The sequence below is a fragment of the Palleronia pontilimi genome (genome assembly GCF_016412875.1).
Classification (GTDB): Bacteria; Pseudomonadota; Alphaproteobacteria; order Rhodobacterales; family Rhodobacteraceae; genus Palleronia; species Palleronia pontilimi.
The window spans coordinates 111,005-154,446 of record NZ_JAEKPD010000013.1 but is presented as its reverse complement, the minus strand read 5'-3'; the positions used below and the strand labels follow the sequence as shown (position 1 = coordinate 154,446).

Sequence of the window (43,442 nt, the reverse complement as noted above, 5' to 3'; positions counted from 1 at the left end):
TTGCGAGACAGCCCGGTCCGCCGTGAAATCTCGCGGATGGGTAGATGACTTCGTTGACTACATGCTCATCGCCGAAACCAGGCAGAAGGTTTCGATCCGCGCGCTATACGCCGAGTATCGGGATTTTGTCGTGCCAAGGGCCGCCCGCGTTTCGAGAACATCGAGGATGAACTGAAGCTGTTTGAGAAGTATGCGCCTGTCTACTGCACGCTTGGGGGCAAGGAAGATGATCTCGGAGACCGTCCTTGAGCGCCTGCCGTGCGCTGCGTTCGAAACATGCAGGTGCCGCAAGATCAAGGCTGCCCAGCAACAACCAAGCGCTTTCCCAGGGTAGGGGGTGGCGCCAAAGATCTCTGCCTGATCGCATTTTCTTTACCACGTATCCGGTCCCGGCGCGAGCGATGCCGGTGGCGCATTGTGAAGTCGGGTAAGCATAACCTCTTGTCGCAATTCCGAAATCCGTAAGACAACAGAGGCCGGTCGGAGTTGCGACGACACACTTCTGGTTTTGCACCCGCCGCGAACGTCCGGAATGCGGGCCGCACCGCAGCATGCCGCTTCGCCGTCGAATGACAGCTTGGGACAGCCGACGACGTCGCCCGCTCGCTCGGCATAATGTTTGATGCCGCACTGCCGCAGGTCTGCTTGGAGCCCGAAGCGTGAACTGTCCCGCAGGCGAGTGGAACAGCTAGCAGGCGGACAATGGCTGAGCCACTCGGTTTCCCGACTGTCTTGCCATAAGGGATGAGGAGCAGTATCGGAGCATCATACAATTTTGACGGAGGAAGCGGAACTTGCGCTTTTTTTGGTCGTACTTTTGGCAATCGTTGCCCCAACGCTTTCCGCGGCCCAGACATCTGTCACACGTTGTGGATTATTTTCGGTCCGACCAGAGAGCGAAGCTCTCATTTTCGACAGGGCTGGAAATATTCAGCGAAAGGTTGGGCCGGGGCTTCAAACCTGTATTCCGTATTTTGAAACCTATGTGATTGAAAACACTCTCTTCGAGAGACGTTAGGACGTTAGAGGCTCATTCCGGGAGGATGGATGTGAAGTCAATGTTTCAATTTTCTGGAACATATCGGATTCGGAAGACTATCATTTAAAAGGACGAGATGCGATTGCCTCCGGATCTATCCGCAATCTGGCGAAAGAGGTTCTTGACGGCGCAGAGATTTCTGAAGTTGACTTGAAGAAGATTCCGAATTTTTTAGACACCATCTTGCGTGAAAAATCTCAAATGCTCGATGCCTCTGGCATTCATACTATCCGTTCTTTTTCAACGGTAGAAAATTGTAGCCAGGAATGAGTGCGCAATCGATCCGAACGGCTGCTTCGTCCGGCGCCTGATCAGTTCGTGCGAGATGCAGCGAAGGCCAACTCTGCTGAGACCGTGCGTTCTTGGATCATGCGGCGAAGGTCTCCTAAGAGCCCAAATGGACTTGCTCTCTTCTCTCTACCGCGCGAGACTTAGCACGGTAAATTGGTGCAAAGGAAGCAAACTCTGATTGATTTTCCTGATCCATTTGGCATACGCGCAATCCGCGCAATCCGCGCAATCAATGAACATGCGTTGCTCCGGAACGACGCAGATCGTGAGGCCCGTGCAGCAAGACTAGCTCCCAGAAAAGTCACTGACTTCACAAAACTCGTAGAACACGTTGGTCGAACCGTGAAATCTGAAGGTCGTCCTTGCAGCTATCTGCCTTGGAAATCCGCCTTAAAGGAGTATTCACGAGTTCCTCCGTACACCGGCAAACTACCTGATGACTGGCATTGGCTTCCGTCAGACCTCATGAACTTCGCGGCAGATATCGCGCAACCGGGATGGCCAGAACCTCGAGCAGACTTGATTGAGTTCGCCATCACTTTTCTTGAGGCAGATGTAATGCTGTTTAGGTCTGGATACGTAAAGCGACATCTGATCAGGAGGTTGCAGCAATCTGAATTGTCCGGGGATCAGGTTTCTCGAATTGACTCGATTTTGCGCCGAGCAGTTGTTCAAGGCGCGGGTATGGAGGAATTTCGAGCGTTTCGAAAGATAGCAGCGCACCTCTGTCTCCTAGGACATCTTCCCGATCTTCGCCAGTGGCTTGAGGAAAAGTCACGCGGGGCAATTCTCACAATTGACCGTGCGGACGGCGAGCTTTTCGCAAAAATTATGGGTAGCGCAGAATTGTCTGAGCCAGATCTAAATCGAGCATTGGCAGTAAACTTCTTTGGACCGTCGAAATGGGGTGTTGTTTACCCAGAGATGAGGAAGGTTGTTCGGGCTGGGAAGTTAGTAAAGGAGCCGTCGCAACAGATTAAGCACAACGCGTACCTGATGCTGGAAGCCATACGGAGACGCGAAGCGGCTCAGAGTAAGTCTCAGTCGTGACCGAAGTCTGCTCTGTCCGCATAGCTCACACTCAGCAGTATCTCGATCCTGCACACCTGCACGAATGATGTGCTCCCCGAAAACGCCCCCGATTTTGGTTAGAGTTTTTCGCATTGGATCCCTGGCTGGGAGAGAAGCGGAAACGCATGAAATCAGCGAAGGTCACGGACGCTCAGAAGGCGTTTAGGATCAAGCGGGCGGAGGATGGAACGCCCGTGGTTGAGATCTGCCGCAAGGCTGGGATCAGTTCGGCAACATTCTTCAATGGGAGTGCAGGCGGATAATAAAAGCGTCCAGTGGACAGTTTTCCCGCCAAACTAGTCTGCGGTTCTGATGCCGTCCGAGATGAAGCGCCTGCAAGAACCCGAGCAGGAGAATGCGCGGCCGAAGAAGGTCGTCGCGGACCTATCGCTCGACAAGGATCTGGCGAGCCTTTGTCCGCCATTGGTCCGAGGACAATGGCAAGCGGACGTCATCAAGCGAAAGCTCGTCGCCATTGCGGCTCGGACCAATGGCGCAGCAATGGCAACCCTGCCCGGTAGAGGATGCTGGTCGATGAGATGCGGGCGAATTGGCGCCCTCTCATAGCTGCGAGCAGCGCCTGCCGGGCAGCGAGTGTCGATCCGCCGTGCTTGCGCGGTGATCCGGTTTGATCCCAAACCCCACCGCTAGACGTCTCGTCGGCCCGGCCAGGCCGCGCTGGAACAGCGTATCAGGGAGATTTTCCAGACCCGGGTTCGATTCGGCTACCCGAAGACGATCCGGGTCGACCAGGGCAGCGCGTTCATCTCGCGCGACATGGATCTCTGGGCCTATCAGCGCGGTGTCACACTCGACGTCTTGCGACCGGAAGGCCAGCCGACAATGCCTTCATCGGGGCCTTCAATGGGCGCTTCGGACGGAATGCCTGAACCGCCATTGGTTCATGAACCTTGAAGATACGGCCGAAAAATTGGAGGCTTGGCCCCTCTCGGCCGCTTGCGTCGCAATCGCCTGACGGGCAACGGTAGAGACTACACCGAAGAACGGCCGCACAGCGCGATCGGGCACAAAGTCCCGGCGGAACTGATGAAATCACTGCACGACACCAGCCCGTGCACCTGATCGAAGGGCGGAAACCCGATAAAGACCAAGGGCGCGTTGGGGAGCAGAGCGCAAGGCCGCGCTACTTTCGCTAGGAATGCGGGACCAAAACCGAGCAGGTCACAGCGCAAATTGCGGGGGTCGGAACGTGACTTGGAGTCCGAAAAGGCGGCGCAGGAATTCCAATGAATTCCCGGACTCGAGATCCGGCGCATGCGAAAGCCTCGACGTCAGATTTGTTCCTTCCTCGCATTTTCTGCCGATGCCCGGTGGCCCGTCGGCAGTGGTGCGACCCGCGTGGATGGATGTTGCCGACGCCGCGCGCCGCATCGATATCGACCTCTCAGTGGCGGGGGTCCAACCGGACGCGGCGCAAGCGAAGGGCGTTGGCGATCACCGACACCGATGACAGGCTCATGGCGAGGGCTGCGATCATCGGCGACAGCAGCAGCCCGAAGATCGGGTAGAGGATCCCGGCCGCGATCGGAACGCCCAAGGCGTTGTAGCCGAAGGCGAAGGCCAGGTTTTCGCGGATGTTGCGCATGGTGGCGCGGGACAGGCGGCGGGCGCGCACGATCCCGGTCAGGTCCCCCTTCACCAGCGTGATCCCGGCGCTTTCCATGGCGACATCCGCGCCGGTGCCCATGGCGATGCCCACATCCGCCAGGGCCAGGGCAGGCGCGTCGTTCACGCCGTCGCCCACCATCGCGACGACGTGCTCGCGGCCCTGCAGCTCGGTGACCAGCGCGCCCTTGTCCTCGGGGCTGACGCCGCTGCGCAGCTCGTCGATGTCCAACTCGCGCGCAACTGCGCGCGCCGTGCGTTCGCTGTCGCCGGTGGCCATGACGATCTGCAGTCCCGTCTTGCGCAGCGCGCGGATCGCGTCGGCCGTGGTCGCCTTCAGCCGGTCCGACACCGCGATCAGCCCCGCTGCCGATCCGTCCACGGCCAGGAACATGGCGGTCTTGCCGTCGCCTTCCAGCGCGTCGGCCCTGTCGGCCAGCGCGCCGAGCGCGATGCCTTCGTCCAGCATCATCGCCCGGTTTCCGAACGCCACCCGCGCGCCATCCACGCGGCCCAGGACGCCCTTGCCGGTGACCGCGTCGAAATCCGTGACCTCGCTTCGGGGGACGTCGCCCGCGCCCGCGACGATCGCCTCGGCCAGCGGATGTTCCGAGCCCTTTTCCAGCGCCGCGGCAAGCCCCAGCAGCCGATCCCGCGACATATCCCCGGCGGGCACCACGTCGGTCAGGACCGGGCGCCCCTCGGTCAGGGTGCCGGTCTTGTCGACCACCAGCACGTCGCATTCGGCGAACCGCTCCAGTGCCTCGGCGTCGCGGATCAGCACGCCCGCCTGCGCGCCGCGGCCCGTCGCCACCATGATGGAAATGGGCGTCGCAAGACCCAGCGCGCAGGGGCAGGCGATGATCAGCACGCTCACCGCGGCCGCCACGGCGAAGCCCAGCGACGCGTCCGGGCCGAAGGCCAGCCACGCCACGAAGGCCGCGATGGACACGGCGACCACGGCGGGCACGAAGAAACTGGCCACCCGGTCGGCCAGGCCCTGGATCGGCGCGCGGCTGCGCTGGGCGCGGCTGACCATCTGGACGATGCGCGCCAGCGTCGTCTCGGCGCCCACGGCCTGGGCTTCCATCACGAAGCCGCCCGTCCGGTTCAACGTGCCCCCGGTCACCCGGTCGCCTTCGGTCTTCTCGACCGGGATCGGCTCGCCCGTGATCATGCTTTCATCCACCGACGAGCGGCCGGACAGCACGACCCCGTCCACGGGCACGCTTTCGCCGGGGCGCACGCGCAGCTGGTCGTGGCGGCGCACCTGCGCAAGCTCGACATCCTCTTCGCCGTCCGGCGTGACGCGCCGCGCCGTTTTCGGCGCGAGGTCCAGCAAAGCCCGCACGGCGTCGCCGGTCCGCGCGCGCGCCACCAGTTCCATGATCTGGCCCGCAAGGACCAGCACCAGGATCACCGCCGCGGCCTCGAAATAGACGGGCGGAAGCCCGTCCGCCCCGCGCAGTGCCGCGGGAAACAGGCCGGGCGCCAGCATCGACACGACGCTGAAGGCATAGGCCGCCAGCGTCCCAAGCGAGATCAGCGTCCACATGTTCGGCGTGCGGTTGCGCACCGACGCCCAGCCGCGCCGGAAGAACGGCCAGGTGAAGATCATCACCGGCGTCGCCAACGCGAATTGCAGCACCGCGAAATTGCGGGGGCCGATCCAGGCGTCGAAGGGCAGGCCCAGATGGGTGCCCATCTCCAGCCCGAAGACGATGGCGGCCAGCGGGGCGGTGATGCGCAGGCGGCGGCGCAGATCGGCAAGCTCGGGGTTGGGGCCGCTTTCGGCCGTCACCATCATCGGTTCCAGCGCCATGCCGCAGATCGGGCAGTCGCCGGGGGCGTCGCGCACGATCTCGGGATGCATGGGGCAGGTGTAGCGCGTGGCTTCGGGCCGGGTGTCTGGCGGCGGGCGGCCGCCCAGGTATTGCTCGGGCGCAGCCTTGAACTTGTCGCGACAGGCGGCCGAGCAGAAGACGTGGCGCTCGCCGTCGTGGATCGCCTCGTAACGCGCGGTCGCCCGATCGACATTCATGCCGCAGACCGGATCGGTCGCGGTGTCCGCCGGAGCCTTTTCGTTCGCGTGGTCCATTGGCCGCATGTTCGCACCCCTTGCCGATGCTCATCGCGTTGCGTTCGGTATCGGTCTTGGGCCACCCGGCGCCGCGGGGCCTTGATCCCGGTCAAGTCAGGGTCCTGACAGGGATGGGCCGAAGTCCCGTCAACCCGCCGCCGCTGGCCGGTCAGACCGTCCGGGCGGGCAGCGCGATGTCGGACCAGATCGGCAGGTGATCCGATGCCCGGCGCGCAAGCGCGTCCTGCGCGACGCCCGCATTCTTCAGCCGCAGGTCGCGACTCAGGGCGAAGCGGTCGAGGGCCGCGACCGGGCGGCGGGCGTGGAAGCTCAGCCCCGGCGCGTGGGTGACGAAACGCTCTGCCAGCGGCTCGAAGCCGCGCACTTCGGACCACTCGTTGAAGTCGCCCGCGATGACAGTGTGGCCACGTCGCGCGGCCAGCCGGTCGAGCGCGGCCAGCTGGCCCAGCCGGTCGCGCCGCCGCAGCCCCAGATGCGCCCCGATGACGCTCAGCCCGTCACCGATCGCGAAATCCACCAGCACCGCGCCGCGCGGCTCGAGTCCTGGCAGGTCCACCCGCCGCGTCCGCTCGACCGTGGTCGGATCACGCACCAGCACCGCGTTGCCGTGCCAGCCCAGGCTTGTCCCGTTGGCGGAAAGCTCGACCAGCGTGAAATCGGTCTCGGCCTCGATCATCCGGCGCGGCAGCGCGGGCGGCCGCCGGCCCAGTCGTCTGTCGGCCTCTTGCAGCACGACGATATCCGCGTCGAGCGCGTTGATGACGGCCAGCGTGCGCTCGGGCCGCCGCCTCTGGTCAAGCCCGCGGGCCTTGCGGATGTTGTAACTGGCGATGCGGATCGCGTTAAGATGCATGGGCGGTATATAAGGACGCAGCGTTCCGTTTACACCGCCGCGCACGAGGCATGACATGCACCTGATCCGCGACACCGGGCGACCGATCCTGACGATCTGGGCGCTTCTTCTGCTCACCGGCCTCGTCTCGCTGGTGCTGGCGCGCTGGTCGCTGGCCTTCGTCAGCTTCCTGACCCTGGGCCTGTCGCTGACACCGCCGCTGCTGGCGTCGCGCCTGTCGCTGACCCTGCCGGTGCCGTTCCTCTTCGCCACGACGCTGTTCTTCATCGGCTCGATCTTCCTGGGCGAGGCGTTCGACTTCTACGAACGGGTCTGGTGGTGGGACCTGTGGCTGCACGCGTTCTCGGCGGTGGGCTTCGGTCTCAGCGGCTTTCTGTTCGTGCTGATGCTGTTCGAGGGCGACCGCTTCGCAGCGCCGCCCGGTGCGCTGGCCTTCATCACCTTCTGTGTGGCGATCACCATCGGTGCGCTGTGGGAGATCTTCGAATTCGTCATGGACCTGTCGTTCGGGCTGAACATGCAGAAGTCGGGCTTGGTGGACACCATGGGCGATTTGATCATCGACGCGGTGGGCGCGTCCATCGCCAGCGCGACCGGCTACCTTTACCTGGTGCGCAGCCCCACCTGGCTGCTGGGCGACGCCCTGTCGGACTTCATCGCGAAGAACCAGCGGCTTTATCGCAAGTCCCGCGCGCGGCTGCGCAGGGGGGCAGGGCTGACCGGCCCGCGCGATGACAAGCGGGCCGACGCCCCGCGGGACGATACCGACTAGCCCGCGCCACCCCGGGACGCGAACACCCCCGGCCGACCGCCGCGCCGATCAGGACGTGGATCCCGGCACCGCTCGTCACGCCAAGACCGTACGGAACGAAAGTTAAAACCCGGGCGTCCTCCGCCTGGCTCATTCGGCCTGGCGGCCTTCGTCCCCCGGCGCGACCGAACCCGAACGCCGGTCGGCCGCCAGGCCCAGAACCAGCACCGGGCAGCGCGCGACGTCGACGACCTGCCGCAATTGCTGCACGGTCGTGAAGGGCCCCGCGGACAGATCGACGATGACCGCCGCCGCCCGGATCCGGCTCAGCCACCGGAGCAACTCGGTCTCGTCGGCCCAGCTCATGCCGACGGCATCGGCACCCGCGTCGCTGTCCAGCGACACGGTCGCGAGCCTTGCGCGCAGGGTTTCGGCCAAGGTGCGCCCGAGCCCGGCCATGCGCTGCGGCACGCCGGTCGGCGGGGCGATGACGATAACGCGGCCGACCCCCTTCGACGGATGGGCCTGACCCAGCAACAGCAAGTCACGCTCCCCGGCGACCTTGCAAAGACCGGCGACCAGCTCGCCCGTCTGCCGCCGCACCGACCAGGCCCGCTTGTGCTGCCGCGCGATGGCGCCAAGCGCCTTGCGGAACGCCCGCGCATCGTTGTCCAGGGCGGCCCGCAGACGCGCCACGGACGGGGCCGCCACCACGGACCCCCCGATGGTCACGATCCGGCGCCCGGGCGACGCGAAAAGGGACGTGACCTCGGTATCCTCCATCAGCACGCCCACCAGTTCGGACGCCATGCTCTGCGCCAACAGATCGGCGATGCCGAGCGCGGCGCGCGCGTCGGCGAAGGACGCGGCGCCGATCATCAGGCGATAGCGCGTGGCGGCGATGTCCGTCATGCCGACCCCCTGTCCCCGTCCTGCACCACGTCGCGCCCGAAGGCCCGGCGGCGTTCGGCGAAGCCGCGCAACCGGGCTTCGACGCGGCCGTTCACCGATGCGTCCGGGAACAGCCCGTCCGGGCCGCGCGCACCTGCCGCCACGCCGGTCAGGATCTCGATCCCGGCGTCGATCGTGGCGACCGGGACGATCCGGAACTTGCCCGCCCGCGCCGCCGATACGACCGCGTCGCGCAGCATCAGGTGATCGACATTGGCCGCCGGGATCAGCACACCCTGCCGTCCGGTCAGACCGCGGGCGTCGCAGGTCTCGAAGAAGCCTTCGATCTTCTCGTTGACCCCGCCGATGGGCTGCACGTCGCCCAGCTGGTTCACCGACCCGGTGACGGCCAGCCCCTGCGCGATGGGGATCTCGGCCAGGGCCGACAGCAGCGCGTAAAGCTCGGCCGAGGACGCGCTATCGCCGTCGACCCCGCCGTAATTCTGCTCGAACACAAGGCTGGCCTGCAGCGAGAACGGCAGATCCAGCGCGTAGGTCGCGGTCAGATAGCCCGACAGGATCATCACCCCCTTGGAATGCAGCGGGCCGCCCATCTCGACCTCGCGCTCGATATCGACCAGATCGCCGGTCCCCAGGCGGACCCGCGCCGTGATCCGCGACGGATGCCCGAACCGGTAGTCGCCGATGGACACGACCGACAGGCCGTTGATCTGGCCGACCGTCGCGCCGTCGGTGTCGATCAGGATCTTGCCGCGTTGCACCGATTCCTGCAGCCGCTCGCGGATGCGCGACCGGCGCCGTTCGCGCTTCTGGATGGCCTCTGCGATGTCTTCGGCCGCCACGACCGTTCGGTCGGCTTCTGCGGTGTAGTGATCGGCCTCGCGCAGGATATCGCCAAGCGCGCCCACGTGAAGCGACAGCTTCTGCGAATCTTCGGCAAGCCGCATGGATTCCTCGATCAGGGCGGCGATCGCATCGGCCGCGACGGGCCGCAGCTTGCTGCGCGCGGCAAAGCCGCCGATGACCCGCGCGTAAAGCACGATGGCCTCGTCCGAGCTGTCCATCGCGTTCTCGAAATCGGCCTGCAGCTTGAACAGATCGCGGAAATCCTGATCGAGCTGCACCAGAAGGTGATAGAGCATCCGCTCGCCGATCAGGGCGACCCGCACATTCAGGGGGATCGGATCGGGCTCGAGCGATATGGTCGACACCACGCCCAGCCGTTCGCCCATCGACCGGATCGCGATCTCGCCGCTTTTCAGGCAGCGCTTCAGCGCGTCCCAGGCCATGGGCTCGCTCAGCACGCGCCGCGCATCCAGGATCAGGTATCCCCCGTTCGCCCGGTGCAGCGCGCCGGGCCGGATCATCGTGAAATTGGTGGTCAGCGCCCCGAACCGCGCCACGTGCTCGATCCGTCCCGTCAGGTGGTCGAGCGTAGGCAGATCCTCGGTGACGACGGGGGCGGTATCGCCGTCCTCGCGGGACACCATGACGTTCACGGCGTAGCGGTCGAACTCGGGGTGGTCGTGGTACTTGCGCACGGCCTCGGGAAAGGGGCCTTCGTTACCGCCCTGGGACGCCTGCAGGAACAGCCCCGCATTGGCGATCATGTCGTGGCGCACCTCGGCAAGGTGGGCTGCGACCTGCGCGATCCCGGCGAAGTCGTCCTCGATCTCGGCCATCTGCGCCGACACGACCCGCTCGGCGGTGTGCGCGTTCAGCTGCTCGATCGCCTTGCGGCTCTGGCGTTCCAGCTTCGGGGCGTTGCGCAGAACCTGCGCCAGCTCTTCCTGCAAACGAGCGATCTTGTCGTCGATCTTCTCCTGCTCGTCCTTGTCGAGCGCCGCGTACTGGTCGGGCTTCAGCACCTTGCCGTCCCGGATCGCGGCCAGCATGAAGCCGACCGGCGTGCGGATCAGGGCGACGTCCTCTTCCTTCGCGCGCTCCGCGAACTCGGCCATCGCGGTTTCCTGCTGGCCGCCGTATTCCGCTTCGATCGCGTGGCGCTGGGTCTGGTAGTCGTCGGATTCAAACAAAGCGGGGATCTCGGTGGCCAGGTCGTTGACCAGCGCCTCCATCCGGTCCTTCAGCCGCTCGGCGGTCCCCGGCGGCAGCCGCAGGCAGCGCGGCTTGTAGGCTTCGTCGAAATTGTTGACGTAGGCCCATTCGTCGGGCAGCGGACGCCCCGCCGCTTCCTTGGCCAGAAGCGCCTGCACCGCGGTATGCCGACCCATGCCTTCCTCGCCGAGCACGAAGATGTTGAAATCCTGGTGGTGGATCCGGCCCGCCAGCCGGATCGCATCCATCGCCCGCTCCTGTCCGACCAGGCCGCCGTACGACTCCAGCTCCGCCGTCGTCTTGAAGGGCAGGGCTGCCGGGTCCACGCGTCTGCGAAGGGACCCGTGCGGCACGGACTGCGCGTCATCTGGGTGGGGCATGGGGATCTCCTGGCAGGTGCCGTCAGGCTCGCCCCAGTCCGGACGTCGCGCCATGATATCGATCAAAACGCCCGGGACTTTCGCGGCGGCGCTAGGACCTGAAGGCGAAGGCCAGCACGGCAAGGGCGACCGTGACGTTGAACACCCACCAGCCGATGGCCACGCGTCGATGGACGGGCAGGCGGCGCAGCAGCCTAATCATAATCGAACCGCTCCGACAGGATGCGGTCGGCGGGAACGCCCAGCTCGATCAGCGCGCGCTCGACGCTGTTCATCATGGCGGGCGGCCCGCACAGGAAGAACAGCCATCCCGACAGCTCTTCGTCCGAAAAGCGCGCCGCCAGGAACGCAAGGTCGACCCGCCCGCGCGCCCCGGTCCAACCCTCGGGCGGCGTTTCCAGGACCAGCTCGACAGCGACATTCTCGGCCCGTCCCAGCCGTGCCAGCTCGTCGCGGTGCACGATCTGGTCGATGCCCCGATCGGCGTAGACCAGCTTGCGCGGGTGCGGATCGTCTTCCAGGTCCAACTGCCGCAAGATGCCCAGCAGCGGGGCGATCCCGATGCCGCCCGCGATCAGGGCGATCCCCGTCGCCTGCCGCCCCACCGGCGTCAGCGTTCCGTGCGGCGCGTCCAGGTAGGCGGGCGTTCCTGTCGCGATGCGTCCCAAGGACGACGTGAAATCCCCCAGTTCCTTGATCAGGAAACTCAGGTTCCGCCCCGACGCCGGTGCCGAGCTGATGGAAAACGGGTTTTCGGCCACGTTGAACGGGCTGTGCCCGATATTGAGCCACGCGAATTGTCCGGCCCGATAGGCCAGCCCGTCATGGCCCCGGGGCGCGATCTCGACCCGCCAGATCCTGTCGGCCGCGCGCTCGATGCCCACGACCCGCCACGGCCTCCGGATCTGGCCAAGCGGAACGGCGACATGGACCCACAGAAAGCTCACCAGCGCCACGCCGGACAGCCCGATCCAGAACCACGCCAGCGTCGGGTCGTCCGCGTAGCGCCCGGCGACCAGCGTGTGATGCAGCAGCAGCGCCCCGATCACCGCCGCCCCGATCGCGTGTCCCCACCGCCAGCCGTCGTAGCGATAGCTTGGCCGACCGCGCGAGATCGCCAGAAGCACGAAGGTCGGCAGCAGTAGCCACGCGACGATGCCGCTCCACAGCAGGCCCAGGTCGCTGATGACGGTCAAATCGCGGGTGACGTCCCACGGGTAGGGCGGGTTGCGTTCCGCGCGGAACAGGAAGGGATGCAGCAGCGCCGCGGCAAGGGCCGTGCGCGCGATCAGGCGATGCAGGCGCAGCGTAGTATCAAGTCCGACCCGGTGCGACAGGGTGCGGAACCGTCCCGACAGGGTAAATTCCACCAGGATGATCGAAAACGCGACCATCCCCAGGCCCGACGCGATCTCGTCCAGGACCGACCGGGGCGGCCACGCGCTGTTGGATGAAATGAGAAGGGGAAGCAGGATAATGCACGAATAGAAAAGGATTAAAAATGCGTGCGGCATCGGTAATGACGGCTCCGAGGTGCATGGACGAGCCTAGCGGTGACCCCGTGCCCGGCACTTGATCCCGATCAACGAGCCACGAATATTTCGCGGCTGCAGCATACCCGATTCCGGCCCATGCGCGGCTTGCGACGCGTGGCGATGGCGGGACGGGCGGCTCGGCTCAAAGCCCGAAGGGATAAAGCTCGTCTTCGCCCGGCGCAGGCGTCGTCGGCAGGGGGGTGACGGACTTCGTCCGGTCGAACCAGACATAGGCGTCGAACTGGTCGGCCAGCGTCGCGGCGCTGTAATGGCTCGAGCGCTCGGTCTCGGGGCGGTAGATTACGCCGATATACCGTTCCAGCCGCGTCCCGCGCAGCGCCGCGTGCGCGCGGGCCTTGCCGCCTTGCCGCAAATCCAGAAGAAAGCGCTCGTGGCCCACATCGTGGCACAGCGCCTCGTAGCTGTCGGGGCGCGGGCGGCGGATCTGCATCACCTGCATCGGCGTGTCCCACTCGGACGCCGCGGCGACCGTGCCCGTGGCCGTTCCGAACCCGATCAGCGCAGCGTCGTCACCGAAAGCCTCGCGGGTCAGCTGGCCGATGTTCAACTCGCCCCGCGACTGGCCCATATCGGTGAACCTTGCATCCCCGATATGCGAATTATGCGCCCAGATCACGACTTTCGTGTCGGGCCCGCCATGCTCGAGGATCTGCTTCAGCGTCTCGAACATGTGGCTGTCGCGCAGGTTCCACGAAACGTGCGAGCCGTAATACATGGCGCGGTAATAGCGCTCGGCATTGGCCACCAGCCGCGCGTTCTGCGCCGCGTCGAAGAAACGGTCGCCGTCGCGCGTGGCGTAGTCGAGCTCGCGTTTCAGCAGATCGACCAGGATGGTGTTCACCGCCCCCTCGCAGATCGCGAAGCCGTGGGTCAGGGCGGCACGGCCATAGGCCGCGGGCTCGCGCGACCAGGGCGATAGGCAGCCATAGCGTTTGCGCGCGACCTTCGCCGCGGCGGGATCCACGCGGTCCAGATAATCAAGCACCGCCGCGATCGAGGCGTTCATGTTGTAAAGATCGAGCCCGTGAAAGCCCACGCGCCGATCCTCGGGCAGGTGGGCGTTGTGCGCGCGCAGGGATTTGACGAAATCCTCGAACTCCGCGTTGCGCCACATCCAGGTCGGAAAGCGCGCGAAGGCGGGCGTGTGCATGGCGCGCGGCGGCAACTGGCGCACGTCCCGGTCGATGGCCGCGGCGTCGGGCCAGTCCGCTTCCGCCGCCACCGCCGTGAAGCCATGCTGCTCGATCAGCCGCCGGGTGATCGCGGCGCGGGCGCGGTAGAATTCGGACGTGCCGTGCGAGCATTCGCCAAGCAGGACGATGCGGCGCGACCCGAAGCGGTCGAAGCTGTCGGCGAAGGCCGGGTCGTCGATCTCGGGCAGCGGCTCGGCCACGTCGGAAAGACCGGCCCGGTCGAGCGTCGCGGGCCGTGGCGGGGCGGGCGGGGTCTTCGCGGGGCTGAAATGGCGTCCCAGCCAATCGACCGCGTGCTCGACCACCGTGTCCAGCGTGCCGGGCTCCTCGAACAGGTGGCCCGCGCCCGGCACGATCCGCAGCGCCTTTTCGCAGCGCAGCGCGGCCAGGGCCTGCTGGTTCAGGGCGATGACCTCTGTATCCAGTCCGCCCACGATCAGCACCGTCGGCGCGGTGACATAAGGCAGCGACATGCCTGCCAGGTCGGGTCGCCCGCCGCGCGAGACGACGCAGGCGATCCGCGTCTTCATCTCGGCCGCGGCGACCAGCGCCGCGCCCGCGCCGGTGCTGGCGCCGAACAGCCCCACGGGCAGATCCGCGATATCGGGCTCGGACGCGACCCACATCGTCGCTTCCACCAGCCGTTCGGCCAGCAGCGGGATATCGAAGACGTTGCGGCGATCCTGCCCTTCCTCGGGGGTCAGCAGGTCGAACAGCAGCGTCGCGAAGCCCGCCGCGTTCAGCTTCGATGCGACGTGGCGATTGCGCGGGCTCAGGCGGCTGGACCCGCTGCCATGGGCGAAGATCACGATGCCGGTGGGGCGTGCGGGCAGGCTCAATTCGCCCTTCAGCCCCAGGGGCGGGATCTGGACCTGGCGCACCTGCACGGGGTCGGGCGCGTCCCGGGGCGGTTCGGCTTCCCAGCGCGCGCGCAGCAGGCGCACCGTTTCGTCGTCGGACAGCTGGTGGAAATCGCGGAAAAACGCGCCGACGCCGCGAAACGCGGTGGACGGGATCAGGCAAACGGTGTCGTCGGCGATCTCGGACAGCTCTTCCAGCGCCGACACGGGGGCGACCGGCAGCGCCACCACGATTCGCGCCGCGCCCTGGCGTCGAAGCGCGGTCAGCGCCGCCTTCATCGTGGCACCGGTGGCAAGCCCGTCATCCACCACGACCACCGTCCGGCCCGACGGGTCGAGCCGGGCCCGGTCGCCCACATAGACCTTCTTGCGCCGGTCGAGCTCGGACAGCTGCTCGGCATAGCCGCGTTCAAGGAAGTCCATGTCGGCGCCGCTCATGCGCATGACGTCCTCGTTGATGACCACCTGGGCGTCCACGCCTTCGACGATGGCGCCCAGGGCCACCTCGGGATTGCCGGGCGCGCCGATCTTGCGCACCAGCAGCACGTCCAGCGGCGCGCCAAGCTCGCGCGCCACCTCGGCCGCGACCGGAACGCCGCCGCGGGGCAGGGCGTAGATCTGCGGGCGATCCAGGTCCATCTCGGCCAGCCGCCTGGCCAGGTCCCTGCCGGCCTCGGCGCGGTCTTTGAAGGTTGATGCCCCGTGATCCATGGCGGGCTGTGTACCCGAAGATCCAACCTGTCCGCTTGATCGTACTCAAGCGGGCACGCTTTCCCGGCCCGATCCGCCAACCGATCAGCGGTGTCGCGACGCGCGTGATCGGTCTTCCGCCGAAGGCCCCGCCACCCGGTCGGCGGAAGTTCGCGGGTGGTGATTCGCATGCGCAAATTTTGATCTACCGCAAGATGGCGCGGAAACTTTTCTGACAGTAGTATCCAATCTACACCTCCCCTAGAAAGGGTCAGACGAATGTACCACGCGACCAAGATTCGCGATGGCCGTGCGCGGTCCGATGCTCCTTCCGTGCAGGACCGCCCGACCCGACACAGACCGGCAGAGCAGGCGGATTGGCGCGATTGGGTCGCGGCCCTCGGGCCGCTGCCGAAGCCCACGTTGCAGGCCTTCGTCGATCTGGGCATGACCGATGACGAGATCGCGCGCTATCACCGCATCCCGCCGACCTGCATCCCGAAAATGCGCCGCATGTGGGACATCCATTGCACCTGCTGAAGGGCGCAATTACCCGTCCCCGCCTGTCCCGAAGACGCGCGATTCCGGTGGTCCCGGCATCCGCGGACGTTCAGGGGCGGGAATAGGCGCTCATATCCAGCTCGATCGCCGCGGAAAGCGACTGCAGGCTGTCGAACAGCAATTGCAGCACGTATCGCGGGTTGTGCGCGTAGCCGCCGGGATCCTTGCCGACGAGCTGGTAATTATAGGCCGCCCGCAGAAGCCGGGGCGTCCAGGACTGGTAGCAATTCCCGAAGACAGCCTCGTCGTCATCGGCCATGCCGTCCGCATCGGTGTCGGCGAAAAAGTAGGGATAGCGCTCGGCGGCATAGACGATCGGAGCCCCGGCGACGCTTTCCCCATAGGCCCCGATCGCCTCCCCCAAGCGCGCGTATAGCGTCAGGATCTCGCCATGGATGCCCTCGGCCCGGTCGCCATCCCCGTCGAAATCGCGGCGCCCGGTGCGGATCTCGCGGGGCGAGGTTAGGCCACTATGGCAGTCGGTGCAGCCGTCGAAGGTGACGGCGGTCGAATGCGGGCCGTGGCATTCGGTGCAGGTATCGAACCGGCGGACATGCTCAAACCGCCCGGCATAGGTTTTGCCCGCGTATTGATAGCCGCCGCGCACGACGCCCCCCAGCATCGTGGCCGCCGAGGCGCGATAGTGGATGTTCTGGAACGCCAGGTCGGGCGAGACGTCGTCGTCGCCCATGCCCGCCACGGCCGCATCGACGCCATCGCCCGACATGCGGCCCTGGTGGCACGTCGCGCACACGGCCGCGTCGTCCCAGTCCGGGACACTGACCCCCGACGGAAAGGTGACCGTCCGCAACGCCATGGCCGCGCCGGTGTGGCACGCCACGCAATCCACGGGCGCGCCGGTAGGGGCCGGATGATCGACGACGCCCGCCTGCGTGCCGTCCGCGCCCAGGAAATCCACGAAGCCGGGGCCCGAATGGCAGGTGGCGCACTCCTCGGGCACCGCGCCGTCCGCGTCCCAGTGGGTGAAGGCCTGCGCGCCGCGTTCGGCATGCGGCGACGCCAGCCATTCGGCCGTGATCCGGGCCAGATCCTCCATCTCGCTTGCGCCAAGCGGGTCGGGACGCGGGATCAGCAGCGCGGCGAGCGCCAGCATGGGGATGAGAACGCGCATGGGGCCTTTCCTTCAGGTGGGCGGGACTGGACCAAGCTTGCCCCCGAAATCCCGCGCGCGCCTTGACGCGGCTCAAGCCCGGGGGGACCGCGCTGCAGTAGGCGTGGGCCATGGAACCGCGTCCCGATCATCCCCGCAGCCGGTTGCGGCGGCTACGCGATGGCCAGGCGCCGTCGCGCTTCGGCAAGGATGCGATCGGCCCCGGCCTGGCTTGCCGCGATGGCGACCGCGCAGAACGTGGCGGGCGGTTCGGCCTCGGGCGGGGACAGCAGGATCAGACCGCTGTCGGACGCCCCCTTGCGCAACAGCAGATCGTCCAGCGCCCCGAGCAGCGCGCCCGTCCGCAGAAGCGGTCGGTCCAGCCCGTCCTGCGCGATGGCGATCCCGCGCGGCGGCTGCCCGGTCACGTTGGCCGCCGCGGCCAGCGGGATCGACACACCGCTCCACCGGCCGTTGCATTCGATCCAGTGCAGCGTCCCGTCGGCCAGCAGGATGGCGTCGAAGGAACACCACCCGAAATAGCCCAAGCCCTGCAGAAGACGCGACAGCTCACCGGCCTCGGCCACCATCTTGTCGCGGATCGCCCCCGGCAGATGCGCCGGGACGGCGCCCACGAATTCGCCTTCCAGCCCCGCCACCTGTTGCTGGAAAAGATGCCGCACTTCGGGCGGCCCGTCGGACGGCAATGGGATGAAGACCTGCGCCGACGGGCTTTGCGTCACGCCCGTCTCCCAAACGCCAACCAGGATCGGATAGGTGCCGCCCCAGCCGGTCGCCCGCAGCCGCGCCAGGATCAGTGCGCGGATCCGGGCCAGGTCCATGCCGCCCAGCAGGGCCGCGGGAAGCCGCAGGTTGCCGCAGCCGCCGGCGCTGCTCGGCACCTTGATCACCACGTCCTCGCCGGAGGCCGCGATCCGCGCCACCTGCGCCGCCGCGGCGGCGGGCCCGAAGGCATGGAACGATGCCGGGACCGTCCGCGCGCCAAGCACGCGCCTGGTCTGCCGCCAGAACCACAGCTTGTTGTTGCACCGGCGCGCGATCCGCGGCGCGGGGCCGTGCACGAAGACCGGGCATTGCGTGGCGTCGCCCAGGATCTGGGCCAGCCGCCAATCGTGACCGTTCGTCAGGTAGGACCGGATCGTCAGGCTGTCGCGGTCGCGCAACAGGGTCCTCAGCGGCTCGAACAGCTCGGGCAGCGTGTGGCACAGCTTGGCGACGGGCGCGGGGCTGGGTGCGGGGGGTGCCAGGAACGTGACCGACTCAAGACCCAGGATGTCGCCCACGTAGTGCTCGAACGCGGCCGAGCGTCGACGCACCACGACCACGTCGCCGGGCCGGGCCAGAAGCGCCATGCGGTGATCCAGGATCGACGGGGTCAGCCCCGAATGCAGCTCCATCATCGACTGGTCGCCGATCAGAAGCGACGGCCCCGGCCCCGCGCCCTGGTGCACGTGCGGACCGAACTGGGCCTCTGTCCGGAAGGCCGGTTCCTGCGCCAGCAGCGCCGCGACCACCTGCGCGACGTCGCGGTCCGGTGGGGCGGCCTCGTTCATCGCGCGCGCCCAAGGCCGGGCCCGCGGGGGGCACGTTGATGTGCCGCCTCTATGCCATGCACGCCAACGAGCCGACCCGCGTCGAATGCGGACTGGTGCAGTCGCAAAACGCGCTGATGAAGCAGTCCAGGGCCGACCTGACGGGCATGATGCACGGCCACGGCTGGGGGGTCGCGGATTATCCCGAAGGCGTTCCGAAGATCGAAAAGCAGACCTGGGCCGCCTTTCATGGCGAACACTTCTCGAAGGCGGCCGCCCGCGTCTACGCCAAGACGGTCGTGGCCCATGTCCGCCGCGCCACGGTCGGCGGCACCAGCCTTCAGAACACCCACCCGTTCCAGCACGGCCGCTGGATTTTCGCCCATAACGGGACGGTGCCCGGCTTCGAACGGGTCCGGTTCCTGATGCTCGATCACATAGACCCCCTTCACCGGGCCGAAATCCGGGGCGAGACCGACAGCGAGCACGTCTTTCGCTATCTCATGAGCCTGTTCCTGCGCCACCCCGAGAAGGGCCTGCTCGCCACCGTCAAGCACGGGCTCGAGCAGGTCGTCGCATGGGCGCGCGAGGTCGCGCCGGACAAGCCGGTCGGACTGAACATCGTGCTGACCGACGGCGACCGGCTGGTGGGCGCGCGGCTGAACCGGACCCTGTCCTTCATCCGCCGCGACCACCGGTTCAAGTGCCCGATCTGCGGCAAGCCGCATGTCCTGCACGACCCCGGAACCCGCTATCGGGCGATCGAGGTCGCGTCCGAGCCGGTGACGCAGGAACCCGAATGGGCCGAGGTCCCGAACGGCGTGGTCTATCGCGCCACGCGGGATTTCGACCTGTCCTGGGTGCCGCTCGATCTTTAGCGTGCCGTCGTCCTGGCACCCCTTGGCGGATCGCCCCACGCACCGGGACACGCCTTGGCAGCCACCGGAACGGGGCGTCGAAAACCCGGCCGCGCGGGGTCGAACGCAAACCTCCATCGGTCCTCCTTCCGTGCCTGCCCGTCCCGTCTCATCGCCCCTTCACGTCCGGACTTCAGGATAAACGGATACCCGCGCGCGGGATTGACCTGCGTCATGTGCCGCGATGCGCGCCCCGGGCATTGCCGCACAGGTCTTGCCACGCGCGGACCGCCTTGGCCCGCGCGCGCGAAGACCCTTCCGGCCAGACAGAGTAGCTCGGTCAGGCCGACCCCGCTTGACCGATATCAAGCCGATCCCCGGGATCTGGTTCATCCTCTGTTCCATGGGCCCGCGCAGCCTTGTGGGCCGCAAGTTGGAGGATACTGTCATGGAGAGTTTGACGCGTATCGCGGCCCCGTCTGCCAGCCAGGACGACGGACCCGCATCCGAATCCCGCCGTGGGTTTTTGCAATTGGCCGCCGCGACCGGCGCCGTCGTGTCCATGGGCACCCGCGCCTTCGCCAATGGCGACATCGCCTTCTATGCGAAGGATTTGTCGGACGAAAAGCTGGTCGATATGTACCGGACCATCCTGAAGATCCGCTGGCACGAGCGGACGCAGGCCGACCAGATGCTGACGAACCCCGATTACCGGGGCTACAACCACTTCTACGCGGGCCAGGAAGCGGTCGCCACCGGCGTCTGCGCCACGCTCCGCAATGACGGGCCGTTCGAGCAGATCGACCTGGCCTATTCGTCGCACCGGCCCTCGGGCCACGCGATCGCCAAGGGCGTCGACATCCCCAAGATGTGCGCCGAGAACGACTTCCGCGCGACCGGCCTGAACAACGGCTACGCCGCCGAGATGCACCTGTCGGACCCGTCCGTGGGCTTCGTCGGCGCGGATGGCATGATCGGACCCTCGATGCCCATCGCGACCGGCTCGGCCTTCGCGTTCCGGGCCCGCGGCTCGGACCAGGTGGCGGTCGTCTTCGGCGGTGACGGCACCTACGCGACGCCCCAATTCCATTCGTCGCTGAACAACGCCAGGATGCTGGATCTGCCGTTCATCTACGTGCTGGAAAACAACCTTTACCACCAATACGCGCATTACAGCTATTCCTGCCCGCACAAGGACATCGCGCGGGCGGCCGCAGCCTATGGCATCCCGGCGCGGGTCGTGGACGGCCAGGACGTGTTCCAGGTCTACAACGCCGCGAAGGAAGCCGTGGACCGCGCCCGTGCGGGTGGCGGCCCCAGCTTCATCGAGGCCAAGACCTACCGCTACTACAACCACTGGGGCGCACCCGGCGCCACCGCGGGCGAGCTTGGCGCCTTCGGCTACGACCCGCTGGCGATCACGTCGTTCCGGCCCGAGCGCGAGGTCCGCGCCTGGATGCAGCGCGATCCCGTCGATATCGCCCGCAAGACGCTGATCGACTGGGGCACCCTGGACGCCGCCGCGGCCGACGCGATCGAGACCGAGATCAAGGCCGAGATCGCCGAAGCCTTCGCCTGGGCTGCCCAGCAGCCCCTCTGCACACCCGAGGACGGTCTGAAGCACGTCTTCGCGGACGGTGCCGTGCCCGCGCGCCAATTCGGCTGATGCGGCTCGGTCTGATGAAAGGATAAACCGATGGCACAGAAAAGTTGGATGTATTCGGTCCTCGAGGCCGTTCAGTGGGAGATGCAGAACGATCCCAGGATGATCTGGATCTTCGAATTGACGCCGCCCGTGGCGTCGAACCCCGGCATGCCGGTGATCAACCTGGAAACCGAATTCGGCCGCAAGCGCGTGGTCAATACCGGGATCGACGAATACTGGATGGCGTCGTGCTGCCTGGGCGCCAGCCTCGCGGGGTCGCCCGCGGCGACGTATATCCCGTACCAGGGGGCCCTGATGCCCTTCGAGGTGATCCAGAACGTCGCGGGCAAGCTGCGCTACATGACGGGCGGGCGGGCGTCCATGCCCGTCGTCTGGATCATCGAGATGACCGGCCAGACGCCGGGCTTCGCCGGCCAGCATTCGTGCTACGAGGAAGACAGCTACTACGCCCATATCCCCGGCGTGCGCACGGTCATCCCGTCGACGCCCTACGACGCGAAGGGCATGATGCACGCGGCGCTGCGCTCGTCCGACCCGGTGGTCTATCTCTATCCCGCGGGCCTGCGCACGCTGGTCGAAGAGGTCCCGGACGAGCCCTACGAGGTGCCGCTGGACAAGGCCGCGTTGCGGATGGAAGGCAGCGACCTGACCATCGTCGGCTCGGGCGCGGGGATGCCCGAGGTGCTGAAGGCCGCCGAGGCGCTGACCGCCGAAGGCATGGGCGTCGAGGTGGTGGACCTGCGCGTCCTGAAGGAGATGGACACCCAGACATTGGTGGACTCGGTCGGCAAGACCAAGCGGCTGCTGACGGTCGACCAGTCCTACTACACGCTGGGACCGGGGGCCGAGGTGATCGCCCGCGTCGCGACCGAGGTGGAGGGCGCGAAATACAAGCGCGTGGCCTTCCCCGACGCGCCGCCGCCCGCCTCGCCCGAGATGTTCACTTGGATGCGGCCCGATGCCGAGAAGATCGCGGGGGCGGCCCGTGCCCTTGTCTGAGCCCACCGCCGCGGTGCCGGGGGGCGATGCGCCGACCGGCACCGGCACGCCCGGCACCTGCACGGCTTGCCAATCCGGTCGCCTGGTGCCCGAGCGCGTCAAGTCGGCCTTCTGGGACGATGCCCGCCTGGTGGTCGTCGAAGATATCCCCGCCCTGGTCTGCACGGCCTGCGGCGAGCAATACCTGGACGACCGCACGGCCCTTCAGCTCGACCTGTTGAAGGGCAGCGGTTTTCCCACGGAAAAGGCGCGGCGCACGATGACGGTTCCCGTCTTCGCCTTCGCCGATCCGGGCCCCTGATGCCCGGCCCGCGCTCCACCTGGCTTGCGGGCGTCGCGGTGGTGGCCCTCGTCGCGGCGGCCTTGGCGGGCGACGAGCTCTACGACTTCATGCCCGACGGCGGCCGCACGCTTCTGTTGCGCCTGACGGGCGAGGACAGCCTTGCCGAGCTTGCGGCGCGGGACGCGGATGCGGACGCCTGGACGGCCTGGGCGCTCGACCGCGCCCCGGACCTGGACCCGCGGCAGGCCCGGACCTTCGCGGGCTACGCCGAGATCAACTTCCCCCTGGACGCGGACACGCTGGCCGCCCTCGCCGCGTCGAACGATGCCGCCATGCTGCCGCCCGACGGCAAGGACCTGGCGATCGGCCAGTGTCAGTTCTGCCACGCGCTGTTTTCCGGCTACCTGACCCACGACCGGGACGAGACGGGCTGGCGTGGCACGTTCAAGTCACCGTTTCACAAGGAAATTCCCATGACCGAGATCCAGCGCGACACCTTCGCGCGCTACTCGGCCCTCAACATGCCGCTGAAATTCGAAGACGTGCCGCCCGAGCTGCGTTTCTGACCCGCCGGGCGGGGAAAGGAGGACCGATGCGCATCATTCCAGCCCTCATCTGCGCCCTCGCGGCCGCGACGATTCCGTGGCAGACGCGTCCCGCATCGGGTCAGGACGATGTTTTCGACTTCATCCCCGACGGCGGCCGGACGCTTCTGGAAGGGCTGGCCCGGACCGGCCTGAACGACGATCTGGCGGATGCCATCGCCACCGAAACGGGCGATGCCGCGGCATGGCGCGACAAGCTGGTCGCGGCGCAGGCCGATAGTGCCATCGACAGCTGGCAGCTGGACACGCTGGCGCAGTACCTGGCCGCCAACGCGCCCATGGACCCCGCGGGCGATCTGCCGCGCGACGGCCGCGACATGGTGCTGGCGCAGTGCCAGTCCTGCCATATCGTCACCGTGGTCGTGACCCAGGACCGGACCCGCGACGCTTGGCTGGGCACCCTGCATAAGCCCAGCCATATCGAGATAAACCTGACCGAGGACGAGCGCGGCGCGCTGGCCGACTACCTGGTCCTGAACGCGGGCATCCCCATCGACCTGGTGCCGCCCGAGCTGCGGGCCGGGGGCGCGTCCTACTGAAATCCGGGGGGCCTTGATGCTGTTCACTTCGCCCGGCTTCCTGGTCTTCCTGCCCGCAGCCGCGCTGGTCTTCTGGCTGCTGCCACGGGGCGTGCGGCTCTGGTGGATGCTGCTGGTCAGCGTGCTCTACTACGCCAGCTTCGGGCTATCGAACCTGGCCTATCTCGCCGCCGTTGCCGGGATTGTCCTGGTCGCTGGCCGCACTCTGTCCCGTCCCGCGGCAGGCCCGCGGAAGGCGGTGCTTTGGGGCGGCGTCGGGGGCGTCCTGACGCTGCTCTTCGCGCTGCGCTACTACGATCCACTCGTCGCCGGGACGGGATTGCCGACGCACGGACTGGCCGCGCCCGCGGGCTTTTCCTTCTACGCCTTCATGGCCATCGCCCTGCTTGTCGACCGCTATCGCGCCGCCGCAAACCCAAGCGCGGGCATCGCCGCGGACGTCACCTACCTGGCCTGGTTTCCGAAGATCTTGGCCGGTCCGATCCAGCGGATCGACCCCTTCCTGCGCGAGCTTGGCAAGCGTCCCCTGCCGCGCGCGTCGTTCCTGGTCCTCGGCGCGCAGCTGTTCGTCTGGGGGCTGGTCAAGAAGGTGGTCGTCGCCGACAACCTGGCCCCCTTCGTCGACCGTACCTACGCCATCCCCGATTACGCGGTCCCGATGGAGCTGCTGATCGCCACCTACTTCTTCGCCTTCCAGATCTACTGCGACTTTTCGGGCTACACCGACATGGCGCGCGGCGCGTCGCTGGCCTTCGGGCTGAAGCTGCCCGAGAACTTCCGGCGGCCCTATTTCGCGGGGTCCATCGGTGATTTCTGGGGCAAGCGCTGGCACATCACCCTGTCGGACTGGTTCCGGGACTACGTCTATCATCCGATCCTGGGCCCGCGCCGGACGCCCGCCCGGATGTATGCCGGGATCATGGTCGTCTTCGTGCTGAGCGGCATCTGGCACGCGGGCCTCGGCTACGGCATCGGCTGGGGCTTCGTGGCCTGGGGCGCGCTGAACGGCCTGTTGCTGTGGGTCGAGCGCGCCTTGCGTGGCCCGCGCAAGGCTGTCGCCGCCCGGATCGGAAACGGCTTCGGCGGCATGGTTTATCGCGCGCTGGCCGCGTTGCTGGTGTTCCACCTGATCCTTGTGACCTGGATCTTCTTCCGGGCCGCCGACCTCGGCGACGGGATCACGGTGCTGACGCGGATTTGGGCGGCGCTGCCGGATCTGCCCGCCTTGCTGGCCCGCTATCCGTTCACGCCCGAGCATCGGTTCCTCGCCGCGCTGATCCTGGCGCTGCTGACCATCGAGCTGGTCTGCGAGCGTCCGGCATGGGTCACGCGGCTTCGGACAGCGCCCCGCCCGCTGCGCTGGTCGGCGTGGTATGCGTGCCTCTTCGCGCTGATCCTGCTCGGCCGCTGGCAGGGCCAAAGCTTCGTCTACATGCAATTCTGACAGGAAGGCAGACCAACCCATGCAAGCGCGTCAGACCTTCACGCTGCGGCAGGCCATCGTGTTTGGCCTGGTCTTCGTGCTGCTCTACGCCGCGCTCGTCTGGCGGGCCGAGCGCGGCGTGCGGGCCATGGCGCCCGAGACCGCACTGCAAAGGCTGGCGGCTTTCGACGGCGGGCAGGTCGACTGGCTGGTCCTGGGCGCGTCGCACGCGCTTCCCTTCGCCTTCGGCGATCTGCCCGGTCGGGTCGCCGAGGATGCGGGGCTGTCGATGCTGGTCTTGGCCGAGGTCGGGACGGGACCGGTCTATGCCGACCTGATCCTGCAGCGCGCGTTGGAGACGCTCGATGTCCGGCGCGTCCTTTACGTGGCCGACAGCTTCGCCCTCACCAGCCGAGATTGGAACGAAGCGCGGTTGTCCGACCGCAAGCTCCTGGCCCGGACGCCGCTCGACCCGGTGACGGCCCGGCTTTTGACCCGCCGCACCCTTGCGGGTGACATGCCCCTGACCGCTCTGGCCGACTACCTGACGGGATTTTCCAAGTTGAACCCGGTCGAGCGGTTCCCCCAGGTGGGCTGGCAGGGGGCCGCCGATTTCGACCAGACCCAACGCCCGTCCCGCCACGCGGTCGCCGCGCGGATCGGGTTTCTCTATCCCGAGACCCCGCCCGATCCCGACACCATCCGGCGCTATCTTGACGCCATGTCGCAGCTGATCCACCGCGCGCGGGCATCCGGGGCCGACGTCCACGTTCTGAAGCCGCCGCTGCCCCCCGCCTTCGCCGACGCCCTGCCCGCCGAGGCCGAGATCCACGCCCTGCTCGCCGGGGTTCTGAACCAAAAGGGCATCGCGCTGATCGACGCATCCGGCGACGTGCCCGAGCCCGGGCATTACTTCGACACAGACCACCTGAACCGGGCCGGGCTGGACGCGTTCTACGACGCCAGGCTGCGCGATCTGCTTCTGGCGTCGGACCGGCCGGGCAGTTGACCAAGGTCAACCGATCGCGGCGCCGGCCCGCTAGGCTCGGCCGCACGCAACGACGGAGGCGGCCGTGACGGTGCCCACTGACATCACCTTCCAGGGCCTCGCCCAGTCCGATGACATCGAGGCCCGCATCCACGAACGCATCGCGCGGCTGGACGCCATGAGCCCCGATATCCACAAGTGCCACGTCTGGGTCCGCGCGCCGCACCAGAAGCACAAGGCCACGCAATACATCGTCGATCTGTCGGCCGAGATGCCGGGCCAGACGCTTGCCATCACCCACCATCCGGGCGACGACCAGGCCCATACCGACCTGCGTGTCGCCATCCGCGATTCGTTCAACGCGCTGGAACGCAAGATCCGCAAGTGGAGCGACACCCACAAGGGCCGCCCCGACGTCCACGTCCAGCCCTTGCAGGGAAGGATCGCGTCGCTCGACCCCGCCCGCGATTGCGGCCAGATCGAAACGACCGACGGACGCCTGATCTATTTCCACCGAAATGCCGTGGAAGACGATCGCTACGACACGCTGGAAAAGGGCGACACCGTCGAGCTCGGCGTCGATCACAAGGATGCCGACGAAGGGCCGCACGCCTCGATCGTCCGCCTGATCGGGTCGCTGCGCTTCACCGACACCCCGCGCTAGGGCACGCTCATTCGTGGCGCAGCGCCTCGATCGGGTCCAGCCGGGCGGCGCGGCGGGCCGGGAAGTAGCCGAACACGATCCCCACCAGCGCCGAGAACCCGAAGGCCAGCAGGATGATGCCCGGGTCGGGCGTGAACGGGATCGCCAGCCACCGCGCGCCCAGGATCGCCAGCCCAAGACCAAGTGCTATGCCGATCAGCCCGCCGATCAGCGACAGGATGATCGCTTCGACCAGGAACTGCAGCAGCACCTGGCGCGCCTGTGCGCCGATGGCCAGCCGGATGCCGATCTCGCGGGTGCGCTCGGTGACCGACACCAGCATGATGTTCATGATCCCGATGCCACCCACCAGCAGGCTGACGGCGGCAACGGCCGACAGCAGGCCCGTCAGGATGTCGGTGATCCCCGACAGCATGGTGGCGAACTGCTTCATGTCGACCACCTCGAAATCGTCCTCCTCGCCGCGGCCGATGCGGCGCAGGTCGCGCATCAGAAGGGTGATGTCGTCCATGGTCCGCTGGATCGAGGCGCCGTCGCGGACCGACACGAACAGCGTGGACACGTCGGTGTTTCCCGCGATGCGGCGGTGATAGGTCCGGATCGGCAGGATGACGAAATCGTCCTGGTCGCTGCCGAAGGTCGATGCGCCCTTGGACTTGAGCCAGCCCACGACCTCGCAGGACAGCGCCTTGATGCGGACCGTCTCGCCCACCGGGTCGGCGTTTCCGAACAGGCTGTCGCGCACCGTCTCGCCGATCACGCAGACCGGCTTGCCCGATTGCACCTCGGCGGGCTCGAACAGCCGCCCGCGCTGCAGCTCCCACCGCGCGGCTTCGAAATAGCGGTTGTCGGTGCCGATGATGTCGGTGCGGCGGTTTTCATTGCCGAAGACGACCCGCGCCCGACTTTGGCTGATCGGCGCCGACAGCGCCACGGCGGCGATCTGCTCTTGCACCGCGTCGTTGATGGCCAGCGTGAACATCGGGTCGGCCGTGCCGCCGGGGCCGCCCTGCATCGTGTCCTGGCCGGGCAGCACCATCACGATGTTGGTGCCCAGCTTCTCCACGTCCGCCGTGACCTGCCGGGTCGAGCCCTGGCCGACCGTCACCATGGCGATCACCGCGGCCACGCCGATCACCACCCCCAGCACCGTCAGGAACGACCGCATGGCGTTGCGGAAGATCGCCTGGATCGCCAGCCGGATGGTTTCCCAAAGCATGTCAGGACGCCTTTCGCGTGGGCTCGTCGCGCGCGATCCGCCCGTCGACCATCCAGATCAGCCGGTCGGCGTAAGCGGCCATGTCCGCCTCGTGCGTGACCATGACGATGGTCAGCCCCTCGTCCCGGTTCAGCGCCTGCAGCATCTCCATGATCTCGACCGACGTGCGGGTGTCCAGGTTGCCCGTGGGCTCGTCGGCCAGCACCACCTGCGGATCGCCCACCAGCGCGCGGGCGATGGCCACGCGCTGCTGCTGGCCGCCCGACAGCTCGCTGGGATCGTGGTGCGCGCGGCCCGCCAGGCCCACCTTGCCGAGCGCTTCCGTGGCCGCCGCGCGGCGCTGGGCGCGGCCCACGCCCTTGTAGATCAGCGGCAGTTCCACGTTGTGCAGGGCCGAGCTGCGCGGCAGCAGGTTGTAGCCCTGGAACACGAAGCCCAGGAAATGGCGGCGCAGCAGCGCGCGCTGGTCGCGGCTCAGACCCGCCACCTCGATTCCGTTGAACCGGTACTGACCGCCCGTCGGGCTGTCGAGACAGCCGATCACGTTCATCGCCGTGGACTTGCCGGACCCGCTGGGCCCCATGATGGCCACGAATTCGCCCGCCTCGATGGTCAGGTCCACCCCGTCCAGCGCGTGTACCGCGATCTCGCCCGACCCGTAGATCCGGGTGATGCCGGTCAGCTGGATCAGCGGCGGGTCAGCCACCGTTCTGTTCCGTGATGACCCTGTCCCCTTCGGTCAGCGGACCTTCCAGGATTTCCGTCACGCGCCCGTCGCTGTCACCCGCCCGCACCGGGATTTCCTGCGCCACGCCATCCCGCAGCACCCACAGCGTCCGGTCGTTGCCCCGGCCCGCATCGTCCGCCCGATCGGGGATCAGCATCCCCAGAAGCCCGCTGCGCGCGTCGTCATCCTCGGGCGCCCGTTGCGGGGCGTAGCGCAGCGCGGCGTTTGGGACGACCAGTGCATCCGACACCTCGGCCACGACGATATCGGCGGTGGCGGTCATGCCGGGCCGCAGCAGCATCCGCGCGTTGTCGATGGTCAGGATCGTCTTGTAGGTCACGACCCCGTCGATGGTCTCGGACGCGAAACGCACCTCGGACACTTCGGCCGGGAAGCGCCGTTCGTCATAGGCATCGACGGTGAACTCGGCGGCGTTGCCGATTGCGACCCGGCCGATATCGGCCTCGTCCACGTCGACCTGCAATTCCATTTCGCTCAGATCCTCGGCCACCGTGAAGAGCACCGGCGCCGACAGCGATGCCGCCACGATCTGGCCGGGATCCACCGACCGGTCCAGCACCACCCCCTTGATCGGAGAGCAGATGCAGGCCTTGTCCAGCTCGGCGCGGTAGAGATCCAGGTTGGCCTCCGCCAGCGACTTGTCGGCCTGCGCCAGCTGCAGCTCGGCCTGTGCCCGTCGGAACGTGGCCTGCTGTGTCGTGTAGGCCTGGTGCGGCGTGACGCCCCGCTGGTCCAGGTCGCGCGCGGCCTCGAACTTCTCGCGCGCGTCGTCCAGCGACGCCTGGGCGACCGCCACCCGCGCGATGGCCGCATCCAGCGACGCTTTGGCGATCTGGAACTGGGCGTCCAGCTTCGTGGTATCGAGCCGCGCCAGCACGTCGCCCACCTCGACCGCGTCGTTGAAGTCCACCTCGACGGTGGCAAGCGTGCCCGACAGCTCGCTGGAGATCTCGACCAGGTTGGTGGGCTCGACAGTGCCGGTGGCGGTGACCGTCACCACGATGTCGCCCCGCGCGGCCGGGGCGGTCACGTAGCCGACGGCCTGCGGGGATCCGGCGCGGCCCAGCAGGTACCACCCGATCGCGGCCAGGATCAGGGCGGCGACGGCCAGCAGGACCCAGACCCGCCGCCCCGCGCGCCGCGCATCCATGCCAAGGATCGCGGCGATGTCACCCGGCGCCTTGTCCTTCACGTCTGCCTCCCTTTCGCGCATGTCGCCTCCCATCTTCCGTGCAGGGCGGGGCGGGCGCATTGATCCCGATCAGGTCGCCGGGCCGGGCGGCCTTGGGCGCGTCAGGGCTGGAAGATGTAGCTGCCGGGCGCTTCCATCAGCGGCGGATACCCGGCCTCGGGCGCGCCCATGGGCGGCGGCTTCTGCGCGCCGGAGGACGCGCCGCGTAGCCACTTGGCCCACGGGATCCACCATGACCCGTCGATCGCGTCGTGGGTCGCGTACCAGGTGTCCGGATCCACGTAGCGCGCCCCGGCCTTGCGCGCGCCGATCCGGTAGTGCCGCCGCGGGTGGCCCGGCTCGCTGAGTATCCCGCCATTGTGCCCCGAGCTGGTCAGCGCGAAGGTCAAATCGCTTTCGGTGAAAAGCCGCACCTTGTAGACGGATTTCCACGGCGCGATGTGGTCCGCCTCGGTGCCCACGATGAACAGCGGCGCGGCGATGTCCTTCAGCGCGATCACGCGTCCCTCGACCGCGAAGCGGCCCGCCGTCAGCCGGTTTTCCATGAACAGCCCGCGCAGGTATTCCGAATGCATCTTCGCAGGCATCCGCGTGGTGTCGTTGTTCCACACGGTCAGGTCCGACGGCAGATCCTCCTTGCCCAGGAAATAGCGCCGGACCGCGCGGGCATAGATCAGGTCCTCGGCCCGGATCGTGGCGAAGGTCCGGCTCATCTGCGGGCGGTCCAGGTAGCCCTGCGCCCACATCATGTCCTCCAGGAAGGCCAGCTGGCTTTCGTCCAGGAACAGCATCAGCTCGCCGGGTTCCGAGAAATCCACCTGCGCCGCCAGCAGCGTGATTGAGGCCAGCCGATCGTCCCCGTCGCGCGCCATCGTGGCCGCCGCGATCGCCAGGATGGTGCCCCCAAGGCAATAGCCCGTCGCGTGGATCTTCTGACCGGGGACGATGGCGCGGATCGCGGTCAGCGCGGCCATGACACCGTCCTTGCGGTAATCCTCGAGCGACAGATGCGCCTGGTCGCGGGTCGGGTTGCACCACGAGATCATGAAGACGGTGAAGCCCTGCTCGACCAGGAAGCGGACCATCGAGTTCTCGGGCGACAGGTCCAGGACGTAGTATTTCATGATCCAGGCCGGCACGATCAGCATCGGCTCGGGATGCACCTTCTGCGTCGTCGGCGTGTACTGGATCAGCTCGAACAGCTCGTTGCGGTGCACGATCTTTCCCGGCGTGCAAGCCAGGTCCTTGCCCAGCTGAAAGCCCTCGGGCGGCGGCTTGCGCGATTGCGTCAGGGTCTGCAGCAGATCGTCCGCGAAATGCTGCGCCCCTTCGGCCAGGTTGGTGCCGTGGCAGTCGAGCGTGCGCTCGATGATCTCGGGGTTCATCGCGGGCATGTTCGACGGCGATACCAGGTCCAGCGCCTGGCGCACCATGAAGCGCACCCGGTCCGAATCCGCGGTGCTCAACCCGTGCAGCTGGTCCGTGGCGTGGTCCCACCAATCCTGCGTCGCAAGGAAGGATTGCTGCCAGAAGGCGAAGGGCATGTTGCCCCAGCCGGGATGGGTGAACCGGTGATCCAGCGGCCTGGGGCGAAACGGCGGATCCTCGTCTGTCGACAGGGACCGTGCGGCGTGGGCGGCAACCTTCAGCATGTTGCGCATCGCCGTCTCGAGCAGTTCGACCTGGCGACCGGGCGCGCGGCTGAGGTGAAGGGACCAATCGCTCCACGCCTGGAACACCGAGAACGGGGACACCCCGCCGGTCGAGCGCGAGATCATGTTGTTCACGATCCGGTCCAGCGCCAGGTAAGGGTGGTCCTCGGGCGGCTCCGGCACGGGCGGCGGCTCGGGGATCTTCATGGGAAGGGTCCGAAGCGTCTCGATGGGCGATGGTGTGTCTGTGGTGGATCGTCTGGACGGCATGGCATCTCTTTCGATGGTCGGATGCGGGCCCGTTATGGCCGTGCCGCAACCTTACCGGCCCGCGCACGGGCCGACGTTGATCGAGATCACATCCCGCCGGTCCGGGGCGGAACGACGCGCAACGCCCGTCCACGCGGGGCGGGCAGGGATAATCCCCCGGCCCCCGGCTTCAGTCCGCGGCGTCGTCCTTTTCGCGCTCGACCTCGATCTTCACCTTGCTGACCATGGCCGCGATCGCGCCCAGAATGGCAAGCCACGGCGCGGCCAGCACCACGACGCCGCCGACCGCCAGGCCGATATTGAGCGGCGTTTCCAGGAAGACATCGCCGTCATCCGCGACGATCTTCAACCGCCGCACGCTGCCTTCCTTGGCCAATTCCTTGACCCGGTCGACAAGCTGGTTGCCCGCCACCTCGATCTCTTCGACGATTGTCTTCTTCTCGACTTTTACCTCTTCGGCCATAACACCGGTCCTTTGAACAGGGAAACATGGCCGCAGCCTAGCAACGCGGGCTGCGTCCGGAATGATGTGGATCAAGTGCGCGACCGTTCGGCAAATGCGCGCGCAAATGCCAGCCCACCCCGATCACGACACCCCGAACGCTCGGCCACGTCCGGCCACGCATCTCAGCGCGAGAACATGACCGGCATGTCGATATGTTCGAGCAACTTGCGCGTCGCCGCGCCGATCACCAGCGCGTAGGCGCGCGAATGGCCGAACGCCCCGACCGAGATCATGTCGGCGCCCTTCTCGAAGGCCGTGCGGTTCAGCGTGTCCGCCACCGACGGATCCTCCCACGTGACGTGGATCAGGGTCGTCTCGATCCCGTAGCGGGCGAAGGCCGCGGCCAGGTCGGTCGACGTCGCGTCGCGCATGGCGTCGTATTCGGTGTCGTCCACGCGCAGGATATGGGCCATGTCGCCCTCGCGCATCAGCGTCAGCGCGTCGTGCGCGGCGCGGGCGGATTCGCGCGTGGCGTTCCAGCCGATCAGGATGGACTGGCCCAGCGTGGTCCCATCGAAGCCCTGCGGCACCACGATGACGGGCCGACCCGCGTCGCGGATGACCTGCTCGACCAGGAACATCTGCGCACCGTGATCGGAATCGGCCGCCGCCGATGACATCATGACCACGTCGGCACAGCGGCCGCTTTCCACGATCCGCTCGGCGGCGGTCTGGGTCTGGCTTTTCAGAAGGCGCCATTCCGCGACGAAATCCTCGGCGTGGGTGTGGCGATCGAAGATCGCCTTCAGCGCGTCGGCCTTCTTCAGCTGCGACTCGCCATAGGTGCGATAGACGTCCTGGGGCACGTGCATGGCGATGGCGGGATAGACCATCAGCGCTTCGAGCGTGTGCAGCCCGATCAGGTGCGCCGTGTGGCGCCGGGCCAGGGCGGCGGCGGCCTTCATCAGGCTGTCGGCACCTTGTTCGTCGGTGAGGCAGGCAAGAACGGTCTTGATCGTCATGGCGTCGTCCCTTCTGTGGCGTTGGTCTTAATCGCCCGAACCGCGGCGCGGTCCGGGCCGCACTCATTTGCCTGCGATCTCGATCTTGCGGGCGACCTGCTTGGCCTCGGCGGGCTTGGCGATCTTCAGCGTCAGCACGCCGTCCTTGAACGACGCATCGACCTCGCCGTCCTTGGGCGAGAAGCCCAGCGGCACGCGGCGCCGGAAACTGCCGAAGCTGCGCTCGACATGGTGCCAGTCCTTGCCGCTTTCCTCGCGCTCGTCGCTCTTGCGACCCTTCAGGATCAGCGTGTCATCGACGATGGACACGTCCAGGTCCTCGGATTTCACGCCCGGGATCTCGGCCGTGATCTCCACCGCGTTATCGGTTTCAGCCACGTCCAGCGCGGGCATCAGCTTGTGCTCGATCCCGAACGGGTTGGCGTTGAAGCGGTCGAACATGCGGTTCAGCTCGGACTGGAAGGACTGGATCAGCGGCCAGCCGATCGGGTCGTCGGCGGTTTGGGGAAGGTTTTTCTGTTTCGACATGCAAGATTCCTCCGTCAGTCTGCGTGGGGATGCCGAAAGTGGCGCCCACAGGCCTAACGGTGATTTCGTGCCGGTGACTTGATTCCGATCAACTACCAAGAAGACCGGATCGGGCAATCCTTTCGGGCAGTTATGCCGGAGGATGACACCGATGGACGGGTTGAAGCGCACCTTGCTGGTCTGTGTCGCACTGGCGCTCGCATCCCCCTGCAGCGCCCAGTCCGGCGACCGCGAACTGGGCGGCGACATCTTCCGCTCGGGCGACACGCAGACGCCGCTGAACGCCGCGCGCGACGTGCTGGCGGCAGGGGCGACCGTGTCGCTTGACGGTGCTGTGGCCGAGGACACGCACGCCGCGGGCTTCGACGTCGACGTGGACGCGGCGACGGGCGGTGACCTGCTGGCCGTGGGCATGTCGGTCAGCGTGGGCGGCCCGGTGGGCGGCGATCTGACCGCCTCGGGGTTCAGCGTCCGCACCGCGCGGGGGGCCTCCATCGCGGGCAACGCGCGGCTGGCGGGCGCGCGCCTGACGCTGGACGGCCCGGTCGAGGGCGCCCTGGCGGCGGTGGGCGCGAAGGTGACGCTGAACGCCGCGGTCGCGGGCGACGCCCTGCTGACCGGCGAGACGCTGACCTTCGGACCCGACGCGCGGGTCGGCGGCACGCTGACCTATTCCGCGCCCGAGCAGGTCGAGATCCCGGCGCGCGTCGCCCCGGCCGATCGCATTCGCTACGAGCCCTACCAGCGCAGCGAGATGGCAGAGCGCGCCCGCCATATGTGGGAAGACCAGGACTTTCCCGGCCGACCCGATTTCCTGTCGCTTCTGGGCGGCTTCCTGGTGACGCTGGGCTTTTTCGTGGTGATCGGCGCGCTGTGCCTGACGCTGGCACCGGCAACCGTGCGCCACCTGCGCGAGCGCATCGACGCGCGGCCCGGCATGTCGCTGGTGCTGGGCACGCTGGGCCTGTCGATCCTGTTCGGTCTGGTGCCGATCAGCGCCATGACCGTCGTCGGCATCCCGCTGGTGCCCATCGTGGTGCTGGTGGTGCTGCTCGTCTGGACGCTGGGCTACATCCTGGGCACCTACGTGCTGGCCATGCGCGTGCTGCGCGGCCTGGGCGCCGATCCGCGCCCCGCCATCTGGATCAGGCTTCTGGCCCTGGTGATCGGCGTCAGCATCGCGGCGCTTCTCAACTTCATTCCCGTGCTGGGCTGGATGGTGAATTTCGCGCTGGTGCTGCTGGGCATCGGCGGCATGACGACGGCGCTGTTCGAGCGCCTGATCGGCAATCCGGGCCCCGCCCTGGATGTCGATATGCGCCCCGTTGAGGGCGACGAACGATAGGAGGACGGCATGTCGGCCCAGGAACTCGAAGTGATCGACCACACGGTGCAACTGACCCACGAATGGATCAACGAGCTGCGCGACCGGCTGGGCTGGACCAGCAGCCGCGATGCGCTGCGGCTGTTGCGCCAGACCATGACGCAGATCCGCGATCACCTGGGCCACGACGAGGTGGCGCAATTCGCCGCCCAGATGCCGCTGCTCATCCGCGGGATGTTCTACGAAGGCTGGCGGCCGTCCCACACCCCGGTTCGCGAACGCAAGGCCGAGGATTTCATCGCCGCGGTCGGCGAGCGGCTTGACGACATGCAGGACTGGCGCGGCGTCGAGGATATCGTCGCCGTCTTCCGCACGCTCGACAACCGCATCTCCGAGGGCGAGCTGCGCGACGTGAAAGCGGGCCTGCCGCGCCAGATCCGCGACTTGTGGCCCGACTGAAAGGATCGATCCGGATGGACAGCGACGAAGACACCGACACCGATACCGACACCGACACCGGGGTCGAATTGACGATCCCCTCTGGCTACCTGCGGCGGCTGATCTTCAAGATGCGCGCGGCCAGCCTGGGCGATGAGGACACGCCGCGCGACGCCCGCGACAACGCGCAGGCGGGCGGCCATCACATCACCCTGTCCGAAGAGGTCGATCCCGACGCCACGATCGAAGAGCTGGTCGAGGAAATCGACGGCATGGATCCCGACCACCAGCACGAGCTCGTCGCGCTCATGTGGATCGGGCGCGGCGATTTCGCGGCCGATGACTGGGACGAGGCGCTGGCGCTGGCCGCCGAGCGGGCGGTGACGCCCACCTCGCACTACCTGCTGGCGCATCCCACGGCCGCCGACGAAATCGCCAGCGGCCTCGAAGAGCTGGGCCACGACCACGTCCTACAGGACGGGGCCTACTAGACGGGTCGGGATCATTCGGTCGACAGTGCCGCGCGGCGCAACGCGGCCGCGTCGCGCACCCGCACGCTCTGGGGCGTGTCCAGCACGATGACGCCGTCCTTGCGCAGCTGGCTGAAGCAGCGGCTGACGGTCTCGATCGTCAATCCCAGGAAATCGGCGATGTCGGCCCGGCTCATGGGCAGCGACACGGCCAGTTGCGCGCCGAAGCCGATCCCGGTGCGCTGCGACAGCACCAGAAGGAACGACGCCACCTTTTCCATGGCGGACTTGCGCGCCAGCATCATGAAATGATCCTGCATGGCGCTGATTTCCTGCAGCGCCGCGTGCAGCAGGCGGCGGTGGGTTTCCACGTTGCCCTCGCCGCTTTCCAGCGCGCGGCGGCTGTGGGCGATGAACTCGGCGGGCGCGATGATCTCGCAATCGCTGTGGTGACGGTCGCCGTCGGGAAAGCCCACGAAGTCGCCGGGCAGACCGAACGAGATCACTTGCCGACGCCCGTTTTCCAGCACCCGCGTCAGGCGGACGACCCCGGATTTGATCTGGTAGATCATCTCCGCCTCGTCGCCTTCGTAGAACAGCGTGTGGCCCTCGGCGCAGCGCAGGGTGCGTTGAAACGCGGCCCTGCGCTTCGGGCTGCCCCGCATGGGAAGCGACGCGGCGGGGAAGGCAGGTTCGGTTGGCAGCGTGACATACATCGCGAATCTCCTGGCTAAGACCCGATCAGAGTGTGGGGGCCGCGTCTCAGGCAGAGGCGAGTCGTGGTAATGAATTGTAACAAATTGTATCAGTGCGGTGCCGAATCCCTGCGCCGATGCCATGTTCAATTTGCGAAGTTTATAAAGAATGCATTCCCGTTGGAGGCTTTAGGATGACCGCCAAGACGGTGCTGGTCGTCGATGACGATCCGAAGATCCGTTTGCTTCTCAGGCGTTGCCTCGAAAGCGACGGCTACGACGTGGCCGAGGCCGCCGGCGCCGCCGACGTGCGGGCGGCATTTCAGAACCCGCCGTTGCCCGACCTGGTGACGCTGGACCTGAACCTGGGCGCGGATGACGGGCTCGAGATCGCGCGCAGCCTGCGCCGCGACCATGACGTGCCCATCGTCATGGTCACCGGCAAGGACGACGTGATCGACAAGGTCGTGGGCCTGGAACTGGGCGCCGACGATTACCTGACCAAGCCGTTCCACATCCGCGAAGTGTTGGCGCGCATCCGCTCGGTGCTGCGCCGGGCCGACCGCGGCGGGCCGACCCACCCGGACCGGCTTGCCCTGCCGATGCAGGGGCACGGGCTGATGTGCCTCGACGGGCTGACGGTGGATCTGGACGCCATGTCGCTGATCGGGCGGGACGGGCGCGATTGCGAGCTGACCACCGCCGATTTCAAGCTCTTCGCGGCGTTCCTGGCGAACGCGAAACGCCCGCTGTCGCGCGACCGGCTGATGGACCTGATCGACGGGCCGGACTGGACGCCCTTGGACCGGACCATCGACAACCAGGTGGCGCGGTTGCGCAAGAAGATCGAGCGCGATCCCGCGCGCCCGCTGCTGATCAAGACCGTGCGGGGCGTGGGCTACATGCTCAGCCAGCAGGCCGTGCCCCAAGATCACCGCTCGGCAAGCACGTTCTGAAGGGCACGGGCCAGGTCGGCCTGGCGATAGGGCTTGCGCAGGATCTCGAACGCGGCCTCGACCCGTCCGCCGGGCAGGACCGCCTCGGAAAAGCCCGACGTGATCAGCACGCGCACCTGCGGTCGTGCCGCGGCGATCCGGCAGGCAAGGTCGTGCCCCGACAGGGTGCCGGGCATCACCAGGTCGGTGAACACCAGCGCGATGTCGTCGCGGGTCTGAAGCAGCGCCCAGGCCGCGTCGCCACTTTGCGCGGTCAGGCATTCGAAGCCCAGCGCCCTCAGCCGCGAGGTCGTCAGCCGCAACACGCGCGCATCGTCCTCGACCACCAGGACGCGCCGCCCCGCGCCGAACAGGGCATCGGCGGCATCGCTCGGCGCGGGACCGGCGGCATCCGCGCTGTCGGACGTGGCCGGGAAATACAGGCTGATCGTGGTGCCCTGGCCCGGCTCGCTGTAGATCGTCATGTGCCCGCCCGATTGCTTGACCAGACCATAGACCATCGACAGTCCCATCCCGGTGCCGCGTCCGGGCGGCTTTGTGGTGAAGAACGGCTCGATCGCGCGGATCCGGGTCTCGGGGCTCATGCCTTCGCCCGAATCGCTGACCGTCAGGCGGATGTAGCGGCCCGGCGACACCCCGATATCCTGCGCGACATAGGTGTCGTCCAGCTGGATATTCTGCGTCTCAAGGAACACGCGCCCGCCGCCCGGCATGGCGTCCTGCGCGTTCAGCACCAGGTTCAGAACGGCCGTCTGCAACTGCGTCGGGTCGGTCCGCACCAGCCACAGGTCGCGGGCGAACGCCGAGTTCAGCTCGGTCCTGGGCCCCAGCGTCCGGCGCAGCATGGAAATCGAGCCCGCGACCACGTCGTTCAGGTCGATGATCTCGTGGGCCAGGGGGCTTTTCCGGGCGAAGACCATCAGCCGCGAGGTCAGGTCCGCACCCAGCTCGGCGGCCTCCAGCGCGTCCGAGATCAGCGCGCCCGCCTTCCCGGCGGTCTTGGTTTCCTGCAGAAGCTCCAGGTTGCCGATCACGACGGTCAGCAGGTTGTTGAAATCATGGGCGATGCCGCCGGTCATTTGCCCGATCGCATCCATGCGCTGGGACCGGGCCGCCGACTCTTCGGCGACCTTGCGCTCGCTCAGATCGTGCAGGATCGCCACGAACGCCACGTCGCCCGCGATGTCGGCCCGTCCCACCGACAGGTGCAGCGGAAACACCGTGCCGTCCGCGCGCTGGCCCTCCACGTCGCGGCCGATGCCGATGATCCGGCGCTCGCCCGTGCTCAGGTAATGGTGCATGAAACCGTCATGGCGCACGGCCATGCCGGGCGGCATCAGGACGCGCACGTTCTGGCCGCGAAGATCCTCCGCGTCGCGCCCGAAAAGCTCGGCGGCCGAGCTGTTCAGCCGCAGGATCGTGCCCTGGCGATCGGACACGACGATGGCGTCGACGGCGGCATCCAGCAGCGCCAGCAACAGGGCAGGGTCTTCGGCAATGTCCATCCAGAATGATCCACGTCGGGTGCAGACCGGGCCACTATCGCCGATCGCGGCGGGCTGCGCCATCGCCGCTTGTGCGCTCAAGGCGAGACCTGGCGAAACGCGCTCAGATAAGCCATCAGGTCGGTCACCGTGATGACGCCCTGAAGCCGGGTGCCGCGGGCCACCAGGAACTTGCGCCTGCCCGTGCGGGTGATCTTCTGCAACAGCTCCAGGCCGTCCATTTCTGGTGCCACCGTGTTGTCGGGGGCAGCGCTTTCGATGACGTCGTCGACCGTCGTGTGGGCCCAGTGCTCGCGCCCGATCTTGCGCACGATCTGCAGATCGACATAGCCCAGAAGCACGCCGTGCTCGACCACCGGCACGAAGCTTGCGCCATGTTCCAGCACCACCTTTTCCACCAGCTCCGACAGCGTCCGGTCCGGCGTGGTCGTCCAGGGATGCGGCGTCATCAGGTCGGCCACCGTGCGCCCGTCCAGCGCCGCCTGCGCTTCCAGCCTGCCCAGCGTCGCGCGCGACGTGGCCAGCAGGAACAGCCCGATCAGGATCGGCCAGAGCCCCGCCGCGATGGCGCCGGAAAAGACGGTGAAAAGGCCCAGCGCCATCAGGGCGTAGGCGAACCCGGCCGAGATCCCGACGGCCCGGCGCGTGGCCCCCAGAAGATCGCCCGACCGCGCCCAGAGCCAGGCGCGCAACACCCGGCCGCCATCCATGGGAAAGGCCGGCAACAGGTTGAACAGCGCCAGCACCATGTTGATCCAGGCCAGGTAGCCCAGGACCAGCTGTACGGTGGGCCACCCGCCGCCCAGCGCCACGACCTGCGCGCTGAACCAGAAGGCCAGCGCCAGCGCCAGGCTGGCGATAGGACCGGCGATGGCGATCCAGAATTCCGAGGCGCCGCTCGTCGGCTCAGATCGCAGCTCGGCGATGCCGCCGAAGACGAACAGGGTGATCCCGGAAATGCGCAGCCCGAAATGCTCGGCCACGGTGGCATGGGCCATCTCGTGCAGGATCAGCGACGCGAAGAGCCCCAGCATCGCCACGGTGGCGACGACGATCAGCGTCGCGGGTGCTGCCCCGGGCATCTGCGCCGGGAAATAGGCGGTCGACAGGCTCCAGACGATCAGCGCCGCGATCAGCAGCCAACTGGCGTCGATCCGGATGTCGAAGCCGCGCAAGCGGGCGATCCTGATCCCGCTACCCCACATGGGCCGCCCCCTGGTCTGTGGGCAGGCCGCCCAGCCGCGGCGCCAGCAGCAGCGAGATCTCGTCGACGACGGCATCCAGCGGCAGGCGCGTGTCGATCCGGTGCCACGAAATCGGGCCTGGATCGGCTTCGGCCTGCCTGCGCACCAGCTCCGCATCCGCGTCCGACGCATCGGGCGGGCGGGCCGCGATCCGGTCCAGCCGCGTCTGCGTGCCCGCGTCAAGCCAGATCCCCACGAAGGCGCACCCGGCCGAGCGCGCCACGCCTTCGGCGTCGTGGCGGGCATCGGGGGTGGCGTGCATGGCGTCCAGGATCACCGAATGGCCCTGGGCCAGCACCTGTCCCGCGCGCATGCGCAAGGTGTCGTAGGTGCGGCCGGTGATGTCGGCCGCGTAGCCCTCGGGGCCGAGCGGCTTCAGGATGGGCCGGTGCAACAGCGCCTTGCGCAGGATGTCGCTGCGGATGTGGATCGCACCCGGCGCCGCACCGATCCGGTCTGCCAGGGCCGCGGCGATGGTGGTCTTTCCGGTGCCCGAAAGGCCGCCGAAGGCCACCAGGATCGGGTCGGGCGGATCCAGATAGCCCAGCGCGTGGCCCAGGTGGCCGCGCGCCTCGCGCCGCAGGGTGGCACCGCCTTCCGCCAGCGCGGCGGTCTGCACCTCGACCATGGCGCGGATCGCGGCGCGCACGGACAGGTACAGGGGAAGCAGCGACAGGCCCGCGCCGGACAGGTCCGGGGCCGCATCCATCAGATACGCGTTCAGGACGCGGTTCGCGGCGTGGCCGAGGCCGCGATGATCCAGGTCCATCAGCAGGAACGCCAGGTCGTAAAGGGTGTCGCAGGTGCCAAGGCGCTCGTCGAATTCCAGCGCGTCGAACGGCGTCGGGACATCGTCGATCAGGACGAGATTGCGCAGGTGCAGATCGCCGTGGCAGCGCCGGACGCTGCCCTGCCGTGTCCGCTCGCGCAGAACCGCCCGCTGGTCCGCGCAGGCCCGGCGCGCGCGCGCCACCCAGTCCAGCGCACCCGGACCCAGCGCGTCGCCCATTTCGGCGAAGACGCGCCCGAGCTCGTCCAGGATGTCGCGCATCAGCCCCACCGCGTCCAGCGAGATCACGGGCGCCGCCGCGTGGTAGCGGGCGACCGCGCGGCCCATGTCGTTGGCCAGCGCGTCGTCGATGCCGCGCGCGGCCGCGATCCGCGACAGCTCGGCCTCGGCCGGGAAGCGCGCCATGCGCAACACCCATTCCACCGCGCGCCCGCCGCCGTTCAGCGCCAAGGTGCCGTCGCGCGACCGGGTCACCGGCACCACGTCGCGATAGATCGACGGCGCGGCGCGGCGGTTCAGCGCCAGCTCGCGCATCAGCAGCGTCCGGCGCTTTTCCACGGTCGAGAGGTCCATGTAATCGTATTCGACCGCCCGCTTCATCTTCAGCGCGACATCCCCGATCAGGAAGACCATCGCGCCATGGGTGTCGATGCGCCGGGCCTCCGCCCCAAGTCCCGCGCCCCCCTGAAGAAAGCGCACCACATCCGCCTGCGCGTCATCGGGCGGCGAATCGCGGGAAGGTCTGTCCTGTGTTCGGTCCATCGTATCGGCCTGCTTGCGGGTCCGGCCCAATCAGACGGCAGGTCCGCTTCGAAAGCATTGAGGCAAATCAATCGCCGATCGGGCGTCCTGCGCTTTCGTCCGGGGTGTTCGGCGCCAGGCTTCCGCGACGGGCTTGATGTCGATCAACTGCGCCCGCGCCCTGCGCCCTAGCATCGCCGCGGACGTGCAGGCCAACCAGAAAAGCAACCCAAGGGAGATCAAGATGCCACGCAAGACCGCGGACACCGACACCACGCAACAGACCTTCGACCCGCTCGCCGCCTTCAATCCGCTGTCCGCGACGGGCTGGATGAACACCAAGTGGTTCGAAAACGTCGCCGACCTGGGCAGCGAGCTGACCAATTTCGTCGCCGAGCGCATCAAGGAAGACGTGAAGACCCAGCATGAAATGCTGCATTGCAAGACGATGCACGACCTTCGGCACGTGCAATCCGAGTTCCTGCAGCGCGCCATCGACGACTACCAGGTCGAGACCGGCAAGCTGATCGACATGACCGGCAAGATGGCCGCCCAGATGGGCCGCAAGGACAAGGATCGCAGCGACGCCTGATCCGCTTTGCGGCCGCGCGACGGACGGCGGCTATCGCTCGACCACCGGGCTGCCGTCTTCCAGCTCGTCCGAGGGATGCGTGACGACGCGTGTCCCTTCGGCAAGCCCGTCCAGCACCTGAACGACCTGCGCGGCACTGCGTCCCATCGTGACGGGGCGCAGCCGCGCGACGCCGTTCTCGACCACGAAGGTGGCCCAGCCGTCGCCCTGCCGGAAGGTCGCGCTCAGCGGCACCTGCAGCGTCGAATCGGCCTGCCATTCCACGATCCGCAGGAAGACCGAGAACCCGTCGCCCAGCCGCGGGCGTGCCGCCAGCGGCGAGGTCAGATCGAAGATCGCGTCGACCCGCTGCTCTTCGATGCCGAGCGCCGAGATATCGGTCCGCGCCTTCGGCTCGATCCTTCGCAGCCGCGCCTCCAACGGCATCGCACCGCCCCAGCGCTCCACATGGGCCAGCGCCCCGGGGTCCAGCCGCACGGCATCGGTGGACAGAAGATCGGCCACGATTTCCAGGTCCTGCGGGTCGCCGATGGTCGCCAGCCGCGCGCCCATGGCGACGGGACGGGCGCTGATCACGTCGATATCCAGCACCACGCCATCGACCGGGGCGCGCAGGGCGACGCAACAGGCGCCGACGGACGCGTCCGGGGATCCGGGCTCGACCAGGGCGGCGCGGGCGCGGCTCAGGCTGCCGCGCGCCATGTCGATGCGGGCCTGCGCGGCTTCGACGCTGGCCGTCGCCACCGCCAGCCGTTCGGCCGCGTCCTCCAGCCGGGTCAGACTGCTGACGCCCCGCTCGACCAACGCCTGGGCGCGGTCGTATTCGGACTGGGCGCGGGCGCGCTCTTCTTCGGTGCGGCGCAGGTCGGTTTCGGCCACGTGCAGCGACGCCTCGGCCTCGGACACCTGGGCCTCGGCCTGCATCCGGGTGCGGGCGTCCAGCAGACCGGGCACGACGGGCTCGACCACCGCGACCACGGT

General features: G+C 67.5%; 38 protein-coding genes and 1 pseudogene (1 of these 39 cut by a window edge). 19 read left to right on the top strand and 20 right to left on the bottom strand.

What is annotated here, in order from left to right; translation table 11 throughout:
- Positions 1 to 1,486: 1,486 nt before the first annotated feature.
- From ILP92_RS13295 to ILP92_RS18560, 3 genes and pseudogenes are all read left to right on the top strand, one after another.
- Positions 1,487 to 2,380, top strand: coding sequence for a hypothetical protein (locus ILP92_RS13295; protein ID WP_198916896.1), 894 nt, complete (start codon positions 1,487 to 1,489; stop codon positions 2,378 to 2,380).
- A gap of 146 nt (positions 2,381 to 2,526) precedes the next feature.
- The gene (locus tag ILP92_RS18565; RefSeq protein WP_438361555.1) at positions 2,527 to 2,664 is read left to right on the top strand and encodes a transposase; all 138 of its coding nucleotides are present in this window, start codon (positions 2,527 to 2,529) and stop codon (positions 2,662 to 2,664) included.
- 451 nt (positions 2,665 to 3,115) lie between these two features.
- Positions 3,116 to 3,484: pseudogene (locus tag ILP92_RS18560) on the top strand (integrase core domain-containing protein); the annotation flags it as partial.
- A 322-nt stretch (positions 3,485 to 3,806) separates the two neighbouring features.
- Here the strand turns inward: ILP92_RS18560 and ILP92_RS13285 are convergent.
- Positions 3,807 to 6,134: a heavy metal translocating P-type ATPase gene (locus ILP92_RS13285; protein ID WP_198916895.1), complete on the bottom strand. Its 2,328-nt coding sequence runs from the start codon at positions 6,132 to 6,134 to the stop codon at positions 3,807 to 3,809.
- 142 nt (positions 6,135 to 6,276) lie between these two features.
- The gene (locus ILP92_RS13280) at positions 6,277 to 6,981 is read right to left on the bottom strand and encodes an endonuclease/exonuclease/phosphatase family protein (protein ID WP_198916894.1); all 705 of its coding nucleotides are present in this window, start codon (positions 6,979 to 6,981) and stop codon (positions 6,277 to 6,279) included.
- A gap of 55 nt (positions 6,982 to 7,036) precedes the next feature.
- On the opposite strand from ILP92_RS13280, the gene ILP92_RS13275 reads away from it, so the two are divergent.
- Positions 7,037 to 7,753: a DUF2238 domain-containing protein gene (locus tag ILP92_RS13275; RefSeq protein WP_198916893.1), complete on the top strand. Its 717-nt coding sequence runs from the start codon at positions 7,037 to 7,039 to the stop codon at positions 7,751 to 7,753.
- Between the two features lie 129 nt (positions 7,754 to 7,882).
- On the opposite strand, the gene ILP92_RS13270 is transcribed toward ILP92_RS13275, so the two are convergent.
- The 4 genes from ILP92_RS13270 to ILP92_RS13255 form a co-directional block, all read right to left on the bottom strand.
- A complete protein-coding gene (locus ILP92_RS13270; RefSeq protein WP_198916892.1) occupies positions 7,883 to 8,644 on the bottom strand; it encodes a hypothetical protein in 762 nt (253 codons plus the stop codon).
- Positions 8,641 to 11,082, bottom strand: a complete 2,442-nt coding sequence (locus ILP92_RS13265; RefSeq protein WP_198916891.1) for a Lon protease family protein — start codon at positions 11,080 to 11,082, stop codon at positions 8,641 to 8,643. The genes ILP92_RS13270 and ILP92_RS13265 overlap by 4 nt, the downstream gene beginning before the upstream one ends.
- 194 nt (positions 11,083 to 11,276) lie before the next feature.
- Positions 11,277 to 12,476 carry a ferredoxin reductase family protein gene (locus ILP92_RS13260; RefSeq protein ID WP_198916890.1) on the bottom strand — a complete coding sequence of 400 codons (1,200 nt, stop codon included), beginning with the start codon at positions 12,474 to 12,476 and terminating at the stop codon, positions 11,277 to 11,279.
- Between the two features lie 283 nt (positions 12,477 to 12,759).
- Positions 12,760 to 15,402 (bottom strand): erythromycin esterase family protein, encoded by a 2,643-nt coding sequence (locus ILP92_RS13255; RefSeq protein WP_198916889.1) that lies wholly within the window; start codon positions 15,400 to 15,402, stop codon positions 12,760 to 12,762.
- A 258-nt stretch (positions 15,403 to 15,660) separates the two neighbouring features.
- On the opposite strand from ILP92_RS13255, the gene ILP92_RS13250 reads away from it, so the two are divergent.
- Positions 15,661 to 15,921, top strand: a complete 261-nt coding sequence (locus ILP92_RS13250; RefSeq protein ID WP_198916888.1) for a hypothetical protein — start codon at positions 15,661 to 15,663, stop codon at positions 15,919 to 15,921.
- A gap of 70 nt (positions 15,922 to 15,991) precedes the next feature.
- On the opposite strand, the gene ILP92_RS13245 is transcribed toward ILP92_RS13250, so the two are convergent.
- Together ILP92_RS13245 and ILP92_RS13240 are read right to left on the bottom strand one after the other, a co-directional pair.
- Positions 15,992 to 17,074 (bottom strand): cytochrome c3 family protein, encoded by a 1,083-nt coding sequence (locus ILP92_RS13245; RefSeq protein WP_198916887.1) that lies wholly within the window; start codon positions 17,072 to 17,074, stop codon positions 15,992 to 15,994.
- Between the two features lie 152 nt (positions 17,075 to 17,226).
- On the bottom strand, positions 17,227 to 18,627 hold the full coding sequence (locus ILP92_RS13240) for a preATP grasp domain-containing protein (protein WP_198916886.1): 1,401 nt from the start codon (positions 18,625 to 18,627) through the stop codon (positions 17,227 to 17,229).
- A 38-nt stretch (positions 18,628 to 18,665) separates the two neighbouring features.
- On the opposite strand from ILP92_RS13240, the gene ILP92_RS13235 reads away from it, so the two are divergent.
- The 9 genes from ILP92_RS13235 (at position 18,666) to ILP92_RS18875 (ending at position 26,630) form a co-directional block, all read left to right on the top strand.
- Entirely contained in the window at positions 18,666 to 19,484 is an 819-nt protein-coding gene (locus tag ILP92_RS13235) for a class II glutamine amidotransferase (RefSeq protein ID WP_198916885.1), read from the top strand.
- 427 nt (positions 19,485 to 19,911) lie between these two features.
- Positions 19,912 to 21,129, top strand: a complete 1,218-nt coding sequence (locus tag ILP92_RS13230) for a thiamine pyrophosphate-dependent dehydrogenase E1 component subunit alpha (RefSeq protein WP_198916884.1) — start codon at positions 19,912 to 19,914, stop codon at positions 21,127 to 21,129.
- Positions 21,130 to 21,159: 30 nt separating this feature from the next.
- Positions 21,160 to 22,128: an alpha-ketoacid dehydrogenase subunit beta gene (locus ILP92_RS13225; RefSeq protein WP_198916883.1), complete on the top strand. Its 969-nt coding sequence runs from the start codon at positions 21,160 to 21,162 to the stop codon at positions 22,126 to 22,128.
- Complete coding sequence (locus ILP92_RS13220; RefSeq protein WP_198916882.1) at positions 22,121 to 22,429, top strand: type II toxin-antitoxin system MqsA family antitoxin; 309 nt, start codon at positions 22,121 to 22,123, stop codon at positions 22,427 to 22,429. Before ILP92_RS13225 ends, ILP92_RS13220 begins: the two co-directional genes overlap by 8 nt.
- A complete protein-coding gene (locus ILP92_RS13215; protein ID WP_198916881.1) occupies positions 22,429 to 22,977 on the top strand; it encodes a hypothetical protein in 549 nt (182 codons plus the stop codon). The genes ILP92_RS13220 and ILP92_RS13215 overlap by 1 nt, the downstream gene beginning before the upstream one ends.
- A gap of 26 nt (positions 22,978 to 23,003) precedes the next feature.
- Positions 23,004 to 23,555, top strand: coding sequence for a hypothetical protein (locus ILP92_RS13210; RefSeq protein WP_198916880.1), 552 nt, complete (start codon positions 23,004 to 23,006; stop codon positions 23,553 to 23,555).
- Positions 23,556 to 23,571: 16 nt separating this feature from the next.
- Positions 23,572 to 24,999 carry an MBOAT family O-acyltransferase gene (locus ILP92_RS13205; protein WP_198916879.1) on the top strand — a complete coding sequence of 476 codons (1,428 nt, stop codon included), beginning with the start codon at positions 23,572 to 23,574 and terminating at the stop codon, positions 24,997 to 24,999.
- A gap of 19 nt (positions 25,000 to 25,018) precedes the next feature.
- Positions 25,019 to 25,987, top strand: coding sequence for an SGNH/GDSL hydrolase family protein (locus ILP92_RS13200; RefSeq protein WP_198916878.1), 969 nt, complete (start codon positions 25,019 to 25,021; stop codon positions 25,985 to 25,987).
- A 64-nt stretch (positions 25,988 to 26,051) separates the two neighbouring features.
- Positions 26,052 to 26,630, top strand: a complete 579-nt coding sequence (locus ILP92_RS18875; protein WP_198916877.1) for an HPF/RaiA family ribosome-associated protein — start codon at positions 26,052 to 26,054, stop codon at positions 26,628 to 26,630.
- A gap of 7 nt (positions 26,631 to 26,637) precedes the next feature.
- Here the strand turns inward: ILP92_RS18875 and ILP92_RS13190 are convergent, their stop codons facing one another.
- The 7 genes from ILP92_RS13190 to ILP92_RS13160 all read right to left on the bottom strand — a co-directional run bounded on the left by ILP92_RS13190 (position 26,638) and on the right by ILP92_RS13160 (position 33,706).
- Complete coding sequence (locus ILP92_RS13190; protein ID WP_198916876.1) at positions 26,638 to 27,849, bottom strand: ABC transporter permease; 1,212 nt, start codon at positions 27,847 to 27,849, stop codon at positions 26,638 to 26,640.
- A gap of 1 nt (position 27,850) precedes the next feature.
- Positions 27,851 to 28,555, bottom strand: a complete 705-nt coding sequence (locus ILP92_RS13185) for an ABC transporter ATP-binding protein (RefSeq protein ID WP_368667886.1) — start codon at positions 28,553 to 28,555, stop codon at positions 27,851 to 27,853.
- On the bottom strand, positions 28,548 to 29,810 hold the full coding sequence (locus tag ILP92_RS13180; protein WP_214650048.1) for an efflux RND transporter periplasmic adaptor subunit: 1,263 nt from the start codon (positions 29,808 to 29,810) through the stop codon (positions 28,548 to 28,550). Before ILP92_RS13180 ends, ILP92_RS13185 begins: the two co-directional genes overlap by 8 nt.
- An 80-nt stretch (positions 29,811 to 29,890) precedes the next feature.
- Positions 29,891 to 31,711, bottom strand: a complete 1,821-nt coding sequence (locus ILP92_RS13175) for a PHA/PHB synthase family protein (protein WP_198916875.1) — start codon at positions 31,709 to 31,711, stop codon at positions 29,891 to 29,893.
- 169 nt (positions 31,712 to 31,880) lie between these two features.
- Entirely contained in the window at positions 31,881 to 32,174 is a 294-nt protein-coding gene (locus ILP92_RS13170; RefSeq protein WP_198916874.1) for a DUF4342 domain-containing protein, read from the bottom strand.
- Between the two features lie 164 nt (positions 32,175 to 32,338).
- Positions 32,339 to 33,178, bottom strand: a complete 840-nt coding sequence (locus tag ILP92_RS13165) for a universal stress protein (RefSeq protein WP_198916873.1) — start codon at positions 33,176 to 33,178, stop codon at positions 32,339 to 32,341.
- Positions 33,179 to 33,241: 63 nt separating this feature from the next.
- A complete protein-coding gene (locus ILP92_RS13160) occupies positions 33,242 to 33,706 on the bottom strand; it encodes an Hsp20/alpha crystallin family protein (RefSeq protein WP_198916872.1) in 465 nt (154 codons plus the stop codon).
- Positions 33,707 to 33,857: 151 nt separating this feature from the next.
- Between ILP92_RS13160 and ILP92_RS13155 the strand changes: the two genes are divergently transcribed.
- The 3 genes from ILP92_RS13155 to ILP92_RS13145 are packed head-to-tail and all read left to right on the top strand — an operon-like array spanning position 33,858 to position 35,959.
- Positions 33,858 to 35,051 carry a DUF8173 domain-containing protein gene (locus tag ILP92_RS13155; protein ID WP_198916871.1) on the top strand — a complete coding sequence of 398 codons (1,194 nt, stop codon included), beginning with the start codon at positions 33,858 to 33,860 and terminating at the stop codon, positions 35,049 to 35,051.
- 9 nt (positions 35,052 to 35,060) lie between these two features.
- Positions 35,061 to 35,489, top strand: coding sequence for a DUF2267 domain-containing protein (locus ILP92_RS13150; RefSeq protein WP_198916870.1), 429 nt, complete (start codon positions 35,061 to 35,063; stop codon positions 35,487 to 35,489).
- A 14-nt stretch (positions 35,490 to 35,503) separates the two neighbouring features.
- Positions 35,504 to 35,959 carry a DUF3775 domain-containing protein gene (locus ILP92_RS13145; protein WP_198916869.1) on the top strand — a complete coding sequence of 152 codons (456 nt, stop codon included), beginning with the start codon at positions 35,504 to 35,506 and terminating at the stop codon, positions 35,957 to 35,959.
- An 11-nt stretch (positions 35,960 to 35,970) separates the two neighbouring features.
- Here the strand turns inward: ILP92_RS13145 and ILP92_RS13140 are convergent, their stop codons facing one another.
- Positions 35,971 to 36,654, bottom strand: coding sequence for a helix-turn-helix domain-containing protein (locus tag ILP92_RS13140; RefSeq protein WP_198916868.1), 684 nt, complete (start codon positions 36,652 to 36,654; stop codon positions 35,971 to 35,973).
- A 173-nt stretch (positions 36,655 to 36,827) separates the two neighbouring features.
- On the opposite strand from ILP92_RS13140, the gene ILP92_RS13135 reads away from it, so the two are divergent.
- Positions 36,828 to 37,589, top strand: coding sequence for a response regulator (locus ILP92_RS13135; RefSeq protein ID WP_198916867.1), 762 nt, complete (start codon positions 36,828 to 36,830; stop codon positions 37,587 to 37,589).
- On the opposite strand, the gene ILP92_RS13130 is transcribed toward ILP92_RS13135, so the two are convergent.
- From ILP92_RS13130 to ILP92_RS13120, 3 genes are all read right to left on the bottom strand, one after another.
- Positions 37,565 to 39,094 (bottom strand): PAS domain S-box protein, encoded by a 1,530-nt coding sequence (locus ILP92_RS13130; RefSeq protein WP_198916866.1) that lies wholly within the window; start codon positions 39,092 to 39,094, stop codon positions 37,565 to 37,567. The two genes, ILP92_RS13135 and ILP92_RS13130, sit on opposite strands and share 25 nt — an antisense overlap.
- Before the next feature lie 77 nt (positions 39,095 to 39,171).
- Positions 39,172 to 40,299: a site-2 protease family protein gene (locus tag ILP92_RS13125; RefSeq protein WP_198916865.1), complete on the bottom strand. Its 1,128-nt coding sequence runs from the start codon at positions 40,297 to 40,299 to the stop codon at positions 39,172 to 39,174.
- Entirely contained in the window at positions 40,289 to 41,890 is a 1,602-nt protein-coding gene (locus ILP92_RS13120; protein WP_198916864.1) for a bifunctional aminoglycoside phosphotransferase/ATP-binding protein, read from the bottom strand. The genes ILP92_RS13125 and ILP92_RS13120 overlap by 11 nt, the downstream gene beginning before the upstream one ends.
- A gap of 223 nt (positions 41,891 to 42,113) precedes the next feature.
- Between ILP92_RS13120 and ILP92_RS13115 the strand changes: the two genes are divergently transcribed.
- Positions 42,114 to 42,461, top strand: a complete 348-nt coding sequence (locus tag ILP92_RS13115; protein WP_198916863.1) for a phasin family protein — start codon at positions 42,114 to 42,116, stop codon at positions 42,459 to 42,461.
- 30 nt (positions 42,462 to 42,491) lie between these two features.
- Here the strand turns inward: ILP92_RS13115 and ILP92_RS13110 are convergent, their stop codons facing one another.
- Positions 42,492 to 43,442, bottom strand: partial view of an efflux RND transporter periplasmic adaptor subunit gene (locus ILP92_RS13110; protein WP_198916862.1) — the 3' portion only. The gene runs 261 nt beyond the window's last position; the window shows 951 of its 1,212 coding nt (coding positions 262-1,212); its start codon lies beyond the right edge, outside the window; it ends in the stop codon at positions 42,492 to 42,494.

Excerpts from the sequence above, each read along its gene's own strand:
- ILP92_RS18565 (WP_438361555.1), top strand. The coding sequence starts at position 2,527 with ATGAAATCAGCGAAGGTCACGGACGCTCAGAAGGCGTTTAGGATCAAG.
- ILP92_RS13285 (WP_198916895.1), bottom strand. The coding sequence starts at position 6,134 with ATGCGGCCAATGGACCACGCGAACGAAAAGGCTCCGGCGGACACCGCG.
- ILP92_RS13280 (WP_198916894.1), bottom strand. The coding sequence starts at position 6,981 with ATGCATCTTAACGCGATCCGCATCGCCAGTTACAACATCCGCAAGGCC.
- ILP92_RS13275 (WP_198916893.1), top strand. The coding sequence starts at position 7,037 with ATGCACCTGATCCGCGACACCGGGCGACCGATCCTGACGATCTGGGCG.
- ILP92_RS13270 (WP_198916892.1), bottom strand. The coding sequence starts at position 8,644 with ATGACGGACATCGCCGCCACGCGCTATCGCCTGATGATCGGCGCCGCG.
- ILP92_RS13265 (WP_198916891.1), bottom strand. The coding sequence starts at position 11,082 with ATGCCCCACCCAGATGACGCGCAGTCCGTGCCGCACGGGTCCCTTCGC.
- ILP92_RS13260 (WP_198916890.1), bottom strand. The coding sequence starts at position 12,476 with ATGGTCGCGTTTTCGATCATCCTGGTGGAATTTACCCTGTCGGGACGG.
- ILP92_RS13255 (WP_198916889.1), bottom strand. The coding sequence starts at position 15,402 with ATGGATCACGGGGCATCAACCTTCAAAGACCGCGCCGAGGCCGGCAGG.
- ILP92_RS13250 (WP_198916888.1), top strand. The coding sequence starts at position 15,661 with ATGTACCACGCGACCAAGATTCGCGATGGCCGTGCGCGGTCCGATGCT.
- ILP92_RS13245 (WP_198916887.1), bottom strand. The coding sequence starts at position 17,074 with ATGCGCGTTCTCATCCCCATGCTGGCGCTCGCCGCGCTGCTGATCCCG.
- ILP92_RS13240 (WP_198916886.1), bottom strand. The coding sequence starts at position 18,627 with ATGAACGAGGCCGCCCCACCGGACCGCGACGTCGCGCAGGTGGTCGCG.
- ILP92_RS13235 (WP_198916885.1), top strand. The coding sequence starts at position 18,666 with ATGTGCCGCCTCTATGCCATGCACGCCAACGAGCCGACCCGCGTCGAA.
- ILP92_RS13230 (WP_198916884.1), top strand. The coding sequence starts at position 19,912 with ATGGAGAGTTTGACGCGTATCGCGGCCCCGTCTGCCAGCCAGGACGAC.
- ILP92_RS13225 (WP_198916883.1), top strand. The coding sequence starts at position 21,160 with ATGGCACAGAAAAGTTGGATGTATTCGGTCCTCGAGGCCGTTCAGTGG.
- ILP92_RS13215 (WP_198916881.1), top strand. The coding sequence starts at position 22,429 with ATGCCCGGCCCGCGCTCCACCTGGCTTGCGGGCGTCGCGGTGGTGGCC.
- ILP92_RS13210 (WP_198916880.1), top strand. The coding sequence starts at position 23,004 with ATGCGCATCATTCCAGCCCTCATCTGCGCCCTCGCGGCCGCGACGATT.
- ILP92_RS13205 (WP_198916879.1), top strand. The coding sequence starts at position 23,572 with ATGCTGTTCACTTCGCCCGGCTTCCTGGTCTTCCTGCCCGCAGCCGCG.
- ILP92_RS13200 (WP_198916878.1), top strand. The coding sequence starts at position 25,019 with ATGCAAGCGCGTCAGACCTTCACGCTGCGGCAGGCCATCGTGTTTGGC.
- ILP92_RS13190 (WP_198916876.1), bottom strand. The coding sequence starts at position 27,849 with ATGCTTTGGGAAACCATCCGGCTGGCGATCCAGGCGATCTTCCGCAAC.
- ILP92_RS13180 (WP_214650048.1), bottom strand. The coding sequence starts at position 29,810 with ATGCGCGAAAGGGAGGCAGACGTGAAGGACAAGGCGCCGGGTGACATC.
- ILP92_RS13175 (WP_198916875.1), bottom strand. The coding sequence starts at position 31,711 with ATGCCGTCCAGACGATCCACCACAGACACACCATCGCCCATCGAGACG.
- ILP92_RS13170 (WP_198916874.1), bottom strand. The coding sequence starts at position 32,174 with ATGGCCGAAGAGGTAAAAGTCGAGAAGAAGACAATCGTCGAAGAGATC.
- ILP92_RS13165 (WP_198916873.1), bottom strand. The coding sequence starts at position 33,178 with ATGACGATCAAGACCGTTCTTGCCTGCCTCACCGACGAACAAGGTGCC.
- ILP92_RS13160 (WP_198916872.1), bottom strand. The coding sequence starts at position 33,706 with ATGTCGAAACAGAAAAACCTTCCCCAAACCGCCGACGACCCGATCGGC.
- ILP92_RS13155 (WP_198916871.1), top strand. The coding sequence starts at position 33,858 with ATGGACGGGTTGAAGCGCACCTTGCTGGTCTGTGTCGCACTGGCGCTC.
- ILP92_RS13150 (WP_198916870.1), top strand. The coding sequence starts at position 35,061 with ATGTCGGCCCAGGAACTCGAAGTGATCGACCACACGGTGCAACTGACC.
- ILP92_RS13145 (WP_198916869.1), top strand. The coding sequence starts at position 35,504 with ATGGACAGCGACGAAGACACCGACACCGATACCGACACCGACACCGGG.
- ILP92_RS13140 (WP_198916868.1), bottom strand. The coding sequence starts at position 36,654 with ATGTATGTCACGCTGCCAACCGAACCTGCCTTCCCCGCCGCGTCGCTT.
- ILP92_RS13135 (WP_198916867.1), top strand. The coding sequence starts at position 36,828 with ATGACCGCCAAGACGGTGCTGGTCGTCGATGACGATCCGAAGATCCGT.
- ILP92_RS13130 (WP_198916866.1), bottom strand. The coding sequence starts at position 39,094 with ATGGACATTGCCGAAGACCCTGCCCTGTTGCTGGCGCTGCTGGATGCC.
- ILP92_RS13125 (WP_198916865.1), bottom strand. The coding sequence starts at position 40,299 with ATGTGGGGTAGCGGGATCAGGATCGCCCGCTTGCGCGGCTTCGACATC.
- ILP92_RS13120 (WP_198916864.1), bottom strand. The coding sequence starts at position 41,890 with ATGGACCGAACACAGGACAGACCTTCCCGCGATTCGCCGCCCGATGAC.
- ILP92_RS13115 (WP_198916863.1), top strand. The coding sequence starts at position 42,114 with ATGCCACGCAAGACCGCGGACACCGACACCACGCAACAGACCTTCGAC.